56 protein-coding genes (1 of these 56 cut by a window edge) are annotated in these 50,823 nt (G+C 29.8%); 44 read left to right on the top strand and 12 right to left on the bottom strand.

What is annotated here, in order from left to right; all coding sequences use genetic code 11:
* Positions 1-207 precede the first annotated feature (207 nt).
* The 10 genes from CLCHR_RS04220 to CLCHR_RS04175 all read left to right on the top strand — a co-directional run bounded on the left by CLCHR_RS04220 (position 208) and on the right by CLCHR_RS04175 (position 7,370).
* Entirely contained in the window at positions 208-792 is a 585-nt protein-coding gene (locus CLCHR_RS04220) for a hypothetical protein (protein WP_079438441.1), read from the top strand.
* 599 nt (positions 793-1,391) lie between these two features.
* Positions 1,392-2,369, top strand: coding sequence for a CAP domain-containing protein (locus tag CLCHR_RS04215; RefSeq protein ID WP_079438440.1), 978 nt, complete (start codon positions 1,392-1,394; stop codon positions 2,367-2,369).
* Positions 2,370-2,644: 275 nt separating this feature from the next.
* Positions 2,645-3,313, top strand: coding sequence for a hypothetical protein (locus CLCHR_RS04210; protein ID WP_079438439.1), 669 nt, complete (start codon positions 2,645-2,647; stop codon positions 3,311-3,313).
* On the top strand, positions 3,282-3,980 hold the full coding sequence (locus CLCHR_RS04205) for a LytR/AlgR family response regulator transcription factor (RefSeq protein WP_079438438.1): 699 nt from the start codon (positions 3,282-3,284) through the stop codon (positions 3,978-3,980). The genes CLCHR_RS04210 and CLCHR_RS04205 overlap by 32 nt, the downstream gene beginning before the upstream one ends.
* A 238-nt stretch (positions 3,981-4,218) precedes the next feature.
* Positions 4,219-5,211, top strand: a complete 993-nt coding sequence (locus CLCHR_RS04200; protein ID WP_079438437.1) for a Gfo/Idh/MocA family protein — start codon at positions 4,219-4,221, stop codon at positions 5,209-5,211.
* Between the two features lie 14 nt (positions 5,212-5,225).
* Positions 5,226-5,351, top strand: coding sequence for a hypothetical protein (locus CLCHR_RS04195; RefSeq protein WP_079438436.1), 126 nt, complete (start codon positions 5,226-5,228; stop codon positions 5,349-5,351).
* Positions 5,352-5,462: 111 nt separating this feature from the next.
* Positions 5,463-5,894, top strand: coding sequence for a Lin0368 family putative glycerol transporter subunit (locus CLCHR_RS04190; protein ID WP_079438435.1), 432 nt, complete (start codon positions 5,463-5,465; stop codon positions 5,892-5,894).
* A 2-nt stretch (positions 5,895-5,896) separates the two neighbouring features.
* Complete coding sequence (locus tag CLCHR_RS04185; protein ID WP_079438434.1) at positions 5,897-6,238, top strand: Lin0368 family putative glycerol transporter subunit; 342 nt, start codon at positions 5,897-5,899, stop codon at positions 6,236-6,238.
* A 310-nt stretch (positions 6,239-6,548) separates the two neighbouring features.
* On the top strand, positions 6,549-6,785 hold the full coding sequence (locus CLCHR_RS04180) for a DUF2164 domain-containing protein (protein WP_079438433.1): 237 nt from the start codon (positions 6,549-6,551) through the stop codon (positions 6,783-6,785).
* Between the two features lie 27 nt (positions 6,786-6,812).
* Positions 6,813-7,370, top strand: coding sequence for a TVP38/TMEM64 family protein (locus CLCHR_RS04175; RefSeq protein WP_079438432.1), 558 nt, complete (start codon positions 6,813-6,815; stop codon positions 7,368-7,370).
* Positions 7,371-7,769: 399 nt separating this feature from the next.
* On the opposite strand, the gene CLCHR_RS04170 is transcribed toward CLCHR_RS04175, so the two are convergent.
* Complete coding sequence (locus CLCHR_RS04170; RefSeq protein ID WP_079438431.1) at positions 7,770-8,351, bottom strand: sigma-70 family RNA polymerase sigma factor; 582 nt, start codon at positions 8,349-8,351, stop codon at positions 7,770-7,772.
* A gap of 295 nt (positions 8,352-8,646) precedes the next feature.
* Here CLCHR_RS04170 and CLCHR_RS24685 point away from each other — a divergent pair, with 295 nt between their 5' ends.
* From CLCHR_RS24685 to CLCHR_RS04155, 4 genes are all read left to right on the top strand, one after another.
* Positions 8,647-8,799 (top strand): hypothetical protein, encoded by a 153-nt coding sequence (locus CLCHR_RS24685; RefSeq protein WP_169896760.1) that lies wholly within the window; start codon positions 8,647-8,649, stop codon positions 8,797-8,799.
* 45 nt (positions 8,800-8,844) lie between these two features.
* A complete protein-coding gene (locus CLCHR_RS04165) occupies positions 8,845-9,234 on the top strand; it encodes an ACT domain-containing protein (RefSeq protein ID WP_079438430.1) in 390 nt (129 codons plus the stop codon).
* A gap of 155 nt (positions 9,235-9,389) precedes the next feature.
* A complete protein-coding gene (locus CLCHR_RS04160; RefSeq protein WP_079438429.1) occupies positions 9,390-9,917 on the top strand; it encodes a GNAT family N-acetyltransferase in 528 nt (175 codons plus the stop codon).
* A 20-nt stretch (positions 9,918-9,937) separates the two neighbouring features.
* The gene (locus CLCHR_RS04155) at positions 9,938-10,342 is read left to right on the top strand and encodes an FMN-binding protein (protein WP_079438428.1); all 405 of its coding nucleotides are present in this window, start codon (positions 9,938-9,940) and stop codon (positions 10,340-10,342) included.
* 389 nt (positions 10,343-10,731) lie between these two features.
* On the opposite strand, the gene CLCHR_RS04150 is transcribed toward CLCHR_RS04155, so the two are convergent.
* Complete coding sequence (locus CLCHR_RS04150) at positions 10,732-11,292, bottom strand: TetR/AcrR family transcriptional regulator (RefSeq protein ID WP_079438427.1); 561 nt, start codon at positions 11,290-11,292, stop codon at positions 10,732-10,734.
* 274 nt (positions 11,293-11,566) lie between these two features.
* Between CLCHR_RS04150 and CLCHR_RS04145 the strand changes: the two genes are divergently transcribed.
* Complete coding sequence (locus CLCHR_RS04145) at positions 11,567-12,763, top strand: multidrug efflux MFS transporter (RefSeq protein WP_079438426.1); 1,197 nt, start codon at positions 11,567-11,569, stop codon at positions 12,761-12,763.
* 33 nt (positions 12,764-12,796) lie between these two features.
* On the top strand, positions 12,797-13,384 hold the full coding sequence (locus CLCHR_RS04140) for an isochorismatase family protein (protein ID WP_079438425.1): 588 nt from the start codon (positions 12,797-12,799) through the stop codon (positions 13,382-13,384).
* A 115-nt stretch (positions 13,385-13,499) separates the two neighbouring features.
* Here CLCHR_RS04140 and CLCHR_RS04135 read toward each other — a convergent pair whose 3' ends face one another.
* Positions 13,500-14,564 carry an oxidoreductase gene (locus CLCHR_RS04135; RefSeq protein WP_341456878.1) on the bottom strand — a complete coding sequence of 355 codons (1,065 nt, stop codon included), beginning with the start codon at positions 14,562-14,564 and terminating at the stop codon, positions 13,500-13,502.
* 122 nt (positions 14,565-14,686) lie between these two features.
* Here CLCHR_RS04135 and CLCHR_RS04130 point away from each other — a divergent pair, with 122 nt between their 5' ends.
* The 5 genes from CLCHR_RS04130 to CLCHR_RS04110 all read left to right on the top strand — a co-directional run bounded on the left by CLCHR_RS04130 (position 14,687) and on the right by CLCHR_RS04110 (position 20,376).
* Positions 14,687-15,031 (top strand): winged helix-turn-helix transcriptional regulator, encoded by a 345-nt coding sequence (locus CLCHR_RS04130; protein ID WP_079438423.1) that lies wholly within the window; start codon positions 14,687-14,689, stop codon positions 15,029-15,031.
* 87 nt (positions 15,032-15,118) lie between these two features.
* Positions 15,119-15,895: an EFR1 family ferrodoxin gene (locus CLCHR_RS04125; RefSeq protein ID WP_079438422.1), complete on the top strand. Its 777-nt coding sequence runs from the start codon at positions 15,119-15,121 to the stop codon at positions 15,893-15,895.
* Between the two features lie 199 nt (positions 15,896-16,094).
* Positions 16,095-16,769: a FadR/GntR family transcriptional regulator gene (locus CLCHR_RS04120; RefSeq protein ID WP_079438421.1), complete on the top strand. Its 675-nt coding sequence runs from the start codon at positions 16,095-16,097 to the stop codon at positions 16,767-16,769.
* 34 nt (positions 16,770-16,803) lie between these two features.
* Complete coding sequence (locus CLCHR_RS04115; protein WP_079438420.1) at positions 16,804-18,522, top strand: ABC transporter ATP-binding protein; 1,719 nt, start codon at positions 16,804-16,806, stop codon at positions 18,520-18,522.
* 3 nt (positions 18,523-18,525) lie between these two features.
* Positions 18,526-20,376, top strand: coding sequence for an ABC transporter ATP-binding protein (locus CLCHR_RS04110; protein ID WP_079438419.1), 1,851 nt, complete (start codon positions 18,526-18,528; stop codon positions 20,374-20,376).
* Between the two features lie 269 nt (positions 20,377-20,645).
* On the opposite strand, the gene CLCHR_RS24680 is transcribed toward CLCHR_RS04110, so the two are convergent.
* Positions 20,646-20,804, bottom strand: coding sequence for a hypothetical protein (locus CLCHR_RS24680; RefSeq protein WP_169896759.1), 159 nt, complete (start codon positions 20,802-20,804; stop codon positions 20,646-20,648).
* Between the two features lie 144 nt (positions 20,805-20,948).
* The gene (locus CLCHR_RS04105; protein ID WP_079438418.1) at positions 20,949-21,671 is read right to left on the bottom strand and encodes a DUF1761 domain-containing protein; all 723 of its coding nucleotides are present in this window, start codon (positions 21,669-21,671) and stop codon (positions 20,949-20,951) included.
* A gap of 275 nt (positions 21,672-21,946) precedes the next feature.
* On the opposite strand from CLCHR_RS04105, the gene thiS reads away from it, so the two are divergent.
* The 11 genes from thiS (at position 21,947) to CLCHR_RS04050 (ending at position 35,464) form a co-directional block, all read left to right on the top strand.
* Complete coding sequence (gene thiS / locus CLCHR_RS04100; RefSeq protein WP_079438417.1) at positions 21,947-22,144, top strand: sulfur carrier protein ThiS; 198 nt, start codon at positions 21,947-21,949, stop codon at positions 22,142-22,144.
* Between the two features lie 97 nt (positions 22,145-22,241).
* Positions 22,242-23,012, top strand: a complete 771-nt coding sequence (locus tag CLCHR_RS04095; protein ID WP_079438416.1) for a thiazole synthase — start codon at positions 22,242-22,244, stop codon at positions 23,010-23,012.
* Positions 23,013-23,023: 11 nt separating this feature from the next.
* Positions 23,024-24,184 (top strand): 2-iminoacetate synthase ThiH, encoded by a 1,161-nt coding sequence (gene thiH / locus CLCHR_RS04090; RefSeq protein WP_079438415.1) that lies wholly within the window; start codon positions 23,024-23,026, stop codon positions 24,182-24,184.
* A gap of 220 nt (positions 24,185-24,404) precedes the next feature.
* Entirely contained in the window at positions 24,405-25,115 is a 711-nt protein-coding gene (locus CLCHR_RS04085) for a PilZ domain-containing protein (protein WP_079438414.1), read from the top strand.
* Complete coding sequence (locus CLCHR_RS04080) at positions 25,102-25,821, top strand: histidine phosphatase family protein (protein ID WP_079438413.1); 720 nt, start codon at positions 25,102-25,104, stop codon at positions 25,819-25,821. Before CLCHR_RS04085 ends, CLCHR_RS04080 begins: the two co-directional genes overlap by 14 nt.
* 334 nt (positions 25,822-26,155) lie before the next feature.
* A complete protein-coding gene (locus tag CLCHR_RS04075) occupies positions 26,156-28,222 on the top strand; it encodes a sensor histidine kinase (protein WP_079438412.1) in 2,067 nt (688 codons plus the stop codon).
* Between the two features lie 200 nt (positions 28,223-28,422).
* Positions 28,423-29,469: an HD-GYP domain-containing protein gene (locus CLCHR_RS04070; RefSeq protein ID WP_079438411.1), complete on the top strand. Its 1,047-nt coding sequence runs from the start codon at positions 28,423-28,425 to the stop codon at positions 29,467-29,469.
* Between the two features lie 531 nt (positions 29,470-30,000).
* Positions 30,001-30,858 carry a YitT family protein gene (locus CLCHR_RS04065; protein WP_079438410.1) on the top strand — a complete coding sequence of 286 codons (858 nt, stop codon included), beginning with the start codon at positions 30,001-30,003 and terminating at the stop codon, positions 30,856-30,858.
* A 205-nt stretch (positions 30,859-31,063) separates the two neighbouring features.
* Entirely contained in the window at positions 31,064-32,227 is a 1,164-nt protein-coding gene (locus CLCHR_RS04060) for an acyltransferase family protein (RefSeq protein WP_079438409.1), read from the top strand.
* A 106-nt stretch (positions 32,228-32,333) separates the two neighbouring features.
* Positions 32,334-32,840, top strand: a complete 507-nt coding sequence (locus tag CLCHR_RS04055) for a GNAT family N-acetyltransferase (protein WP_079438408.1) — start codon at positions 32,334-32,336, stop codon at positions 32,838-32,840.
* Between the two features lie 272 nt (positions 32,841-33,112).
* Positions 33,113-35,464, top strand: a complete 2,352-nt coding sequence (locus tag CLCHR_RS04050) for a PAS domain-containing sensor histidine kinase (RefSeq protein WP_079438407.1) — start codon at positions 33,113-33,115, stop codon at positions 35,462-35,464.
* A 108-nt stretch (positions 35,465-35,572) separates the two neighbouring features.
* Here CLCHR_RS04050 and CLCHR_RS04045 read toward each other — a convergent pair whose 3' ends face one another.
* Positions 35,573-35,962 (bottom strand): thioesterase family protein, encoded by a 390-nt coding sequence (locus CLCHR_RS04045; RefSeq protein ID WP_079438406.1) that lies wholly within the window; start codon positions 35,960-35,962, stop codon positions 35,573-35,575.
* Positions 35,963-36,173: 211 nt separating this feature from the next.
* On the opposite strand from CLCHR_RS04045, the gene CLCHR_RS25125 reads away from it, so the two are divergent.
* The 9 genes from CLCHR_RS25125 (at position 36,174) to CLCHR_RS04010 (ending at position 42,553) form a co-directional block, all read left to right on the top strand.
* Positions 36,174-36,545 carry a hypothetical protein gene (locus CLCHR_RS25125; protein WP_079438405.1) on the top strand — a complete coding sequence of 124 codons (372 nt, stop codon included), beginning with the start codon at positions 36,174-36,176 and terminating at the stop codon, positions 36,543-36,545.
* A gap of 58 nt (positions 36,546-36,603) precedes the next feature.
* Positions 36,604-37,785: a glycosyltransferase family 4 protein gene (locus CLCHR_RS04035; RefSeq protein WP_079438404.1), complete on the top strand. Its 1,182-nt coding sequence runs from the start codon at positions 36,604-36,606 to the stop codon at positions 37,783-37,785.
* Positions 37,786-37,845: 60 nt separating this feature from the next.
* Positions 37,846-38,445, top strand: coding sequence for a zinc dependent phospholipase C family protein (locus CLCHR_RS04030; RefSeq protein WP_079438403.1), 600 nt, complete (start codon positions 37,846-37,848; stop codon positions 38,443-38,445).
* A 305-nt stretch (positions 38,446-38,750) separates the two neighbouring features.
* On the top strand, positions 38,751-38,876 hold the full coding sequence (locus tag CLCHR_RS25405; RefSeq protein ID WP_278336980.1) for a hypothetical protein: 126 nt from the start codon (positions 38,751-38,753) through the stop codon (positions 38,874-38,876).
* A 378-nt stretch (positions 38,877-39,254) separates the two neighbouring features.
* A complete protein-coding gene (locus tag CLCHR_RS04025; RefSeq protein WP_079438402.1) occupies positions 39,255-40,142 on the top strand; it encodes a DUF1002 domain-containing protein in 888 nt (295 codons plus the stop codon).
* A gap of 106 nt (positions 40,143-40,248) precedes the next feature.
* Positions 40,249-40,470, top strand: a complete 222-nt coding sequence (locus tag CLCHR_RS04020) for a YdbC family protein (protein WP_079438401.1) — start codon at positions 40,249-40,251, stop codon at positions 40,468-40,470.
* Positions 40,471-40,597: 127 nt separating this feature from the next.
* Entirely contained in the window at positions 40,598-40,738 is a 141-nt protein-coding gene (locus CLCHR_RS24675; protein ID WP_160359069.1) for a hypothetical protein, read from the top strand.
* A 262-nt stretch (positions 40,739-41,000) separates the two neighbouring features.
* Positions 41,001-41,996 carry an L-glyceraldehyde 3-phosphate reductase gene (mgrA, locus tag CLCHR_RS04015; RefSeq protein WP_079438400.1) on the top strand — a complete coding sequence of 332 codons (996 nt, stop codon included), beginning with the start codon at positions 41,001-41,003 and terminating at the stop codon, positions 41,994-41,996.
* A 131-nt stretch (positions 41,997-42,127) separates the two neighbouring features.
* Positions 42,128-42,553, top strand: a complete 426-nt coding sequence (locus CLCHR_RS04010; RefSeq protein WP_079438399.1) for a MerR family transcriptional regulator — start codon at positions 42,128-42,130, stop codon at positions 42,551-42,553.
* Positions 42,554-42,706: 153 nt separating this feature from the next.
* Here the strand turns inward: CLCHR_RS04010 and CLCHR_RS24670 are convergent, their stop codons facing one another.
* A complete protein-coding gene (locus CLCHR_RS24670; protein WP_169896758.1) occupies positions 42,707-42,883 on the bottom strand; it encodes a hypothetical protein in 177 nt (58 codons plus the stop codon).
* 544 nt (positions 42,884-43,427) lie between these two features.
* Between CLCHR_RS24670 and CLCHR_RS04005 the strand changes: the two genes are divergently transcribed.
* On the top strand, positions 43,428-44,489 hold the full coding sequence (locus tag CLCHR_RS04005; RefSeq protein WP_079438398.1) for an N-acetylmuramoyl-L-alanine amidase family protein: 1,062 nt from the start codon (positions 43,428-43,430) through the stop codon (positions 44,487-44,489).
* Between the two features lie 94 nt (positions 44,490-44,583).
* Here the strand turns inward: CLCHR_RS04005 and CLCHR_RS04000 are convergent, their stop codons facing one another.
* From CLCHR_RS04000 to CLCHR_RS03990, 3 genes are all read right to left on the bottom strand, one after another.
* On the bottom strand, positions 44,584-45,621 hold the full coding sequence (locus tag CLCHR_RS04000; protein ID WP_079438397.1) for a galactose ABC transporter substrate-binding protein: 1,038 nt from the start codon (positions 45,619-45,621) through the stop codon (positions 44,584-44,586).
* A 350-nt stretch (positions 45,622-45,971) separates the two neighbouring features.
* Entirely contained in the window at positions 45,972-46,805 is an 834-nt protein-coding gene (locus CLCHR_RS03995) for a methyl-accepting chemotaxis protein (RefSeq protein WP_079438444.1), read from the bottom strand.
* Between the two features lie 221 nt (positions 46,806-47,026).
* Positions 47,027-47,482, bottom strand: a complete 456-nt coding sequence (locus CLCHR_RS03990) for a DUF2798 domain-containing protein (protein WP_079438396.1) — start codon at positions 47,480-47,482, stop codon at positions 47,027-47,029.
* Between the two features lie 259 nt (positions 47,483-47,741).
* On the opposite strand from CLCHR_RS03990, the gene CLCHR_RS03985 reads away from it, so the two are divergent.
* Positions 47,742-48,182 (top strand): MarR family winged helix-turn-helix transcriptional regulator, encoded by a 441-nt coding sequence (locus tag CLCHR_RS03985; protein WP_079438395.1) that lies wholly within the window; start codon positions 47,742-47,744, stop codon positions 48,180-48,182.
* Between the two features lie 145 nt (positions 48,183-48,327).
* Here the strand turns inward: CLCHR_RS03985 and aguB are convergent, their stop codons facing one another.
* Both aguB and CLCHR_RS03975 read right to left on the bottom strand, forming a co-directional pair.
* Entirely contained in the window at positions 48,328-49,206 is an 879-nt protein-coding gene (aguB, locus tag CLCHR_RS03980) for an N-carbamoylputrescine amidase (RefSeq protein ID WP_079438394.1), read from the bottom strand.
* A gap of 22 nt (positions 49,207-49,228) precedes the next feature.
* Positions 49,229-50,272, bottom strand: a complete 1,044-nt coding sequence (locus CLCHR_RS03975) for an agmatine deiminase family protein (RefSeq protein ID WP_079438393.1) — start codon at positions 50,270-50,272, stop codon at positions 49,229-49,231.
* A 335-nt stretch (positions 50,273-50,607) separates the two neighbouring features.
* On the opposite strand from CLCHR_RS03975, the gene CLCHR_RS03970 reads away from it, so the two are divergent.
* Positions 50,608-50,823, top strand: the start of a protein-coding gene (locus tag CLCHR_RS03970; RefSeq protein WP_079438392.1) for a pentapeptide repeat-containing protein. It continues 648 nt past the right edge of the window; the window shows 216 of its 864 coding nt (coding positions 1-216); its start codon is at positions 50,608-50,610; the stop codon falls past the right edge of the window.

The raw sequence follows: 50,823 nt of genomic DNA, 5'->3' as shown, positions 1-50,823 counted from the left end.
ATATAAACTTAATATTTAAATTATAAAGGAGAAAATCATAAATAACAGTTAATGAGTTAATAAAATAATATTAATAGATGATAGAAATTAAAAAATTTTTAGTATTAGATGTTGTTACATTCTTTCAGATGATTTAGCATAAGTATAAGTTTTTTATTTAGTAATTAAATATAAATTATCATCAATAATTATGAAAGGGATTTATAAATGAATTATTTTGAATTTAGAGATAGATATTTAAATATACTTATTAAATTGAGAGAGACGACTAATCAAATATATACTCGTATATCAAGAGAGCTAGATGGAACTTGCAATATTAAATGTAAAGCAAATAGTACTGATAAAGGCAAGGAAACAGATAAAAGTAAAGCTGATAGTATGGATATGGATGAAATTTATAATAAATGTTTAATTTTGAATCTGATTGAATTTACTAATTGTAAAATTGAAAATTTGATGAAATTACTTATTGATGCTACAAGCATTCCTTATGAAATTGGAATGCTAAAAATTGTTAAAGGCATTTGTAGAGTAAACAGTTACTTATATTCTATAAAAGTAAGAATTGAAAAGCATTCCATGGAGCATAGTAAGAATTTCAAAATAATTTATTATATATATATTGAAGAAGCTAAACGATTGTTTGACAATTTAGGATATGTGGAAGCTACTTTATTAATAATATCTACTGACAAATTGCTTTGGGAAAGGCAAGAAGGTGATTTCTCTAAGATTAAAGCAAAAACTTTAAAACAAATAGATTGCTTTCTGAGTGAAAAGTTGATCTAATATACTTCATAATTATTAAAATCAACAAAACCTAATAGAAAATATATAAAAATGCACAAAGAAAATGTTCACTAGAGTGATTTGATATATTTATAATTGATGAGAAAATATTTAATGGCCGGTTGAACCTACTTTTACTTATCCTTAATCTCATTAGGACAAGTAAAGGTGGAAAAACCAGCCATTAATTGTTTTATTACAATTACAAGTAGAGTTTGGAGATTCATGTATGTATTTATCGTTGTAATAAATCAACTTAATTGATTATATAATTGCTTTGCATTCTGATTTGACGTGAAATTAAATAAGATTATAAAAAATAAAAAAATACAGGGGGTTAGCCTTTGGGTTATAAGGCGTTAAAGGATATCATTGAGTATAAAGAAAGAAATAAGAGCATATGAAAGGAGTTTGGAGCTAATATCTTTTAAATCAAATAATTCAAAGAATGTTATGTTGAATTATGTCGAAAAGATGTTAGTATAGAGACATGGACTTGCTTGAAAACAATAAATATGCAGAGTGAAGTTAAAGAAAAATTTTTATTGTTTATATATAAGATCAAGAAGCCAAATAAAAAATACAAAGGAGAAAAACTAATGAAAAAGAATTTACTAAGAAAGATGGTAACTGCAGCAATTGCCGCTACAACAATAACTAGCTTCTCATCATTAGGAGTATCTGCAGCAACTATTAATTCAACAGATTATAATAATTATTATAATGCAATGATGAATAATTCCGCAAAAACTGGTTGGGTTATGAATAACGGCAATTGGTATTTCTTTAATAATGCTGGAGAAAAACAAACAGGAGTTATTAAGGTAAATGGTAAAACTTATTGCTTAAATCAATCAGGTATAATGGAGATTGGAAAGGTTTTAGTAAACAATAAAGTATATATAACTAACCAAAGTGGACAGGTTATAGGAACTAAAGTCCCAACAGTAGATAAAGTATTCAATTCAAATAATGATGTACTAAAAGATAGCAATAAAACTTCTACAGTTAGTAATACAAATAATACAACAGGAAATACTACTAGTACAACTACAGGAAGTAACACGACAACTAAACCAGTAACAACAACTAATACTGGTAGCACTACAACTACAGGAACTACAAGTAATACATCTACAACATCAGCAGATGTTCAGGGGTTACCTAAATTACCTACAAACTATTCAATAACAGTACAAGCTACTGCTGAACAAAAAATTCTTGAATTAATGAATGCGAAAAGAACTGAAGCAGGTTTAAAGCCATTAGCTTTAGATAATACTTTAATTCAAGTAGCTAGATATAAGAGTAATAACATGATTCAAAATAACTTCTTTGACCACACAAATCCAGACGGAACAAAGTGGACAAACTGGTTACAAACAATAGGGTATAAATATAATACAACAGGTGAAAATATCGCATATAACACTTATGATGCAGTAGAATTATTTAACCAATGGTGGAATTCACCAGGTCATAGAGCAAATATGATGAATTCTTCTTATACTAAAGTGGGTATAGGAGTTATATTAGGAAACGGTAAATACATGGGAACTCAAACTTTCGCCGGTTAATAGTGAAAGATATATATAGTAAAAATCAAATGTAATTTATCAAAAAATCCAAGGAATTATACCTTGGATTTTTTTGTTGTTTATAGAATTGATGAAATCGTGTTTACAAGATGAAAATATTTGAGGAGAGAGGTAAATTAACTAGCAGTTTCAAGAGAAGGGAATTCAACTAAGTAATTATATATACCTTATGGGATATTAAATTGTTGTTCATGCCAAGCCAATTATCTTTTCTATTTGAATTCATATAATAGAAATTAAGGAGAGTGGTTTATATGGAAGAATCAAAAAAAGTATTTGTTGTAGGAGAAAAACCTACTATATTGTATATTATTATTTCTGCAATGGTGCCGCTATTTTTTAGCTTAATATTAGGTAGTGCTATAATTGAGTACTTTAAATTATATAATTTTATAATTGTTTGTATTACGATTATGTTCACATTTTTATTGTTGTCGCTTTTATATGTTCCAACTATAGTGAGATGTAGGCAATATTGGTGCATAAACGGACTGTACTTAGAAAGCTATGCTATTGATGATTATATTCAACAACTAAAATATTTGATAAGTATTTTTAATGGTAAGAATGATATGTTTGCATTTAAAATTAAATTAGCTGAAATTGAAAGTATAGGAATTTATTGGACAACAATGTGGGTCATCTCGGCAACACCTGTGCATTTTGTTTATTTTGGTATAAAATTGAAGGAGGGCTCTATTGTAACTTTTAGATCAGTAGTTACTGCTAACAATAAAGAATATATTAATGCTGTCAAGTATTTAAAAGAAGAATGTAATATTCAGATAGTAGATAAGTATAATTTATTAGGTGCAATGGAGGAGGGAAGTATAAGTCTTGCTGAATATATTGATAAAATTGAAAAACAACAGGGCAAATGGGGGATAAATAATGATAAAGGCCTATTTGATTTTAAAAGATGATAATCTAAGGGATAGTTTGAAGTCTAAAATTAAATTGTTTTTAGGCAGCGGCTCCGAGAGAGTTACCTTTGTGGAAGAAAATTATATAAAAGATTATGCTAGTAACGATATATTGGTGATTTTTTATCAAATAGAAGATACTCATGAAATCAATAGTGCTAAAGAATTAAAGGAATATACTCATGCGAACTGTATTGTATTTCTAAGTAAAGATGAGTCACTAGTATTCCAATCATTAAATGTTAAGCCATTACAATTTATTCGTATAGATAATTTTGATGAGGATTTTAAAAATATGATTGAGATATTATTAGCTTATATAAAAAATATAGATACTGTAGTTACACTAAAATCTGGAACAGCCACAATAAGACTTAATGTTAAGAATATTATTTTTATAGAATCTTATGGGCATTACTTAGTAATGCATTGTACAACTGGCGAGTATAGGGTAAGAGAAAAATTAACTACTATTATAGAGCAAATTAATAATCCTAGATTTATTCGGGCCCATAAATCATATATAATCAATGTTGATTTTGTTATAAAAGTATTACCGGGTAAATTAAAGTTAAGAAATGAATTGGAAATACCAATGGGGAGAAACTTTAAGGAAAAAGTTATACAGGGAATTACTAGTTTAGAAAATAATTTTAGTTATAAATAGTAAAATTAAAAATGTATGCACTCGCCACAATTTTGTGGTGAGTGTTTTTTGCATAATTAGTATATATAATATATTGAGAATATCGTAATATGTAATCATGATAAATTTAAATATTTTTTTATCTTTAAGGAAAATATATTTTAAGAGTACAGAAGAAATCAATTGAAGTTTAATATGGAAAGAAATTATGTTAAGATAGTATAAAATAATACTGATGTGAGAGCAGGGAGGACTGAATATGAAATTAGGAATTATAGGGGCTGGAATGATTGTAAAGGAGTTATTGAGAGCTACTCCGTACTTAAAGGATATAGAGTTAGAAGCTATTTTTGGAAGAAAAAGCAGCGAAGATGTAATGAATGAATTAAAGGATACTTATAATATTAAAAATATTTTTTATGATTATGAGGAATTATTAAAATGTAATTTAGATGCAGTGTATATTGCATTACCTAATAATCTGCATTTTGAATTTGCTAAAAAGGCATTAGAGGCAAATAAGAACGTTATTATTGAGAAACCAATGACATCAACATACAAGGAAGCATTAATATTGAGTGATTTAGCTAGAGAAAGAAAATTATTTATATTTGAAGCAATTACTAATCAATATCTTCCTAACTATAAAAAGATTAAAGAATTTCTGCCAACCTTAGGAAATATAAAAATTGTTCAATGCAATTATTCTCAATATTCGAGTAGGTATAATAGTTTCAAGGAAGGTAATGTGCTGCCTGCTTTTGATCCCAATTTTTCTGGTGGAGCTTTGATGGATCTAAATATCTATAATATTCATTATGTGGTTGGTTTATTTGGCAAACCTAAAAATGTTGAATATTATCCTAATATTGAAAGAGGAATAGATACATCTGGAGTATTGATACTAGACTATGATAAATTTAAATGTGTTTGTATTGGAGCAAAAGATTGTAAAGCGCCTATAGCAAATAATATTCAAGGGGATAATGGATGTATCTATCAAGATACTCCAGCTAATGTTTGCGAAAGATTCGAATTATTAATGAATGATGGAACTAGTTCTGTAATAAATGAGAACAATTATGAACATCGTATGGTTAATGAATTTATTGAATTTAGGGATATTATTAAAAGTAACAACTTGGAGAAATGCTATAAGATGCTAGATCATAGTTTGATAGTTACTGAAGTTCAAACAACTGCAAGAAATAAAGGTGGAATTGTATTTCCGGCAGATACTGAAATTAAATAGAATTTATATATCAAATGGCAAAAGAAATGATAAACGTAGTTAAAAAAGAATTGAATTTAAATGTTAGTTTAATAGAATTGGCATATATAACTATGAAGTTAGTTTCAAGTAGAGAGATATGGATTAAAAAGATTTTGTGAGTTTATATGAACATCTTGAGCTTTTAGGAATAATAGATAAGAAAAATAGATGCTAACATGATTAAAAAAATTAGAGTTAGTAGTTGACCAAAGAGTAATAGGGGGATAATAATGAGATTTTTGAGAAATACTTTTGGATATTTTTTGGCAGCAACTGTTATAAACGGATTATGGGGAATTTTTCTTGATGAATTTGGACTTTTTGGGACATATGGGGCTGCGTTTTTTCTTACTGGATCGATGTGGTGTGTGAATCATTATATAGGATTAATTAAACATGATAATGATTCAGCATTTGTTGACATGGGATTGGGGGTAGCAATTGGTTTAATAGCAAAAAATTATATGGTGAATGGCTCTGAATCATTAATAAATTCAGTTCCAACATTATTATATGTAGTAATTGGTGCAGCCTTAGGTGGATATATGGCGGTACTAATGGAAAAGCATATAATGGAAAAAGGCACTATAGAAATCAAACCTAAAAAAGAAAGTCTAGAGAGTGTAAATATAGAATTAGTAGATGGAAAGTTGGAGGTGTAATTATGTCCGGACAAGCTATTTTTACAACAATAATGGGAGCTTTTTTACTGCCATTTTTCATTAGACTTTTATGGGGAAGGTTTGTAAATAAACTTGGAGCAATAGGTGGTTTTTTAGCGGCTATAACTGTGGTAGGGACAATTTGGATATTAGACCATGGAATGAAAAATCACTTGATACAGCAGGGGAGTAGTGGATGGATAGATATGGGGCTGGCGGCTGCGGTTGGTGCTTTTACTGCATCAGCTGTAACAGGAGGAAAAGTTAAAAAGTCATTTACAAATTTGGGATCAGCTGTAATTGGTGGAGTTATTAGTGGGATTATACTTTTATATATTATGTAGGTAATGATACTTATGTTTTTACATATATTAAAAAATTTTGTTTGCATATTTAAGCTGATATTGTGCACAATAATATATGAAAGAGGTGGTTCTCATGGACAATGATTTTAATAATAATATTTTAGGATTACTCCGAAAATGATTTTAAAGTCCCCATAGTACAACTTGTCTTTCTGAAAAATAAAGCTAGGGTTTTAAATTAAACCCTAGTTTTATTTTTTTGTTATCGATTTAGATAAGTTTACTAGGGATATGTTATAATTTATTAATAAGAAAATACTTCTATCTTAAATTACATGGAGGGCTTTAAGTGAGTGATAAAAATAAGATACAATTAAGTAAAGAGAAAAGAGAGGATATGATTTCTGCAATAAAAAATTATTTCTGTGATGAAAGAGATGAGGAATTAGGAGATCTAGCATCAGGAAAGATTTTAGATTTCATAATTGATGAGCTAGCCACGGAATTCTATAATCAAGGAATATATGATTCTTATAATTATATGAATAGAAGTATTGATGATTTACTTTCAATACAAAAATATTAGCTGCTTTGAAATACATAGGAGAAAGTTATGTTCAGTATAAGTGAAATTCTAGAGATTTTAAAAAATAACAGCTCTATGGCAATTCCTATAAGTATTTTTATTAGTATAATGATTTCACTTTTAGGAATATTGCCATCCGTATTTGTAACAGGAGCTAACATACTGTTCTTCGGACCTGTGGAAGGTTTTTTATTATCTTTGATTGGTGAATCACTAGGCGCATATATTACTTTTAAAATTTATAGGTTAGGCTTTAAGAGGAGAATAGAAAAATTAACAGATAAATATAAATTGATTTCTCAGATAGTAAATAGTAATGGGAAAAAGGCTGGTTTATTAATATTTCAAGGAAGATTGATTCCATTTATACCATCTGGTGTCATAACATTATCGGCTTCAATAAGTAATGTAAGTGGTGGGATATTTATTATCGCGACTTTTATAGGAAAAATTCCATCAATAGCAATAGAAGCTCTTCTTAGTTATGATGTAATAAATATTTATGATAATTGGTTAAGGTTGATTATGACAATTACTGGATTGCTGTTAATGCTTATTACTCTTAGAGGTAAAAATTATAAATAAAAAATATCATAGATAAACAATATGTAATTTAGATTTATGTATATAACTCACCGAAAGAACGGGTACTCTGTTGTTTCGGTTTCTAGAGAATTTGGCTGTGGATTTCTACCAGCAGAAGTTGTGCCCATTTGAGCATGCTCCTTTGGCAAGCAAATGACAAGCTCGAATGGAACAACTTCGGCTGAAGAAATCCTACAGCCAAATTCTCAATAAAACACTGCACAAAAGAGTACCCATTCTTTCTGGTATAGTATATATTTCAAAGCATAAATCAAACTTATAACTGGTTTATCTACATAGATATCCAATTTAAGACTTAAACTTATTCTTTGAAAAATATCTCAACTAGAAACTGGAACAAAAGTATGTTTCTTATTTCGGTGAGTTATACGCATAAGTCTAAATTATGTGTTGGGTATCTATAAAGTACTTACTTAATTTCATTAAAGTAACGGCTTTCTTTCTATTTACTGTTGAGTAAGGCATATTCTTTAAAGCGGCATAAGCTGAAACTGTATTATTTTTAAAGAAGATAAATATAATCAATTCTTTTTCTTCTTTGTTTAAGGAATTAATTGCAATTTTTAATAATTCATAATCAGATTCACTGCAAAGAACTTCTTCAAGGCTATCGCCTTTAGATGAGAGGTTATGTTCTAAATTATCAGATAAAGTGAGTGCTTCGGAACCTTCAATTGGACTTCTGTTTTTAACTCTTTTAATCAAATCATTAATATTATTTTTTATTGCATTACTTGCATAAGCAACAAATCTATGCCGTTCTAAATCATACATAGATAAACATTTAAAAAGTGTTCTATAGCATTCATTTTGTATATCTTCGTTATCATAGCCATGAAGAAAAGTTCTTTTAACGATATTTAATATCAATGGGCGAAACTCTTTAGCTAATTCTTCTTTAGAAATTGGATCACCGTTTTTAGATCTCAAAACTAAACTTTCAATGTATTTATAATCCATATATACCTCCTAAATATAAAAACTAAATAGTAAGTATCAAAATACCTATATATATAGTCTAAAGGTGTATAAACTTTAATTCTTATAGAAAACCTATAGTTTTGTTTAAAGCTTATATAGTATTTAACAAAGGATTATATTGCTGAATATAAAGTTGTATAATTTAGAAATCTTAATTAATTGTTTTATGAAAAATCAGGAAATAGAGTTATAATAAGTATAAATATTATAAAATAGCGTAGGAATAAATATTAAGAATGGTTATTATGCAAATAAGTGATTAGGAGGAAAGTTTATGATGACAGTATTTAGTTTGATTAATATAATACTAATACTAGGTATGTTTGGAATATCAATTTATGGATTTGTTTTATTTGTGAAGCTTGCAAATAGAGGAATAAAAGCACTTGATATTTATATAGAGGAAAAGACTAAGAAGGATTTATAGGTACAAAACAATTATTAAATGTATTCAAAAGAAAGGATGAAAAATATGGTGGAAAAAATATTAACAATGAGGCTACTTAAAGATATATATGGAGTATGTAGATTGGACAAAAATGAATTAATTCCTGAATGGGCTCAAAAAAGTGATTTCTTTTCAATAACAAAAACTAATGAAGAGTTATCAATCGTATGTAGTCAAGAGGATATTCCAATTGATATACAGTGTGAGAAGAATTGGAGAGTATTAAAAATAGAAGGGCCCTTAGATTTTTCTCTAATTGGAATTCTTTCTTCAATAAGTACAGTGTTAGCAAATAATAAAATAAGTATATTTGCTATTTCAACATATGATACAGATTATATCCTCATTAAGAGTAGTGATTTAGACAATGGGATTGAGTCGCTTCTTAAAGAGGGGTATGAGGTTCTAGTGTAAGAGATAATTTAGACGATGGGGATATCTTGATATAAAGTATTTTTTCAAGAAGTCGTTAGGGCCGCAAATAATATTGTACTTACATAATATGTACGAATTAGATTATTAAAGTAAAGAAGTAGAATATATAATTTGCATAGATTGGGGAGGAATTGATGTACATCACTTTTGATTTGGGAACTGAAGATGAAATTGATGAATTAGAGCAACTATATAATGATTTGAATGATTATTTGAATAAAGGAATAAACTACCCTGGATGGAGGAAAGATGCATATCCAGTTCGTCAAAATGCAATTGATGGAGTGAAAACTGGTAATCTATATGTAGCAAAATATGATGGAAAGATTATTGGAACTATTATTTTGAGTAACAAACCTGAACCAGCCTACTATAAAGCTAAGTGGGAATTTGAATCTGATTATTCAGATGTTATTGTTATACATACATTTGCTGTACATCCTAAGTTTTTAAAGTGTGGTGTAGGTAAGGCGTTAATAGATTTTTCTATTGAACATGGTGTGAAGCTAAAGGCTAGATCAATTAGATTAGATGTTTATGAAGGCAACGTGCCAGCCATAAGGCTTTATGAAGAATGTGGATTTAAGTATGTAGATACAGTTGATTTGGGTCTTGGAAACTACGGATTAGATTGGTTTAAGTTATATGAAAAATTACTATAAATTTGAGGGGATTTTTAACCATGTCAAAAAAGAAAAAAATAATATTAAGTTCAATCTGTATTATATTTATAATTGGTGTTATAGCTGGAGGAAAATATTTAATCTCTGTCAAAAATTATCAAAAAGCAATTAGGGAATTAACAATCAATAATGTAGATTTATCAAAGATTTCAGATGGAAAATATATTGGTACCTATGATGCTGATTTAATTAGTGCAAAAGTTTCAGTTACAGTTAAAGATCATAAGATTGAAGAGGTAGACTTATTAGAACATAAAAACGGCAGAGGAAAACCTGCAGAAATCATTCCAGAGATGGTGGTCAAAGCTCAAAGTTTGAAAGTGGATACTATTTCAGGAGCAACAAATAGTAGTAAAACAATTTTAAAAGCTATTGAAAATGCATTAGCTTCTAGTCAAAAATAAAACTATAGATATCCAATATAAAACTTAGATTCATGATGTAACTTACCGAAATCATAAACATTTTTATTCCGAAAACTACAAAAATATCGCTGAAGGCTCTAAGTTGAAGGTTGCACCATTTCAGCATGCTCCCACCTTTGGTGTGACAAGCTAAAGTGGAACAACCTTCAACTAAGAGCCTTTGACAGCTCATTTTTAAATGTTTTCTTCACAAAAATGTTTATGATTTCTGGTGAAGATATCAACTTAAAGTTCTAGTAAATTTGTAAATATGTTCATCTAATGAGTAAATTTCCTTGGAAACTGGAACAAAAGTATGCTACTCATTTCGATGAGTTTATTGCATAAGTGTAAGTATTAGATAGAAGTGCGTTTAAAGAGAACATATTTTATTTTCCTGAAAGTGAGGAAATATAATCATCAATCATAAAGTGAAAACTATCTTCTAAATCTGCTTCACCGTGAAAATATCCAAATGAATATAAAGATACGAATCCGTGTAAAGCACTTCTTAATGCTCGACTTTTATGTATTAATAAAGTTTTATCTTTAATATAAAAATCTAAAATTTGATGGATAATATTGTTGGTCTCTTTTGCCAAACGTAGAACTTCCTCATTTTTAGTGCTTGGGATATTTACAAAAAGTCCATAAGCTGTCTTATTTTTAAAAGCAAAATCTCTGTAAACATACGCATATTCACGAATGGCATCTTCACCACTTTTACCGATCAATCTCTGCATTAATTTTAAATTTAACTCTTTTAAAAAAAATATTGTCATCTCTATTTTTAGATTATTTATATTACTAAAATGATTATATAAAGATGGGTATTTTATGCCAAGCTTATCAGCAATTTTAGGAAATGTAACTTCATTAAGACCGATGTCATCAGCTAATGAAAAAGTAGCTTGAATAATTTTTTCTTTAGTTAAATTTCTTTTTTGCATATGTATACCACTCCTAGTAATTTCAATATATGAGAATAGTTTAACATTAGAAATCATATTTATCAAACTATAAATCATAATTTACAAACTATAATTTATAGTTTATTATTATATTAGAAAGTATATTGAAATGAACTACAACATACTTTGGTGTATTTTTTTTTCTATACTGGTGTTTAGTTTTAATAGAGTTGTTATAAAAATAAATTCAATAGTATGTTATTTTCTATAGTTTGTAAATTTATATTTCATAACAAAAGAAAGGAGATTGTTCATGAAATTGTGGAAAAGAAATTTAATAGTTTGCTGGTTTGGAATGTTTGTAACGGGTATAGGAATGAGTCAAATTGCTCCAGTTTTACCTTTATATATACAACATCTAGGAATTAAAGATACAGCTTTTATTGCACAACTTTCAGGAATTGCTTTTGGTGTTACATTTATAATTTCTGCAATTTTTTCACCAATTTGGGGACATGCTGCTGATAAATTTGGAAGAAAGCCGATGCTGCTACGGGCAAGTCTTGGTATGGCTGTAATTATAAGTTGTATGGGCTTTGCATCAAATGTGTATGTTCTTATAGGTCTAAGATTATTACAGGGAGTCATTACAGGTTATGGTACAGCCTGCACCACATTGATTGCAACTCAGACAGATAAGGAAAATGCAGGATATGCTTTAGGTACTCTCTCAACAGCTAATATTACAGGGTCTTTACTAGGACCAACAATAGGCGGGTTTGTAGGAGAAACCTTTGGTTTGCAGAATGTGTTTTTCATAACAGGTGGAATGATGTTAATTGCATTTATTACTACTGCATTGTTTGTAAAAGAATCTTTTAATCGTCAAGATAGTAAAGTTTTAAGTGTTAAGGAAGTATGGGGAATTGTTCCTGAAAAAGGTTTAACTGTTACTTTATTTATAACTTTCTTTATATTATCTGTGGCAATGTATTCAGTCGAACCAATAGTTACAATTTATGTTTCTCAATTATCCAGTGAGATGAGTCACGTTGCATTAATGGCAGGAATAACCTTCTCGGCTTCAGGCTTTGCTAATATACTTGCAGCTCCAAGGCTTGGACGGCTATCTGATAAAATTGGGGCACATAAAGTTATGCTAGTATGCCTTATAATAGCCGGAATTATTTTTATACCACAAGCTTTTGTGAAAAATACTTGGCAGTTGATGGGACTCAGATTTTTATTGGGACTTACAGCAGGCGGACTTAATCCTTCTGTTAATATATTAGTTAAGAAAATTACACCTACTTCTATCACTGGTAGAGTATTTGGTTTTAGCATGTCAGCCGCGTATTTAGGTGTTTTTGCTGGTTCAGTTCTTGGTGGACAGGTCGCAGGTCATTTAGGAGTGAAATATGTGTTTTTTGTGACAAGTATATTGCTATTGATTAATGCAGTGTTAGTATATTTAAAAGTATATAAGAAAGTAAATATAAAGCAATATTAACAAAATAGATTAATATGAAAAGGAGATAAAAAAATGAAAGATTTAAAATTAGTAGGGAATGAACTTATTAATTCGAAGAGGACTGCACTAGTAGTTATAGATTTACAAAATGGTATTGTTAACAGTCCTCGTTTACCTCATTCTGGTGCAGAGGTTGTAGAGAAAGCAAGTAATTTAATTAAGGCATTTAGTAATAAAGGAGCTCTTGTAGTACTTGTGAGAGTTTCATCCATAGATGGAAAGGATATGATTAAACCAGAAACAGATTCAGCGAGTAATTCAGTAAAATTCTCAGAAGGATGGGATAGATTTGTACCTGAAATAGAAGATAAAAATGCAATTACTATAACTAAAAGACAGTGGGGGGCGTTTCATGGTACTGAGCTGGATTTACAATTAAGACGTCGTGGTATTGATACTATTGTACTATGCGGAATTTCTACTAGTATAGGTGTAGATACAACAGCAAGGGAAGCTTACCAACATGGATATAATCAAATCTTTGTAGAAGAAGCAATGACAGCTGGAACAAAAGAAGAACATGATTATGTTTGTAAATATATCTTTCCTAAAATAGGAAAAATGAGGACGAGTGAAGAAGTAATTTCATCATTAAAATAATAACTAAATATATGCGACAAGAAAGATACAATTCATATGAATCGTATATCTAAAATATTTTATGAGATTCAAATAAATGCTTAGTAAGACAAATTACTAAGCATTTTTAGAATATCTATTTATTATTTTTATCAAATATAACTTTTCCGGGGCAAACCTTAGATTGGCCAAACCACATGCATTTTGTGCAATTTAGGCATTTTCCTGTGTCTTTACCTTCCTTTGCGTAATTCGCCCAGTCAGGATTTATAAGAATTCCCTTACCAATATCAACAATATCAACATTTGTTTCATTTAGTATTTCTTCTGCAATTTCAGACGAATTGATTCCATTAACTGCAAATACTGGAATAGATACTTCTTTCTTGATTTTTTCTGCAGCATATACAGCATTAGAATATTTGTAACCTTCACTTACATGAATTTCTTGTTCACTAAAAAATCCGTAAGATACATCAAGGAAATCTATTCCGTTTTTATCTAATACTTTAGCATAATGTATTCCGTCTTCTATTGTTGGTTCAAATCCTCCTAAACGAATTCCAACTACGAATTCCGCTGGAGTTACTTTTCTGATTCCATCTAGTATCTCTATAACAAACTTTTCAGGGGTTGCTCCATATTCATCAGTTCTTTTATTTACTCTTTTATTTAGAAACTGGCTTATTAAGTAACCATGGCATCCATGGAGTTCTATGCCATCATATCCAGCTTCATAAGCTCTTCTTGCAGCTTCAATATAATCATTTTGAACAGATTTTATATCCTCATAAGTCATTTCGCGTCCTACAGCACTTCTACCAAAATTATTATATTCATAAGGACTTGGACATATTGGATTTTCTGATATGCCAGTAACACCTGCATGGTGAATTTGAATAAATATTTTGCAATTTTCTGCATGAACTGTATCAACTATATTTTTTAGTCCTTCAATTTGATCATCTTTCCATATTCCAAGCTGCTTTACTGATAAAAGTCCATCAGAATTAACACACGTAGCTTCCTGAATTATAAGACCAGCTCCACCTTGAGCTAATTCTTTATAACGGTCAACATTCTCTGGTGAGACATGTCCATCTTGACCAAATCCAATTACCATTGGAGGTACACAAATACGGTTTTTTATTTTTACATCTTTAATACTAAATTCCGAAAATAATCTTTTCAAAAATTCCACACTCCCACTTAGCTGATTTATTTACATTTTACCATTTCTTTGGTATGGTATTATTATATTTTATCAAGAAACATTATAACAAGTACGCACATTTTTGTGCCTTAGTCTTGGAGGAAATGCTTATGAAAGAACCATTGAAAAAAACACAGCATGTTTGTTCTGAAATGTGCCCGGTTACTCGCGCGTTGGAGGTGATTGGCGGTAAGTGGAAACTGCCTATCATATGGAAAATATCAGCTGCGAAAAGTATTAGATATAACGAACTTAAGAGAAGTATACCTGGAATAACTAATATTATGCTAACTCGTTCTTTGCAGTCGTTAGAAGAACATGGTCTTGTAAAAAGAATAGAGTATAATAAAATTCCACCTCATGTAGAATACTCCTTAACGGATGCTTGCCAGGATTTGTTACCGGCCTTGGTTATTATAAACGAGTGGGGTAAAAAGGTATGGCCGAGCCACTAATTCAAAGAATGAAAGAGGATAAAAGGTAATATTTAAACATAATAATTTAAATGAGAATATTATTAATAATAAAATTTGGAGGTTATTATGAGTACAACAATTTATTTTTTCAGTGGAACAGGAAATTCATTAAAGATTGCAAAAGATTTAAGCAATCAATTGGAAGATTCAAAGATTATACAAATTTCTGAGAAAAATTTATCTATAACTAATGACACATCATCAGATAAGGTAGGTTTTGTATATCCTATATATTTTAATGGTCTACCAGCAATGGTAAAGAAGTTTATAGAAAGTCTACAGGTTAACAAAGATGCATATTTTTTTGCAATAGCAACTTTTGGGGGCACCGCAGGAATATCTTTTAACCAAATTGATGATATATTAAATAAGAAAGGTGCATCTCTTTCTGCAGGCTTTAAAGTTAAAATGCCAGGAAACTATCAAGTAATGTATTCACCATGGTCAGAAGAAAAACAAATGAAACGATTTGAAATATTAAATAGAGAAGTTGTAAAAATAGCAGAAAGTATAAAAGGAAGCCGAGTTGATACAACTAATAGAGCCGGAGGAATAAAAAAAGCTGTCATTGGATTGATATATAATACTTTTAAGCCAAATGAAAAAGATAATAATTTTTGGACAACAGAAGCCTGTAATGGATGTGGTACATGCCTAAAAGTTTGTCCGGCAAATAATATTACGATAGTAGATGGAAAACCAGAGTGGAAGCATAAGTGTGAACTTTGTCTTGCATGCATGCAATGGTGTCCCAAAGAATCAATACAATACAAGAAAAGTACTTTAAAAAGAGGAAGATATCATCATCCTGAAATAAAAGCCAGTGAATTATTTCATAGGTAAAGATAGGAAGATTTTAGAAGCAAGTAAAAAAATAAGATATAGAGCTATGCGATGAGAATCTAACTTATTTGTATACATGTTTATTACATAGGACTTTGAAAATAAGCTTAAAGGGTTCTATTAATAAGACATCATACAACCTATTTAAATTAAACAAGTTATGTGTTATTATAATAAAAAAATGTGGAGGATGATTGGAATGTCAAAAGAGAAACGATTGTCAGATAGCGTGGCAGATGATATTTTGACTATGATAACGATAGAAAAAAGATTTGTGCATGGAGATAAGCTTCCAAATGAGAATGATTTGTCTAAGGAATTAAACGTTAGTAGAACAACGCTAAGAGAAGCTATTCGAGTTCTTGTAACAAACGGTGTATTAGAAATTCAAAGAGGACGCGGCACATTTGTTAAAGAAAAAGATGGTGTTGATAGTAAAGAATTTCAGTTGTTAACATCAGCGAGAACAAATGCAAAAGATTTATATGAAATGAGACTTATTTTTGAACCAGAAGCAGCCTATTTGGCTGCAAAAAGAGCAAGTGATATGGAATTAAAGCGTATAATAAGCTTAGGAAAGCAAGTGGAAGAGAAAATCAAAAATGGTGAGGATAGAACAGAAGTAGAGCAATCATTTCACAAATCAATAGCTAAAGCAACACATAACGAATTTATGAATAAATTGATGCCAGTTATTTATCAAGCAATTGATAAGGGAGTTGTTTTATCAAAAGAAAAAGAATTAGCAGTTAAGGATACAGTAAATGATCACAAAATGATAATGGAGTTTATGGAGTCAAGAAATGCTGAAGGGGCAAGAAATGCAATGAAAATTCACATACTTCATGCTATAAAAGCGCTAGAAATAGAATAAATTATATAATTAACGAGAGAAGTTGATAAGCAATATGAACTTATACAGTAAGTATTTAAAAAAATATAAATTTCCTTTTGGAGTAGCTGTTACTTGTGTTATACTGGAGGCATTTTGTGATTTGCTGGGGCCAACGCTTATGTCAAATATAATTAATACAGGAATTGAACAGGGGTCACTTTCAAAAGTATACTATTGGGGTATTCTTATGCTTATAGTTACTGCCATCGGAGCTTGTTTTGCTATAACGCGAAATATTTTAGCTAGTACGGTATCTCAACATATGGGCGCAGATTTGCGTTATGATTTATTTGGGAAAATTATGTATTTCTCTGAAGTAAGTGCTGATAAAATTGAAAGTGGTTCTCTTATTACGCGTATGACTAATGATACAGCTCAAGTTGTATTGTTTGTTAATGGAATTATGCGTATCTTTATGAAGGCACCAATCACATGTGTTGGGAGCATCATTTTAGCAACTATTCTTAATTTTAGGCTAAGTCTTATTATTTACAGTGTTGTTGCAATAGTTGCTATCCTTATTATGGTTAGTATGAGATTAAGTTATCCTCGTTTCTATGAATTACAAAATGCTATGGATAAGATGAATTCGGTTATACAAGAGTATCTAATAGGGGTTCGCTTAGTTAAGGCGTTTGGAACATATGATAAAGAAACAGATAAGTTTGAAAGTTCCAATATAAATTTAATGGAAAAAGGGGTGGCATCTCAAATTATTGTCACTTTAATATCTCCACTTATGACACTTGCTGTTGGAGTTGGAACAGTAGCTGCAATTTTTGCTGGGAGCAAGCTATTCTCTTCTAACCTTGCAAATCCGGGTGATATTACGGCATTTACAATTTACATGGCACAAATACTAACATCATTAATCATGATAACAAATGTATTTAATGTGTTCGTAAGGACAAAGGCATCCACTGCACGTATTAAAGAAGTGTTTGATTGTGATGAAGATTTTACTGACAGTGGTGAAAAGAAAGAATTAAATGGGGATATTGAGTTTGATAATGTAACATTTGCGTATCCTAGTGGAAGTGGAATACCTGCTATAAAGGATTTATCGTTTTCTGTAAAAAGAGGACAAAGCTTAGCAATAATTGGACCCACAGGCAGTGGCAAATCTACAATAGCTTGGTTGCTTTTGCGATTTTATGATGTAAATAGAGGAAGAATATTGATTGATGGTTATGATGTTAGAGATATAAATGTTGAGTGTGTAAGAGATAATATTGCTATTGTACCACAAAAGCCAATGCTTTTTTCAGGTTCTATTGCAGAGAATATTAGATGGGGAAATAGTAAAGCTACAAACGAGATAGTTCATCAGGCTGCAGATGGAGCGCAAGCAGATTTTATTTATAAGATGCAAGAAGGATATGAAAGTCTTTTGGGAAGTGCCGGGGTGAATATTTCAGGAGGCCAAAAGCAACGTATTTCAATAGCACGTGGAATACTTAAAGACTCATCGGTACTTATATTAGATGATGCGACTAGTGCATTGGATGCAGTTACTGAGGCAAAGGTTAGAGCGAATTTAATTTCTAAATTCGAAAATAAGACTATAATTACTATTACTCAACGCTGTGGGACTGCTATGTTTGCCGATAAAATTTTAGTAATGGATAATGGTACTAAGGCTGGGTATGGAACTCATGATGAACTTATAGAAAGTTGTGAAATATATCAAGATATCTATAGGACTCAGATAGAGAGCAGTAAGGAGGTGTAATAAATGGCACAACAATTTTCTAATACTCAAGTAAAGATTCCTTCAATAGGTGGGAGACATGTAGGTGGAGGAGGAAATCGTTTTGCTCCTACACAGAAGGCTAAAAACGCCAAAGGAACACTGATGCGTATAGTGAAAATATATTTACGTTTTGCCAGAACTATTTTTGCTGCAATGATACTAACAGTTTTTTCATCTCTAATTTCTGTTGCAATTCCATATTTTGTTGGTAAGACAATTAATACATTCAAAATTTCTACTAGAATAGTGAATACAAATACTCTTACAACATTATTAATTATTATTTTAGCTTTGTATGCGGTAAATTGGATTATTTCATGTATTAATGGTGTTATTATGCTTAAGGTATCACAAAAGCTGGTACTTGTGATACGTACTGAATTTTTTGAAAAAATGCAGAAGCTCCCATTAAAATTTTATGATGTGCGCTCTCATGGTGACACAATGAGTAGAATAACAAATGATGTAGATAATATTAGTTCTACTATCGCTCAAACAACTACTCAACTAATATCAAGTATTTTAACATTATCAGGTTCGTTTATTGTTATGGTAACACTAAATATTCCGCTTACTGTAACAGTTTTATTGTGTATACCTTTAGTAATGATATTAACACGTATGATTGCTACTCATAGCCGTGCTTATTTTTCAGCACAGCAGAGAAGCCTAGGATCACTTAATGGGCTAATAGAGGAAAATATACTGGGATTAAAAATGGTAAAAGCTTTTGATAAACAACAAGATATATTAAAGCAGTTTAAAGAAATTAATATGAAGTTATATGAAAATAGCAGTAAAGCACAAATTTGGTCTGGGTATATGATGCCTCTTATGAATGTGATTAACAATTTTATTTTTGCAATTGTCGCTATGGTTGGAGGCATATTGTCGGTATCATATGGATTGTCAATTGGTACTGTAGTTAGTTTTTTGAGCTATTCAAAGCAATTCTCGCAGCCTCTTAATTCAGTTGCAGGTATGTTTAATACAATTCAATCGGCATTGGCAGGAGCAGAACGTGTTTTTGAAATTTTAGATAGTGAAGAGGAAACAGCAGATATAGAAAATGCGATTGTCATAGAGTCTCCCAAGGGTGACGTAACTTTTGAAAGCGTATGTTTTTCTTATGATAAATCTACACCTATATTAAAAAATGTAAGTTTTGATGTTAAGGCGGGGGAAACAGTTGCCTTAGTAGGAGAAACTGGAGCAGGAAAGACCACTATTGTAAATCTTCTTACGCGTTTTTATGATGCAGACAGCGGCAAGATTTTAATAGATAGTAAACCAATCACTAGTTTAAGGAGAGAGAGTCTTAGAAGCTGTTTTTCAGTAGTTCTTCAAGATACCTGCCTTTTCACAGGTACAATTATGGATAATATTCGTTATTCACAGAAAGATGCAACTGATGAACAAGTAATAAGAGCAGCCAAAATAGCTCGAGCTCATAGTTTTATTGATAAATTACCAAAAGGCTATAATACAATGGTTTCAGGAGCCACAGATAATTTAAGTCAAGGACAACGCCAGCTTATATCGATAGCTAGAGCAGTTTTGTGTGACAGTCCTATACTAATTTTAGATGAGGCAACTAGCAGTGTTGATACAAAAACTGAGAAAGATATTCAGCATGCATTAGTTAGATTAATGAAGAATCGCACAAGCTTTTTAATAGCTCATCGTTTATCAACAATTAGAGACGCGGACCGCATTATGGTTATCGGTGATGGAAAAATATTAGAAAGTGGAGATCATAAAATCCTCATGAAGAAAAAGGGACAGTATTATAAAATGGTTATTAGTCAAATGGGAAAACTGCCTGAAAGCTAACAGGCTGAAGATTAATGACTTTAGTATTTAATTAAATAGTTTTGCGTGTGAAGTACTTATAAGATAACAAGTACTTCATATTTCAATTATAAATATTTATTATTTAGGTTAGTTCATGATAAAAATAAAGAGCAGCATGTATAGCAGTAAATACACATGTTGCTCTTTATTTTTTATATTTATAAGGGGTAAATATTTATGAAAAACTTAAATTAATCTTTAAATTTATTATAGTATATTGTTGTGTCAAAATTGTGGCAAAATAAAATTTAATTTTGAGAATCTTCTGGATGTGGAGATTTACCAGTAGCTTCTTGAACCTTTTTAGAATCAAAAGAAGGATCTGCTTCTGATGAATGAATATCTATTATTTTTTCAATGTCATAAACTTCTGGAATTGGGCCTTCAGTTATTTTTTCTTTAGCCATATAATCACTCCTACATTATAATTTTTTTAGAATTGCCATTTTAAAAGTTAAGACAAAAGAAAGTTATAAAATATTTTAGTTACATAATTATTATTAAGATAAACATACATATTAATACGTGAAAAGTTTAGATTAATTGAAAATTTAATCAGCGTTTATAGATTTTAGAACCTTGAATCTATCATCACACAAATCTATTCTAACTTTACTATTTTTAAAAACATTTTGTGAAAGTTCCCGTGATATTGCTTTCATGGGTGCCATGTAGTTTTGATTGTTTTCATAATCACCTTCAACAACAAGAGATAAAATATATAAATCTTTTTGCTTATCTATTTTAACATCAATTTCTGAGTTATCTGTGAAGTATTGCTCATCCCTGAAGTAATCCCCAAGTTGCTTGGCTTGGGATTGCTGCATATTACTTGTATAAAAAAGATGATTTTTTCCATAGTCAAGTGCATTTTTAGGAATATAAATGGTATATAAAACTGAAGCGGCAGTTACTGAAAATATTAAAATTCCTACAGCTATTGGCATAAGGTAAGAAGCGTTTTTTCCTCCGTTTTCAATATGTTCTTTATACAATTTTCGTTGAGCAAGACTGAGATATATTCCTAATCCAGCATTAATAGCTATAAAGATAACAGAAGAGTCAATTGAGAAGAAGGATGTTAAGGTGATAATACCTATAAATCCTAAAATAGTTGAAAACAGAACTATCCATTTCATTTTATTATTACCGTATCGCCCATAGTTTAAGGAACTCATAATTCCAGCAGGTACAAATGAGAATAATATTGAGAATATAATAAATGATTTAGGGTTCCATAACTTTTTAGTTGGTGTTTTATTTATTGATGCCATAAAGAACCTCCTTATATAATGATTTATAAAAATTATATCACATGAATTTATGGAAAGTTATGTAAATTTGTTAATTTAATCTAATAATTTAATATGAATTATTAGATAAGGCAAGTTAAGCAAATTAATACGTTTATGTATTAATTTGACACAGATTTAGGATAGTGATATAATTATTGACAGAGTGTGAAGGTCACACGAAGGGGTACACCACCTTGGGTGTATTATTTCGTGTGGCCTTTTTTGCATACAAATATAAGAAAGAGGTGAGTAATATGATAAAGGTAAATGGACAAGAATTAGAAACCGTGAATGAAATATCTTTAGAGGAATTTCTTATTAATAAAGGGTATCTAGTTGAAAGAGTTGTGGTTGAATTAAATGGTGACATAATACCAAAAGCCCAGTTTAATCAAACCAATATTAAAGATGGGGATTCGCTAGAGGTTATTAGCTTTGTTGGAGGCGGCTGATATCATTAAATAAAAGCTTGACCTTAGAAAATTGATTTAATATCAGAAAAATGTATTAAATAGGACTTATAAATTACATCAAAAGGAGAAGATTATAATGAAAAAGGATACACTAGTAATTGGGGGGCACGAATTTTCGTCAAGATTTATTTTGGGTTCAGGAAAATATAATTTAGAGTTAATTAAGGCAGCAGTTGAAAATGCAGGTGCACAAATGATTACATTAGCTTTAAGACGTGCAAATACAAGTGGAGGAGAGAATATTCTAGACTTTATTCCAGAAGGAGTAACTTTACTTCCAAATACATCGGGAGCAAGAAATGCAGAGGAAGCAGTAAGAATTGCAAGACTTGCTAGAGCTATGAGCTGTGGAGATTTCGTAAAAGTAGAAATCATTCGCGACTCAAAATATCTACTTCCAGATAATTATGAGACTATTAAAGCAACAGAAATCCTTGCAAAAGAAGGCTTTATAGTAATGCCATATATGCATGCAGATTTAAATGTAGCTCGTGACCTAGTTAACGCAGGTGCAGCTTGTATTATGCCTCTTGCATCACCAATTGGATCTAATAAGGGACTAGCTACAAAAGAGTTCATTAAAATATTAGTAGATGAAATAGATCTTCCAATTATTGTTGATGCAGGAATAGGAAGACCATCTCAAGCCTGCGAGGCTATGGAAATGGGAGTAGCGGCAGTTATGGCTAATACTGCTATAGCTACTGCAGGTGATATTCCGGCTATGGCAGGAGCTTTTAGACAAGCTATTGAAGCAGGGCGTGCGGCATATCTATCTGGCTTAGGTCGTGTTCTAGATAAGGGTGCCTCTGCATCTTCACCATTAATAGGATTTTTAGAAGATTAGGAGGTGCAGATATGAAAGAACAACGTACAAATCACATGGAATATATGCCAGGGATGGAAGTTATCGAGTCAGATATAATGAATCAAGTAGTCAGCAGAATGGAAGCATACGATTATGAGAAGTATACAGCAGCAGATGTGCAAAGAGCTTTGAATAATGACTATCGGACTATCGAAGACTTTGCAGCTTTATTATCTCCAGCAGCTATGCCTTTTTTAGAAGAAATGGCTCAATTAGCAAAAGAAGAGACAAGAAAGCATTTTGGTAATTCAGTTTATATGTTTACACCTTTATATCTAGCAAATTATTGTGAGAACTACTGTATCTACTGTGGATTTAACTGTCATAATAAGATACGCCGTGCAAAGCTAAATTATGAAGAAATAGAAAAGGAAATGCAGGCAATAGCTAAAACAGGATTAGAAGAAGTTCTTCTTCTGACCGGTGAGAGCAGAAAAATGTCTGACGTAAAATATATAGGAGAGGCCTGTAAAATAGCACGCAAATATTTTAAGCTAGTAGGCTTGGAAGTATATCCAATGAATTCGGATGAATATGAATATCTTCGTGAATGTGGTGCGGACTTTGTTACAGTATTTCAAGAAACATATAACTCAGATAAGTATGAGACTTTACATTTAGAAGGCCATAAACGTATATTCCCATACAGAGTTAATGCTCAAGAAAGGGCACTAAAGGGTGGAATGCGTGGGGTTGGATTTGCAGCTTTGCTTGGTCTAGATGATTTTCGTAAAGATGCTTTTGCTACAGGTGTACATGCTTACCTGCTTCAAAGGAATTATCCTCATGCAGAAATAGCATTTTCATGCCCAAGATTAAGACCGATAATTAATAATGACAAAATTAATCCAAGGGACGTTCGAGAACCGCAACTATTACAAGTAATCACAGCGTATCGTTTGTTTATGCCGTTTGCAAATATTACTATTTCAACAAGAGAATGTGAAAGATTCCGTAATAATGTTATTGGTTTAGCAGCTACTAAGATTTCAGCAGGTGTAAGTACTGGAATTGGTAGTCATGCAGAAGAAGCTGAGGATAGAGGCGATAACCAATTTGAAATTGCTGATTGCAGAACGGTAGAGGAAGTGTATGAAGCAATTAAAGATAAAGGTCTGCAACCAGTAATGAACGATTACGTTTATGTATAAATATAATTTCTTTATAAAAAACATCTTAGTATATAAGGTGTTTTTTATCATTTAAATATTGTTTCCTATCTATTTAAATGATGCTTAAAAGGTGTTATGATATTTAAAAGTATGACAACAAATTTAATAGGTAAAAAGCGGAATTAAGAAATTATATAATATATTCTTTACTTAATTTGGAATATGAATATGTTTTGCCTGGTAGGAAGAAGTGATATTTATGGAACTTATAAATTTAAATAGTATACAAGAAAATGGTATAGTTAAATTCATTACACCTAATAAAACTTTGTTTGATGGTGTAATTAGAAAGATATCTAGTGAATATTTAGGAATTTCAATTAACATAAAACAAAAAGAGTTTATAAGGTTAAATAAAAATGAATCTGCTGAATTTATTATAGTTTATGAGCATAAGGCTGTAAGATGTTCTTCAGTTGTACTTGGCTGTAGTCAAAATGATTTTGAGCAATCTGTAATAATAAGTGTGCCTAAACCTATAGTATTCATTGAAAGAAGAGAGTTTGAAAGGTTGTCTGTTGTTTTGGATATAGAATATTCACCATTTCCACTTGGTGTAAAATATAAGGATTTACATAATGTAGAGGATCATTATTTTACAACTTTAAAAAAGACTTATACAGTAAATATAAGTGGAGGAGGAATATGTATTTTAGTTCCAAAAGATGAAATAGATTTTAAATATGGACTTATATCAATGCCTTTGAAAGATGAAAAAATCGTAGCGCTATGTGAAAAATTAAGAAGTGAGCCGTTTAATAATCCACAATATGATAGACTCGTTTACAAGTTTAATGATATAAAACCAAAACATAGGCAGCTAATTATAGATTTCATTTCAGAGAAGTTTAAAGAGGAACGTCAGAGTGGATTCGGTTTAATTATGGAGGGTAAAGATGAGCAAGAATAAAGGAGAAGTTACTTTATATTTAATGAGACATGGACAAACTATTTTGAATAAGGCTGGAAGGACACAAGGGTGGTGCGATGGAGTTCTAACAAAAGAAGGGCTTGAAGTAGCCGTAAATGTGGGACTTGGGCTTAGTGATGTTAAGTTTAAAGCCGTATATAGTAGTGATTTAGGTAGGGCTGTTAAGACTGCAAGAATAGTAATAAAAGAAAATACAGCAAGTACTAATTTGAAATTAGTGGAACTTGAAGGTTTAAGAGAAGTATGTTTTGGGAAATATGAAGGAGAGAAGGAAGTGATAATGTTTAATGACATTATGAATTTTCTTAATGTAAGTTCTATTAAAGAGGCGGTAGAGAAATATGATTTTCAAAAAGAATATTGCAATTCATGTGCTGAGTTAGATGAAACAAATGAGGCAGAAAATTATGAAACTGCATTAAATAGAGTTATGAGAAGTATAAAGGATATATGCGAAGAAAACTCAAATGAGGATGGGGGAAACATACTTGTCGTAGTCCATGGAGGAATGATCAGACTAATTATTGATCATTTAGACAAGAGTTTTAACGTAAGAGATATGGCTAATTCTAGTATATCTAAGATTATTTATAAAGATGGAAAGTTCACTGTTGAATCTGTAAATGATACTAGCTATAGTGAGAAAGGAAAGGCTATAAAATTCAGTAGCTATAAAAGAAGCTAGAAAAATGGTCATCTCATCTAGTTTATTTGTGTACAGGCCATTCGAAAGCGGATTAATTTAGTTATGCTCGCCACAAAATTGTGGTGATTGAGGTTTGGCGCCTAATTATAATAATATTAAATCTGATTAGGAGGTTACATTTCTATTTACTGGCTCTATAAATTAGAGCATATTGAAAATAGAGGTAACCTCCTTTTTAGTATTATAAATCAATCTATTTATCTTTCAATTGGATACATTTACATGTTTATGTATAAGTAGTAAAATAGGAATTGTGGGGAAAGGGATAAAATCAAAAGATAATTTGTTGAAAAACATTATGAGGAGGTATTGTATGAAAAGTATAAGGAAATTCAGAGAGCTTCTAAATTCAATTAAGTTTGAGGTATTAATAGAATGGAGCTTTTTTTCAATTTTTATGATATTTCTATTTTGGATTAATTATTATAATAAGTTGTTCTTTCATACGGCAATTGAGATATTTATTAACTTTATTTTTGTAGTCGTATTTGTATTTGCTTTTAATACTTATAGAATTCATAAAAATAGTTTCTTATTAGTTCTGGGAACGGGTTACTTTTTTGTAGGAGTATTAGGGATTTTTCATCTATTATCATTTCCAGGAATGCCGTTCCTAAGTTATATAGACGGTATGAAGACGGCATCTCAATTTTGGATTTCTTCAAGATATATGGGCGTTTGTACATTTCTATTAGCTAGTATATTTATGTGGAAACCTGATAAAAAAGTTAATCCTTACACTATATTTATTGTTTATTTTTTTATTACTATGTTTTTGGTAATATCAATATTAGCGGCCAAAGTTTTCCCAGAATGTTTCATTGAAAATGTAGGACTTACACCTTTTAAAGTGATTAGCGAGTATATTTTGTGTATAGCTTTTTTATCTATAGCGGCCATATTTTCCACATTAAGAAAATATGTTAGTAGATATCTGTTTATCTGTATTGAAGGCTTTCTTATATTATCAGGAATATGTGAAATGTTTTTTATAAGTTATATAACTCCATTTGAGTGGACAAATATCATAGGACATATAATGACAGTTATAGCTTCATATCTTATGTACAAAGGGGTTGTTGAGGCAGGATTGAGAAGGCCTTATAATATTATAAATGAAAATTTAAATTTTGCTGATAATAGGGCAAAATTATTTGAAGAAATAATATTCACAAATCAACAATGCTTTAATATGGTAATTAACAACTCCGATAATGCTATTTTTGTTATTAGTGATAATAAATTGATTTTCGCAAACCAAAGAATGAGTGAACTCCTAGGCACAAGAAATTTGGAAGACATTATTGGGTTAGATGTTGGAAATATATTAGTTGATGAAATGAGAGATGCGGCGTTTGAACGAATTAACAATGCAGTTTTTAATAAGGGAAGTACTCCGTTTACAGAGAGTAAACTATTGAGACTAGATGGTAAAGTGGTCGATATTGAGGTTACAAATTGCTTTTGTATGTATGAAGGAAAAACTTCAGCGATGGTTATGTTTAGGGATATTACTCCAAGGAAGCAAATACAACTTCTTGAAAATCATATATTAGAAAATAAAAGGCAAATAAATAAGACAAATGAACTAAATAAAATGATGACAGAATTTTTTTCTAATATATCCCACGAGTTGAAGACACCTTTAAATGTAATACTAGGAGCTGTTCAGATATTATCATTACCTTCAAAAGAAAATGGTAATGAGATAGAGAATTTAGCAACAAGTAAATATCTAAAGACAATAAAGCAAAATTGTTATAGACTTGTAAGGCTTGTAAATAACCTTATAGATATATCAAAATTTGATTCTGGTTACTTTAAAGTTGATTTACATAATCACAATGTTGTAAGTGTTGTTGAAGATATAACCTTATCAGTGGTGGATTATGCGAGGAATAAAGGAATTGAATTATTATTTGATACTGATGTAGAAGAAAAAGAAATGGCAATTGATTTAGATAAAATTGAAAGGATAATATTAAATTTATTGTCTAATGCCATTAAATTTACTAATAGGGGTGGACAAATACTTGTAAGTCTGTTTAATAAAGGGGATAAAGTACTTATTTCAATCAAGGATAGTGGAATAGGAATGCCAAAAGATAAACTAGATATGATTTTTGAAAGATTTGGGCAAGTAGAAAAAAACCTTGCACGCAATAAAGAAGGTAGCGGAATAGGGCTATCTCTTGTAAAATCAATTGTAGATATGCATGATGGAAATATTAAAGCTTTAAGTGAGGATGGAAAAGGAAGCGAGTTTATTATTGAATTACCTGTTAGATTAGTTGAAGTTAGACAAAATTCTGATGGGCATTTATATGAAAGTAAAGTAGAAAAAATAAGTATTGAATTTGCGGATATATATTCATTATAAGTTAATAAAAGATATGATTAGAAGATAATATTGTCTATATATTCTGTTAACAAAGAAATTACTTGGTGATAAAGTAAGGAAAATTACGTCCTTAAATTAATTTGCGGTAAATGACATGTAAAATTATATTATTATGTTACTGCTATTAATAACTTAATTGACACCAAGGTGCAACATAAAAAATAGAGGGAATGAGATAAATGAAACATATGATGTTAGTATTCAATTGTAAGTCAGGAATGATTTTAGCCGAGGATATAATACATAATGGGGCAAAGCTTGCTTCAAGAAATACAGTACTTAATTCATATATTATTGACAAATTAATTGGTTTGGGGGAGCTTAAGGTTAGCGTTTATGTCGCAGAAGACATAGATAATTTAGATAAAAACAATCATAGTATATTGAAAAAATTTAAACACGAATATGGGATAAATATTCATTTAATGAAAAGAGTATTAAATGAATTAATAACTGAAACTAAAGTTAATGTCGATGATGTTTTGCAAATATCCAACTTTATAGTTAACTATTTAGATGAGCCTAATACATTAATTGAGTGTTTAAACTCATTAAAGGAGGCAGATGAATATACTTACACGCACTGTTTAAATGTAGCTATATACTCGATGCTTATAGCAAAGTGGATGAATTTATCCTTTGAATCAATTATAGATGTTATTCAGGCTGCACTTCTTCATGATATTGGAAAAATAAAAATAAGTAACGAAATTTTGAACAAACCTAGTAGGTTGACTAAAGAAGAATTTGATGAAATAAAAAAACATTCGATTTTGGGTTATGCTATAGCCAATAAACATCATGGTTTTAATGAGAATATAAAAGAAGGAATTCTTATGCATCATGAAAGAATTGATGGAAGCGGATACCCATTTGGTAAAAAGGGAATGGACATAGCGTTAAGTGCAAAGATTGTCGCAGTAGCTGATACTTTTGATGCTATGACTTCAAGTAGAGTATATAAAAAAGGTGTAACTCCATTTAAAGCTTTTCTAATGTTCATAACTGAGGGAATAAATCAATATGATATCTCTGTTATTTTTGCATTACTAGAGAATATAAGTGCATATTATATAGGCATGAAAGTAGAATTTGAAGATGGAAGGATTGGCGAAATTGTGTATATACCGCCTAATGATGTACTATGTCCAATAGTGAAAATTGATGATGAGCTTATAGATCTTTCAAGAGAATCAGGGTTTAATATAATTAATATTTTTAATTAATGATTTCTTAACAAACTAAAAGTGATTTTAGAGGGTATAAAGGCACAAAAGAATGAAGAAAAATGATTTGCATTATAATTAAGTATAAAATAACCTCATGAGTAAGTAAAATCTTCTATGGGGTTATTTTATATAGTATTTTATAGACTAGTTTATTATTAGAATTGAGTATTCATAGGTATTAAACAGTATAGGATTTGTGCAATTGTTGGTGTCAAAGTAAAAAAAGTTGAGAAGGAAAACTCTCAAGTATCATCTAGAATTAGGGAAAAGTGTTTTTGGGTTAGTGTACAGTATAGTGTGTAAAAATATGTTATAATAAATTAGAAAGAGTATAAAATAACGCTCTATAATTCCAAAACATTCAAGTGTAAATTTGAGAAAAAATTTAATTTTATATGAAAATTGAAATATTTTCATATGTATAGTAGATTAATGATTAGGTGAGATCATAATTGAATATTAAATGAAATAATAAAATATAGTAAATTATATATTATCAAATAAAAAATAAAATTGGGGGGATGATTAATGTTAAAAAAGTACAAACATGCTTTAGAAAATATTAATAAAGTATTTTTTATGATGATTGGAGCAGCTCTAGCATCAATAGGGCTAGAAATATTTTTAATACCTAATAACATAATTGATGGAGGAATGACGGGAATATCTATAATGGCAAGCTACTTAACTAAGGTACAGCTTGGAATTTTTATATTGATATTTAACTTACCTTTTGTCATTATAGGGTATAAACAAATAGGAAAGACTTTTGCCCTTTCAACTATATTCTCAGTAATATGCTTTTCAATAGGGGTAACTCTTCTTCATCCTATTTCAGGCATAACACAGGATATCCTTTTGGCAACAATATTTGGTGGTATTATACTAGGCGTAGGAGTAGGTTTAATTATTAGAAATGGTGGTTCATTGGATGGAACTGAAATTGTTGCTATAATACTTGATAAGAGAAGTGCATTTTCAATAGGTGAAATAGTAATGTTCTTTAACCTATTTATATTGGGAAGTTCGGGTTTTATTTTTGGATGGGACAGAGCAATGTATTCTCTATTAGCTTACTTTATTGCTTTTAAGGCGATAGATATTACAGTTCAAGGACTTGATGAATCGAAAGCTGTAATAATTGTTTCAGATAAAAATAAGGATATTTCCGAGGCAATAATAGATAGACTCGGAAGGGGGCTTACTTTTTTAGAAGGAAAGGGAGCATACAGTGGAAATGAAACAAATGTAATATATGTAGTATTATCAAGACTTGAAATAGCAAAGTTAAAAAATATTGTAAATGGTTTTGATGAGGATGCCCTAATTACAATTACAAGTGTCGAGGGCACTGGAAAGAAGTATAGAAAGAAAGCTATACATTAAGCAGTTAATAAAATTGTTTTTCTAATCAAACGAAGACACCGTAATACACTAAGAAACTACCGTATTACGGTGTTTTTTTATCTAAAAAAAGATATGGAGGTTTTTGAAAATTTTGTGTAATTTACAAATTATGTTATAATATGAATATATTTTAGTAATGAGGGCAAAACAATAATAGTTTAAAAAATTATAAGTGAGGATTAAAATGAAGCAGATAACTCGAAGATATGATCTTGATTGGCTCAGAACAATAGGCGTTTTAGTAGTAATTCCTTTTCATTCATTACTAATGTTTAATATGGATCCTGGTGCCATCGTATATGTAAAGGATACTATTGATGTAAAACTTTTTAATATATTGGATAGAATTCTTCATTCATTTCATATGCCTCTTCTTTTTGTAATTGCAGGTATGTCTGTTTATTTCTCATTGCAGTGTCGTACAAAAACTAAGTATATAAATGAAAGAGTAAGAAAGTTACTAATTCCTTCTTTGTTTGGTTGTATAATATTAAATCCAGTAATGACATATATATATTTAATATCAAAGAATGAAAATGTATCATTTTTAAATCATTTGTTGAGGTTTTTCACTAAGAATCCAGGGGATTTTGTAGGATTGACTGGTGCTTTCACGCCAGCTCACTTATGGTTTGTAATTTATCTTTTAATATTTTCTTTAGTGGGGTTGCCTTTTTTTATGAAAATAAGTAAAGGTGACTTTAATAATTTGTTATTTAGACTTGGAGATTTTTTAGAAAAACCATTAATGCTTATATTAGCAGCTATACCTGTTACAATTTTTTCAGCAATTAATATTTTGGGTGATAAGAATCCTTTAGTTTATTTTGCTATATTTTTCATTGGTTTTTTGCTAGCAGCTGATGATAGGTATCAAAAATCTATTATTAGAGATAAATGGATATATTTAATTCTAAGTATTATTTTCGTATATTTAAAGTTTAATATACCACATACATTTGAGACGTGGTCTCCAATTTGGTGTATTTATGGGATTTTTAATTCTTCAACAACAATTGTATCTGTATTTGCACTTCTTGGATTGGCAAATAGATTTATCAACAAAAATACAAGGGTATTGGATTACTTATCGAAAGCTTCATTTCCTGTGTATATAATTCATATGCTTATAAATACAATGGTTGGTTTTTGTATCATAAAGCTTAATATAATCCCAGAAATTAAATTCATATTGATCGTTGTAATTACATTTACAGCCTGCTTTCTTGTTTATGAATTTATAAAGCGTGTGGAATTTTGGTGTTATATATTTGCTATTAAATCAGAGCAGAAGTTATCAGAGGAAATTAAGCCTAAAGAAATATATGATGAAACTAAATTATTTTAGATGTCTACTATAAATCAATCTCTGAGGGAGATTATGTTTATAGAATATTTATAAAATGTGATATGATAAACTTATATAATTTGAAAATTACAAAGGAGAAGTAAAAGTGAAATTTAGACAATCTGTTAAGAAAGATGTTGATAGAATAATGGAAATTATTGAACAAGCTCAGAATTATTTCAAAGAACAGGGGATAGACCAATGGCAAAATGGATATCCTAATCCAGAAGTTATTTTAAATGATATAGATAATGGACATAGTTATGTCTTGGTTAAGGATAATAAGATTATCGCAACAGCAGCAGTTTCTTTCGATGGAGAAATAACTTATAATACTATTTACAATGGAAAATGGTTGAGCAATAATGAATTTGCTGTAGTTCATAGAGTAGCAGTTGATAATGCGTACAAGGGACAAGGCTTATCGTCTGTCATTTTAAATAATGTAAAGGAAATTTGCTTAGAGAAAGATATGTATAGCATTAAGATAGATACTCATAAAGAAAATATATCTATGCAGAATTTATTGAAGAAAAATGGTTTTGAGTATTGTGGAGTAATCTTATTAGAGAATAAAAGTGAAAGAGTAGCTTTTGAAAAAATACTTGTATAGTATTTCTTTTAAAGTGAATTTTTTTGCGGTAGATGAAATTGTCAAAAGGAGAAACAAATTTCAGAAGTCACTAACTGTAATTTTATAGGTAGTGACTTTTTCTTTTAATCTAGGAGTGAAGAATTTTTATGGAATGAGAAATTAGTTGCATATAAAAAGTATAAATATACAACATGTTTAACTTTTAACTAGAAAGACATATAATGATGTGGTAAAATATTACTTATCGGTGTAAAATTACAAAAAAGGTTGTTGGATTTGGGGGTATTATTATGGGTGGAAAGGGTTCGGGTATTTCTATGGATAAAATTCCTTGTGTATTAGTAAAAGAGGATAAAGTTATTGAGGTGAATGAAGAATTTATAGAAATGACTGAATATAATATGGATGAAATAATTGGTAAGAATATAGAAAAGGTATTTAGCCTCTTGAGGGGCGGTCCGTGCATTGATGCTAAAAACATTGATGAAAAAGCCGACTATTTTTTATTTACAAAATCTCTTGAAGTAAGGTATATTAACATTGAGATAGTTATAGAAAAGGAAGAGATAAGGTATATTATAATAGAAAAGCAAGGTTCAAAGTTTGAAATTAAACACTCATATTTATCTCAGTTATGTAAATCAAACGACATCGGGGTTGCAGTTTATAGCGTACCTGATATGGTGCTTATTAAAGCAAATCAGAAATATTTAGATTTCCTAGAACCACCATTTAACAAATCTTATTATAGCATAGGAAGGAAAATAGAAAAGATTATAACAAATTGGAAAGAAAGTCATGTAGCAGAATTTTGGCAACAAGCTATATGTACAGGAGAATTAGTTCAAATAAATGAGTATGAACATATTGGTTATGAAAGAGGCATTACTTATTGGAACTCTATAATCACACCAGTACTTGAAGACGGAGCGATAAAATATGTGGTTAGTAATACTTCTGAAGTTACAGAGCAAGTTCTTAATAGGAAAAGAATTCAGGAGCAGATGGAGGTAATTAATCTTCAAAATAGACAAATGGAAGCAATATTTGAGAGTATGCCAAAGGGCATTTTTGTTAATTACAAAGATGCAAACATACTTCTTCAAAATGATGTGGTTAGAAAAATAATACATAGTCCAAGTAAGTTAAGAGTATTTAATGATAGTCATAAATATATAAAATATTTCACTATGGATGGAAAATCAATAGATTTTGAAGAAACACCATCATTTCGTGCATTGAGTGGAAAGAAAATTAAGGATGAACGAATTATTGTGAGATGTAGTAATAAAGATATGGTTTTAGATGTAAGTGCTTCACCTATTTATGATGAAGAAAATAATGTATTGATGTCTGTTGCGTCTGCTAATGATGTTACAGAGTTAGTAAACAGCCAGATAGAAATTAAAAATCAGAAGGAACAATTGAAGGCAATTATTGAAAATATGTCGGATGGATTAGTTTTGATTGATAAAAGTGGTAAATTAACAATGCTAAATAAATCAGCTGAAAAATATTTTTATACTATGGAAATTATGGGAGAAGATCGAGATAATAGTGATATAACGTATTTTGATATTAGTGGAAATGAACTAAGAAAAGAGGAGCTTCCATCAAAAAGAATTATAAAAGGTCAGATAGTTACAGAGTTCAGAATTCTTGTGAAAAAACATAATAGTGATATATATATATGTATTAATGGTAATCCGGTATATGATGATAACGGAAATTTTTTATTTGGAATAATGTGCATGAAGGACATTACTGAAAAGGTAATACAAGAAAAGATTATACGATTACAACAAGATTCAGTTCTACGAGCCGAACGAGAAAAAAATGAAGCGCTTGAAAAAACTATAGCAATGAAAGATGAATTTCTATCAATAATTTCACATGAATTTAGAACTCCTCTTAATGTTATTAATTCTGCAGTTCAAGCTATGAAATTCATATGTAGTGATGATTTATCAGATAAAGCAAAAAAATATTTGAGCATGATAAAGTTGAATACATATAGACAGCTAAGATTAGTAAACAATCTTTTGGATGTAACTCTCGCAAGTGCAGGAAATATTAAAATTAATAAGAGAAATCTAGATATTGTATTTTTGACAGAAGCAATCGTAGATTCTGTCAAAACATATGCCGCCCATAAAGATATTACATTAACATTCATAACTTTATGTAAAGAAAAGGTAATAGGTATTGATGATGAAAAATATGAGAGGATACTTTTAAATATTCTTTCCAATGCTATTAAGTTTACACCAGCTAATAAAAGCATAACAGTAAGACTTGGTGTAAAAATTAATAATGTATATATAGAAATTGAGGATAAAGGAATAGGTATACCTAGTGAAAAAATCGATACCATTTTTGAAAGGTTTGGACAAGTTGATAGTTCATTATCCCGCCAAGCAGAAGGGACAGGCATAGGTTTATCAATTGTAAAGAAATTTGTTGAAGCTTTAGGCGGAAGTATATCAGTTAAAAGCGAGATTGATAGGGGCAGCACCTTTACTATATTTTTTCCTAATGAGGAGATTGCAGAAGATATAAGTTGTAAGACAATAGATGATTTACTCAGTGATAATAAACTTGTACAAATTACTAAAGTAGAATTTTCAGATATCTATTTATGAAAAGACAACAAATAGCTTAATAGAATATTTTTATTTTCAATGAAAAAAGGGTTATATTTAAAGAAGTCAATTCTTTAAATATAGCTCTTTATTTTAGTAATGAGAGATTTAATTATTTTCTGCTTTTTTCATAAACTCTTCTGCATTCACTATAAATCTTATATGTGAACCTTTTCCTATAGTACCTCTTTCATCTTCAGCAATTACTTCAAAAAATAGTTTTTTTCCATCTACTTTTATAAGAGTTGAATTACATTTTATATTCGCGCCAAGTGGAGAAGATTTAATATGTTTAACATTAATTTCAATTCCTACTGTGGTATAGCCTTTTGGAAGTCTCCCAGAAACTAAATCCTTAGCGGTGTTTTCCATAAATGCAATCATAGAGGGAGTTGCGTAAACTTCTAAATCTCCTGATCCCATTTTTATTGCTGTATCATTTTCAGTAACCGTTGATTCTTTTACAATCGAAGACCCTTCTATTAAATCAAATTCCATTTAACATCATTTCCTCTCTAAATTAAAATCATTAATATGGTTGAATATTTGGTTTTTATTAACACCATATTACTAAAGAAGCTTGTATCTTTCAAGTATAAAAAATAAGCTAATATATTAATGCATGTATTAGAGCAAAAAATTCACAAATATACAAAAAGTTAATAAAATAGAATTGAGTTAATTATTTCTAGGAGAATTAAGAAGATTTATGGAATTAAATAATAAAGATAATGAAGGTTTACAGGAAGCGATTAAAGGGGTAAGACTAGCGGTTCAAGGGGAAAGAGAAGATGAATTATTTTATGATTACCTAATTGAGGAAGCACCATCTATGGAAAGCTCGACCAATAATAATATGGAAGACACACAAAATAACACTATGGGTGACTTTGTAAATACTAATATGGTAAATGTGATTAATAATGGTATGGGAGCTCCACAGAATAATACAGAAGGAAACAATACAAGTATTAAGAATACATATATATATATTCCTCATCCTAAAAATTTAGAACCACTTTATTATTTTAACAAAACTTTTATTTTAATTTATATATTATTTAACTTTTGTGTATTTTGATTTTACTTTTATATTTTATACTTTAATTATAAATAGGATAAATTAAGGAGAAAAGTAAATGAATATAGGACTTTTTACCGACACATATTACCCTCAAATTAATGGGGTAGCAACTTCTGTGCTAATCTTAAAAGAAAACCTTGAGAGCCGTGGGCATAAAGTGTATGTATTCACAACAACAGATCCGAAAGCTGATAATGAAGAGAAAAATGTATTCAGAGTACCAAGTATTCCTTTTGTTAGTGCAAGGCGTGTTGGAATGTTCTATAATCCTAGACTAGCAAAAATTATAAAGAAGCTAGGACTTAATTTGATTCACACTCATACAGAATTTTCACTTGGAATTTTTGGGAGGGCTATGGCTAAGGAATTAAAAATACCGTTTATTCATACCTATCACACAATATATGAAGATTACACTCACTATATTGGGAAGTTTAAAGTGCTAGATCAAATTGCAAAAATAGGAGCTAAGAAAATAAGTATAAAATTCTGTAATTCTGCAGATAAAGTAATAGTACCAACAGAGAAGGTGAGAGAGCTGCTTCTATCATATGATATAAGACAAAGTATTTCTATTATTCCAACTGGTATTGAACTTAATAAGTTCTCAAAGCATAATTACAATGCTGATATAATACAAAAATTACGTATAAGTCTAGGTATTAGAGAAAAGGATAAGATTTTACTCTATATTGGTAGAATATCAAAAGAAAAGAATATCGAGGAAATAATGGTTGTTATGAAAGATTACCTAAGAGATAAAAAGGATGTCAAATTTGTTTTAATTGGTGATGGACCAGAAAAGTGTAATTTAGAAGATATGGCACAGAAGTTTGAAATTAGTGATCAGACGATTTTTGCAGGAGAAAGGCCATGGCATGATATTGGTATGTATTATCAAATAGGAGATGTTTTTGTAAGCAGCTCCCAAAGTGAAACTCAAGGTCTTACCTATATTGAGGCACTAGCATCAGGGTTGCCTGTTGTGGCTAAGGTAGACAAATGCTTGAAAGGTGTAATAGAAAATAATATAAATGGATATCTTTTTAATGGAAAAGAAGAATTTATAAACTCTTTAGATTCTATTCTTATTAATAACTTTAGAAAAGAAAAATTGTCACTTGGAGCTATAAAATCCATAAAAAGTTTTTCTGCTGAACATTTTGCTTATACAGTAGAGAGACTATATAAAAATATGATTTTAAATCAAGATGGATATGAAAAAATATCAGTATAGGAATATATAAACTTTATATTTTAAAATAAATTATCTATTAGTTGATAGGAGAGTTTAATTATGAAAGTAAAAACTCATGTTAAATTAGCAGAATTGGCATTCAATAGCAATACACATATTATTCCACAGGGATTTTCAAAATTCGCGTTTAATTTTGGACTTGTTATGGTAGATAATAGCTGGCTTGTAAAAACTCATCCACACTACATGCAAAAGTCTTTAGAATACATTATTGAAAAAATAGGAAAGCTTCTCTTGATTAAAAAATTTAATGCTTATCATTCTATGCAGCTTGGTATAGTTGTTCATTATCTTTGTGATTTTTGTTGCAATGCACACATATTAGGTACAGTTGGTAATATTCCCAATCATATAAAATATGAGCGAGATTTACAGAAATATTTGTTAGAGAACTATGATAATTTGATAGAGCACTTTAAAAAAGCATTAGGCAATAGAAAGTTTATTTCACATGGGTTAAGTTCAATAAAAAGTTCAATTGAAAATACATTAGATAACTATATTAAAGGTGAGGCATCTTATTTATTAGACATTAAGCAATGTGTTGAACTCACTTCAATTGTATGTTCTAATATATTCAATTTAAGTTTCGACCTAGCACATAATCTTAAATTTCGTGCAAAACAAATTCAAACGTAATCTCGGTTATATGCAAAGTTTAGTAACAAAATATATAATAAGATTAAATCAATATTTATACCCGAGAAAAAAATATAGTGAAAGTTCATTGGACTTGAAAAAATTGACCAATACTTATCCAATACGTTATATATTGCGAATATATAATGTATTGGATAAAATTTTTTGTCTTTATTTATAGGCAGCATAGTATTATAAAATAATTTTTGGAAAAACAAGAAAAAAATATAACGTTTACATGGGAAGTGTGATATAATTTATATATAAACAATTATGATCAATTAGATATTTTAGGGGGAATAAGTATGTTAGGTGCAGTTATTCTTATTAGTTTTATTTTAATTGCTTGTAATGCCATTTACGAAACAGATTCAACTCAGGAAAAGACAAAGGAATTTGAATCTCAAATAAATAAACAACATAAAATTTAAATAAATTTCTAAATTAATAATATAAATTTTGACTATCTATATAACTTTAGATAGTCTCTTTTTTATTTTAATTAAGTTAAGAATTGCTTATATATAAAAAGTAGAGAGTACTTTTTATATATAGATAAACCAATGAAGGCTTAAATTTATACTTTGAAAAATATCTCAGCAAGAAACTGGAACAAAAGTATGTTACTTATTTCGGTTAGTTATATGCATAAGTTTAAGTTATAGTTTGATTATCTACAAGTGAATATTAATATAAAAGTAAGATTATTATAAATAAAATTTAATAACTTTTGTGCTATAATGAACGAGAAAAAATCAATTTATTTTTTGACATTAGACTCTTAGCATAATTAAAGGAGAATAGAAATTATGAAATTTAAATCATTTATATCAAAAGTAATTATATCATCTTTAACTGTTGGTATATTTTTAACATCAATTCCAAAGGTGCCAGCATTTGCGGATTCATTTAAGTCAGTTACCCTAGGGGCAGATTTAAGTGCTTCTCAAAAGGAACAGATGTTAAAAGAATTTGGAGTAACCAAAAATGATGCTAATATACTTGAAGTTACATCAAAGGAAGAACACACTTACTTAGGAAAAGTTGCAACAGAAGCACAGCTTGGAAACAAATCAATATCATGTTCTTATGTTGAACCAACAGACAAGGGTGGATTGAATGTAAGCACTAATAATCTTACTTGGGTTAATGATGGAATGATAAAAAATGCGCTAATTACGGCAGGGATTGAAAATGCGAATGTTAAAGCATCTGCGCCATTTAAAGTATCTGGAACTGCTGCACTTACTGGAATACTAAAAGGTTTTGAAAATAGCAGTACAGGGAAGAAAATCGACGAAAATAAAAAACAAGCGGCAAACGAGGAACTAGTTACTACAGGAGATATTGCAGAAAAAATTGGTCAAAATGATGCTAGTAACTTAATGAATGATATCAAAAAAGATGTAATAAAGGAAAAACCTAAGTCAAATGCAGAACTAAATAATATAGTAGATAAAGCCACAGAAGAATATAAAAATAAATTAACAGATGAAGATATAGCGAATATTAAATCGGTAATGAGCAAGATAAATGACTTAGATCTTAACTACAATAATCTAAAAGCACAATTAGACGATGTAACTAATCAATTAAAAGATAAGTTGAGTAGTGAAGAAGCTAAAGGTTTTTTTGCAAAATTAGAAGAGTTATTTAACAGATTCTTGAATTCAATAAAAGATATATTCTCAAAATAATTTTATAGGAGGCCTTAATTATTATAGAATTTTGTGTTTACTAATTTTTATTTTGGAGATTATATAAGTTAATTATTATAATCAGAGTTAGAGGAGAAAAGATACTATGGCAGATATAAAATTTGAGATAGAAAAGGAATTAGGAAAAATATCAGAATCATCAAAAGGATGGAATAAAGAATTAAATCTAATAAGCTGGAATGGTAAAGAAGCTAAATATGATTTACGAGATTGGGCGCCTGAACATGAGAAGATGGGGAAGGGGATTACTTTAAGTAGTGATGAACTAAAACAACTGAGAGATATTTTAAATACATTGGAGTTGTAAGTAGTTGTTTTAAGAAATGATATTTATATAAAATATCATTTCTTTTTTTCGATCATATTCAAGAGTAAAGACAGAAATTATGGTACAATATATAAATTAAGAGTTTTAGATAGAGAAAGGACAATATATGGATAAGGAAGAAGTAATAATTAAAAACAAATTTAATGCATTAACAGCATCAGAAATTTTGAGGGAATTATATAGTAAGGAACTTGATTCTAAGAAGAATATCTTAGAATATATCGACATAACAAGAGTTCTTTCATAATGCGTTGAGTTGTTGTTAGATGTTTATGATCATAATTCTTATTCATTATAATTACCTCCGGTAAACTTAGAGGAGCCCACTCTCAAATAAATTATATCCATAGTATCAAAAAAATAGTGCAAAACTAACTTCGTGTAAGATGAATTTACTCTCGCAATCACGAATTTAGTTTTTCATTTTAGAGGAAACGTTTAAAATACTATTGACTTAAAGTTAGCTTTAAGTGTTAAAGTTAATTTATAAAAGCAAAGGAGTTGAAATAATGAAGTATCAAGCATCAAAGACTAGATATGAAGAAATGAAGTACAGTAAGTGTGGAGAAAGTGGCCTGAAACTTCCAAGGGTATCATTTGGACTTTGGCATAATTTCGGGAGCAATGCTGGTTACGATAATATGAAAGAATTATGTTTTACTGCATTTGATAATGGAATAACACATTTTGATTTAGCAAATAACTATGGACCAGTTCCAGGAAGTGCAGAAGAAAATTTTGGACGTATTTTAAAGGATGATTTAGGAGTATATCGTGATGAACTACTCATAAGTACAAAAGCTGGATACACAATGTGGGATGGACCTTATGGAGACTGGGGAAGCCGCAAATATTTATTAGCAAGCTTAGATCAAAGTCTAAAGCGCATGGGACTAGAATATGTTGATATATTCTATCATCATAGAATGGATCCTGATACTCCATTAGAAGAAACTATGATGGCTTTAGACACTGCTGTAAAGAGTGGAAAAGCACTTTATGCTGGTATTTCTAATTATGATGGAGAAACTATGGAAAAGGCATCAGCAATTCTAAAAGAATTAAAATGCCCATTTATAATAAATCAAAACAGATATTCAATTTTTGATAGAACTATTGAAAATAATGGATTAAAAAAATCAGCAAGAGAAAACGGCAAAGGAATCATAGCCTTTAGTCCATTGGCACAAGGTACATTAACCAATAAATATTTAAATGGTATTCCAGAAGATAGTCGTATAAAAGTAGATGGAAGATTTTTGAAAGAAGATGTTTTAACAGAGAAGAAGTTAGGGCAAATTCGAAGATTAAATGACATTGCGCTAAATAGAGGCCAAACTCTTGCACAAATGGCACTTAGCTGGGTGCTAAAAGATGGAGATGTAACAAGTGTATTAATTGGAGCATCAAAACCGTCACAAATTATTGAAAACGTAGGAATAGTCCATAAAGTAGAATTTTCAGAAGAGGAATTAAAAATGATTGATTCCATAAGTCTTGAATAGTTATGTAAATAATAAATTATTTACATAATATTTTCTGCAATATGTATTGAGTTAATCCACTTCCTATTTAAAAATTAGTTATTTATACGTATAATGAATGTTAGGAATTTTTAATAAAGGGGATAGGGATTATGAAATATTCTATACGACAGGCAGCAAATATATCGGGATTATCGGCATCTACTTTAAGATACTATGAATCTGAAGGTTTGTTACCACATATTCAAAGAGATGAAAATAGTCGCAGGTATTATGATGAATCTAATTTGGAATGGATTGCAGTGATTAACTGCTTAAAAAGTACAAATATGCCAATTGAACAGATTAAAAAGTTTGTCGCTCTGCATGGTGAAGGTGATAAAACACTATATCAAAGGTTAGAGATGGTTTTAAAACATAGAGAAAATGTTCGGAAACAAATAGATGAGCTTAATGAATATATGGATCATATTAATTATAAGGTTGATTACTTTAAGTTAGCATGTGAGCTAGGAACTGAAAAAGAACTTAAAAAGAAAAAGTATCCAGAACATTTGTATATTAGAGATGATGAATAGGATACAAATTACACGGAAGTTTTTAAGTTTCTGCTTGTAGACTTTTGATCCTATTTTTTGTGGAATTTGGAATATAGAAAATGAATAGAGCACTTTATTCTGAAATCAGAATAAAGTGCTCTATTACTTACAGAACAATACACTTAGTCACAATTAGTCTTGATACCCATTTAATTGTTGACATGCAGAATTAAGCGAGTTTATTGCTTGTTGGATTTTGTCTTTATTGTCTTGTTTTTCTGCAGAGCTAAGTGCTTGTTGTAATGAGCTAATAGTATCTTTGCATGAAGATACGCTTTGATCAACAAATTGTTTTGCTCTTCCTGGCATATTTAACACCTCCCAATATAAAATGAAACTTAGCTTCAGAGTGAGTTTTCTAGGTACCCCTTGAGGGTAAGTCTCCCACTGAAGGTTAGTTGAACTTATCTAGGTCGTGCCACTGTTATCTCACACTTTAATAGAAGATGGGAGTGTTACAGTGGCTAGACATCAGATAAATGATACAAGATTAGTATGCTTCTAGCGTTAAGAAATATACAAGCATTATTTTCCAATAAGAATAACAACTATATTAACTTTATCTAAAGAATTTTTTGTTTTTGCATGTAAGTTAGTTTATATGGAGAACATGAAGTTATCTATCTACAGTGTTTTCATTTTTTGAGAATAATAAGAAATTCATAGAAATTGAGGATATAAAGTGATAAAATCAAGAATATACAGAAAAAATGCAATTAAAGTAACATATTTAATTAATTCTACGATTATTCATGTTCAATTTATTTGAACGCTTATGAAATAGTTGTATATATAATTCACATAATATTAAATTTTACTATATGTTTTTGAATTATAGAAGTGGAGGAAAACGATGAAAAGACTATTAACATTTTTTATGACTCTGATTGTTTTGAATATTTTTACGATAGGTATTTCCAATAATCAGATAGCATTAGCATCTGGGAAAAAGGTAGTTGTTATTGATCCAGGTCATGGTACTGGGGGGAACCGCGAGTATGAACTTCAGTCACCAGATTCAAGTATTACTAAAATTAAAGATGGCGGAGGAACTCAGGGGGTCGTAACTGGTGTTCCAGAGTATGTTGTTACTTTAAAAGTTGCAGAGAAGTTAAAGACTTTATTAGAACAGAAGAATTATACGGTAATAATGACAAAAACTCAGGAATCTGAAGCACCTGGAAATATTGAAAGAGCAGAAGTTGGAAATAATAACAATGCAGATTTAGTAATTAGAATACATTGTGATGGGATGGACAATCAGAGCATGACCGGTGCTTCTATGTTAGTGCCAGCACCTATAGGTTATGCTAAGGACATAAGTAGTATAAGTGCTCAGTATGGACAAACAATATTGAATGATTTAATTTCAAGTGCTGGAATGAATAATAGAGGTGTAGTGCAAAGAAGTGATCTAACAGGGTTTAACTGGTCGAAGGTTCCTGTAGTATTAGTAGAAATGGGTTTTATGTCTAATCCAGGAGAAGATAGACTATTAAGTGATGATAGTTATCAAAATAAATTAGTTCAAGGACTATGTAATGGAATAGTTCATTCATTAAACAAGTATGAACTAGGTTGGAATCAGAATAGTGAAGGCTGGTGGTATTGTACTGATCCGGATAAAGGATATTATTATACAGCTAATAACGGATGGAAATATATTGATGGACAATGGTATATATTTAATTCAGCTGGATATGCACTTCAGAGTACATGGTATACTGATCCTTCTAATAGCCATAAATATTACTTAGATTCAAATTGCATGAGAGTAAATGGAGAAAAAGATAAACCCAAATGGGTTAATATAAATGATTCATATTATGGATTCAATGAGGAAGGGCAATTGTACGTGAATTGCAAAACGCCTGATGGGTATAACGTAAATGAAAATGGAGTAGCTAGTAATTAAGAAAAGAAAAATATAAGTATAGCTGACCACAAAATTGTGGTCAGCTATACTTTTATATTTTGAATATCGCTTGTTGTTAATGCTTTTGACGAAGCTATTTAAAATATTCTGTGTAAGGTAATCTAACAGTTGTACCTGTATTATCAAATTTGTAATTTGTACCATTTAGGGGACTATCACCAGATATTAAATTCATCCCAATAGTATAAATCGCATTTGCATGAGTAACAGGATCTTGCACAACGGTTCCTGTCATAAGACCTCGTTTGATTAATTCTTGAGCCTCAGGAAGAGCATCAACGCCAACAACTGGGATATATTTAGAGTTATCACCTTTGTTGTAACCATATTTTTGAAGTGCTTCAATAGCCCCTATTGCCATAGCATCATTATTTGCAATTATTGCTTCAATTTTATTTCCGTTCTTTAAAAAATATGATTCAATAGCAGACTTAGCACAATTTTTATCCCAATTACAAGCGATTGATGTAAGCTCCTCAGTTCTTATTCTTTCATCATTGAGTGTCTGAATAGAGTACTTAGATCTAGCAATTGTCTCAGGACTATTAGCTGGACCTTTTAACATAACATACTGCATTACACCATCTTTATTTCTATCTAAAGCATCATTATTAGAAGCCCATATGTCAGAGAGAATTTTACCTTGTAGAATTCCAGATTGTTCAATATCTGTATCAATGATGATACCTTTACGATAAGGCCTGATAAAATTAATTATTGATTTAGTTTGAGCATAGTATATAATTAGTGGAATATTTTTTTGTGTTATTTTTGTAAGAACGGAATTAAGCTCATCTATGTTAGTACTTACGGGATTTACCACAAAAAGATCAAAGTTATCATTAAGGGCATTGTCAATGTTTTGATTTTGGATAACTTGGTTTCCTCTTGCGTCAAAAAAAGTAAAATTAACTTTAGTTTTATTTTCTTTTTGGATGTTTTCTAGATTTTTCATAACATCAGAAATAAATAGATCATTAAAATCATTTATAAATACAGCTATATTATAAGGAATTTCGGAATTGATACTTGCATAAGCATTAAGATTGCTACTCTGTAATAAAAAGATAAAAAACATGATTATATATAACAATTTTTTTATTATCTTCATTTTCTCCTCCATGTAAATTATATTAAATAAGAGTTAGTAGTAGCTTATCTTTTTCTATAAAAATTTATTCATATTCATAGAATTAAGGAAAAAGTTCTTTGGGAATAAGGACGAGTATCATCGTAATTTAAAATAATTAAAGACGAACATTCTGTGGCGCGTTGGCTTCTGGCCTATTATTGGATTTGCTTCATAGTTATGATGCGATATTCTATTTTATAATAATTTTATGTGTTATAGGTATATTATTTTCTCAAAAAATGTCTAAAATTAATTAAGTTAAAAATGAAACTATGATTAAAATTATAGGGAGAACTGCAGTAAATGTAGTTCTCCCTTTTATCATAATGTTAATTTATGTTCATATTATCAACTAATACTTGAGAATTTAAAGTTATTTGTTCAACTGTTGCAGATACTTCTTCTAAAGAAGCAGCTTGATTAGTGGCTATTTGTCCTAGTTCATTTATTGTTTCAATTATTGTCTTAATACTATTGCTCATCTCAGCAAGTGCAGCGGAAATTTTCTTAGAAGATTCACCGCTATTTAAAGCTAGCTTTCTCATTTCTCCAGCAACTACTGAAAAACCTTTTCCATATTCTCCAGCTCTCGAAGATTCAATTGCGGCATTAAGGCCTAAAAGGTTAGATTGTTTTGAGATGCTTTCAATTAGTGTTACAGCCTCGCTGCTTTCAGCTATTAATTTTTCAGTGTCTTTAGTATTTTCAACCATGTGGTTTAGCTTCTCTGATAATTGTACAGCACTGTTTGTAATTTCAGATACCGTCAAGTTTGTTTCTTGAAGTGAACTCTTTAATTCTTCTGTAGAAGTCTTTATCTTAGTAAAATCCTCTATGTTTGTAGATAAACTTACAAAACCTACGACTTCACCGTTATCAGCAATTGCAGGAATTAAAGTTGCTTTTGAGTCTACACCATGATCTTTTTTATTATACAATGTAGTTAGAGTTTTCTTTTGTCTATAAACCATATCTATAATACCTGTTTTTTTTGCTAATTCTATATCAGCTTCTTGTCCAACATGTATAGGTGCTTTAACATTTTTTCCATCCAAAGAAAATATACAACCAGTTTTGTCACAAATGGCAACAGCTGCATTTCCTCCAAACATTTCACTTATAATTGGTGCAACGTTAATTAGTGATTCTAAAATTTTTTCCATCATGTAATTCCTCCTAATACCCTATAATAATCCTTTATTAATAATATAACATGATGCAACAATATTTTCTATAGATAACATTATTCAAACAAGGGAGTACTAAAGCTTAAATTCTAACTATAAAAATTTCTTTTGTTGGTTAAAATATTAAGTAAGTTATTTAAAGAAAAAATAAAACTAACAATGATAATGGAAAATGGTTAAGTAAGTTCAAATAAATATCAAACTACAGGATAAATCTTAAAGAAGATAGTTCTTGCAATAGGTCCAACAATGATTAATTGAAGTGGTAGAGCGAATATAAAATTTCTAAGTAATGTAGTAGCAAAGTTCATTGGAAGATCTGAAGATATTCCTTGATGAATTATTAAGGTAATTAGCGATAATGAGAAGCACATACCGCATACCATAAAAAATGAAGTAAATAAAATCTTCTTAATAAGTAGAGAATCATGATTTATTAGTTTAGCTACAAATGATTTTGCGATTTTCGCAACAAGAAACCAGTCTAAAATTAAAGCAATACAGAAAATTGGTAAGAACCCAAATACAACATCTTTTAATAAAGAACTACTTAATCCATTTCTAAGAATAACATTGTATATAGTCATTCCTAAAACCATTAAAGCACAACAAATAAGTGTAAATATAAAGTTTTCTTTTTTATTTTTTCCCATTTTAAATCTCCTTTTATAATTTAATTGTCAACCAAGATTACAATAAGTATAACACTTAGAAATGTAAAAAGTCAACTTGGGTTACAATTTTAATATACATTTTACATGGTATTTACAATTGATACTACTTATAATATGTTATTTTATAGAAATATAATGGATATATAGATTTTATGGTAATATAAAAAACAGTGTAGTATATTAATTATAGTAGTTAATATTCAGCATAAATTATGAGAAACTAAAAGGAGATTCAATAATGGATGAATATCTAAAAGGATTAAATATAATAGATTTATTGAGCTTAAAACATAGAAAACTAAGAAAAGAAGTTATGAAAGCTTGGTTAAAGAAGAATGGAAATGAGGTATCTGACACAGAATCTCATATGCTTGGAATGTTAGAAATAAAAGGTATGACAGTTGCTGAGGTGGCGAGGAAAATGAATATAACAAGACAGTCAGCTCATAAAAGCGCTAAGAAATTAATCGAACAAAATTATATTAAGATGATTCCTATTGAGGGAAATAAGCGTGATAAGTTGATAGTCTTAACTAAAAAAGGCGAGGAATATTCCACAGAAATGCTAAAGATAAAAAGGCGGATAGAGGAAGAGATTTCTGAAAACATAGGTAATGAAACTGTAGAAATGTTTAAGAATTACTTGATGAAAGATTGGATATCTAGTCATTCAAAATAATTTTGTTTGATTGTGGAATCTAATGAACTTAACTGGAGATAGATGGTTTTTTGTCAAAATATAGAATATATTAATTATTTATAAATTAATAAGAGCAAAATATAAAATTAATTATTTTGCTCTTAAATAATTCTTATTTATTTATCTATTTAATAATTAAATCTCCATCATAAGATGTTATTATTTTATAGAGATCTGGACGACGATCTCTAAAGATTCCCCATTCAATACGTTGTGTTTCTAATTGATCTAAGTCAAATTCTGCAACCAATACAGTTTCTTCTGTACGGTTAGCTTCAACAATTTTATTTCCTTGTGGTCCAGCTATAAAAGAAGAACCGTAGAATGTGATTTTAGAGTCTTCATCTTCTTCAATACCAACACGGTTTGATGCTATTACAGGAATTAAATTAGAAGCAGCATGACCTAACATACAAGCCTGCCAGTGATCTTTTGAATCAATTGATCCGTCTTGTGGTTCAGAACCAATAGCAGTAGGGTAGAAGATCATTTCAGCTCCCATTAAAGTCATACATCTAGCAGCTTCTGGGTACCACTGATCCCAACAGATACCTACGCCAATTTTGCCATAACGTGTATTCCATACCTTAAAGCCTGTATCTCCAGGATTAAAGTAGAACTTTTCTTCATAACCAGGTCCATCAGGAATGTGGCTTTTTCTATATGTTCCAAGAATTTCACCATTAGCATCGATTATTGCTATAGCATTATATCTTGCATAGTTTTTCTTTTCGTAGAAACTAATTGGAAGAACTACTTTAAGTTCCTTAGCGATTTCTTTAAAGTGATTAATTGCTTTATTTTGCGCAACTTCGGTAGCATATACATAGTAATCAGACTTCTCTTTTTGACAAAAATATGGAGTTTCAAATAATTCTTGAAGTAGAATAATTTGAGCACCTTTTTCAGCTGCTTCTCTTACGAATTTTTCTGCTTTAGAAATATTTTCGTCAATATTACATGAACAGCTCATTTGTGTAGCTGCAACTTTAACTTTTCTCATGATTATCACCTCATCTTATTTCTTATAGTGCTTTTAGATTTCTTGGATATGGCATTTGCTGAGTTGTGCAATGTACGTTACCACCCTCTTTAATAACAGCCATTCCATTTACAGTTCTAACTTTTCTATCAGGGAAAGTCAGACTTAATACTTTTTCGGCCATTTTATCTGCTTCTGCCGCATTACCGCCAAAAGTAGGTAAAATAATACCATCATTTACAAAATAAAAATTTAAGTAGCTTAATGTTAATCTTTCGCCTTTATATTCAGCTCTAGGAGGTTGATTAATTGGGATGATTTCTAATTTTCTTCCTTTGGCATCTGTTGAATTTTTTAGGATTTCAAGATTTTCCAATGTGATTTTGTAGTTAGCATCATTCGGATCATCGCATGTCTGAATAATTATTTTGCCAGGCGCAGCAAAACACGCTATATTATCAACATGACCGTCTGTTTCATCACCATCTAGACCATTTTTTAGCCAAATTACTTTTTCTATATTTAAGTATTGTTTTAAGTAAGTTTCAATCTGTTCTCTAGTAAGATCTGGATTTCTATTAGGATTTAAAAGACATTCCTCTGTAGTAAGTAATGTTCCTTCTCCATCTGTATGAAGGGAACCTCCTTCCATAACTAGAGGTGCATCAAATTTCTTAATATTATAATGTTCTAAAATTTGTGGTGCTACCTTATCATCTAAATCCCATGGAGCATATTTTCCGCCCCAAGCATTAAATCTCCAATTTACTCCGGCTCTATTACCTTCATCATCAATAATAAATGTTGGTCCATTATCTCTAAGCCATGCATCGTTATGTTCAATTGGAAGCAATTCTATATTAGATTCATTAAAAAGCTCTTTAACATTTTCTAGCTCATTTGGATTAACAATTACTGAAACTGGTTCAAATTCAGCAATTGCTTTGATAAATTCTTGATATCCAGCACAAACACTTTGGTGATTATCTGGATGACACATAGAATCTTTTACTGGCCATGATATGAATGTACGCTCATGAGCAGTCCATTCAGCAGGCATTTTATAATTAAAATCTGTTGGATGCATACAAATACCTCTTCTTTATGATAATATTTTACATTATTTTTTATATTTTAATATAGTATCTATGATACAATAAACTTTACCTCAAATCAATGTCAAGATTCAATTAGCGTAAATGCGCAAATTGAAGGGATTCACGAAAGATGTATTTAAAATGTAAACTAAGTTAAGTGTGCCCAAAAGGATACAAGATAAACAAAGATTTTTAATGCTATACAAATTTCTAGATAAATCGTGCACTAAGTCTGTTTTGATAAGGAATTAACTTATAATATGGAATATATGGTATAATTTAAAAGTTGAAGTGGTTTAGGCTTTAAAACATGAGGTGAATGAAGATGAAATGTGAAAATAGAATTGAACGAGATGATGAATTATATAAAAATTTGAAAATAGATTGTGAAAAATGTTTTGGGTTATGCTGTATTGCTTTGTATTTCTCTGCTGCTGAGGGATTTCCAACAGATAAAGTGGCAGGGAGGCCATGCATAAATTTGCAAAAAAATTTTCGTTGCTTTATACATAAGAAACTTAGTCAAAAGGGACTTAAAGGA

Origin of the sequence: Clostridium chromiireducens (assembly GCF_002029255.1) — a bacterium.
In the GTDB taxonomy this organism is placed as follows: Bacteria; Bacillota; Clostridia; order Clostridiales; family Clostridiaceae; genus Clostridium; species Clostridium chromiireducens.
The sequence above is the reverse complement of the archived record's forward strand: the minus strand, read 5'-3'. Positions and strand labels throughout refer to the sequence as shown.

Excerpts from the sequence above, each read along its gene's own strand:
- CLCHR_RS04020 (WP_079438401.1), top strand. The coding sequence starts at position 40,249 with ATGGCAGATATAAAATTTGAGATAGAAAAGGAATTAGGAAAAATATCA.
- CLCHR_RS04210 (WP_079438439.1), top strand. The coding sequence starts at position 2,645 with ATGGAAGAATCAAAAAAAGTATTTGTTGTAGGAGAAAAACCTACTATA.
- CLCHR_RS04085 (WP_079438414.1), top strand. The coding sequence starts at position 24,405 with ATGGAACTTATAAATTTAAATAGTATACAAGAAAATGGTATAGTTAAA.
- CLCHR_RS04050 (WP_079438407.1), top strand. The coding sequence starts at position 33,113 with ATGGGTGGAAAGGGTTCGGGTATTTCTATGGATAAAATTCCTTGTGTA.
- CLCHR_RS04010 (WP_079438399.1), top strand. The coding sequence starts at position 42,128 with ATGAAATATTCTATACGACAGGCAGCAAATATATCGGGATTATCGGCA.
- CLCHR_RS04140 (WP_079438425.1), top strand. The coding sequence starts at position 12,797 with ATGAAAGATTTAAAATTAGTAGGGAATGAACTTATTAATTCGAAGAGG.
- CLCHR_RS25405 (WP_278336980.1), top strand. The coding sequence starts at position 38,751 with ATGTTAGGTGCAGTTATTCTTATTAGTTTTATTTTAATTGCTTGTAAT.
- mgrA (WP_079438400.1), top strand. The coding sequence starts at position 41,001 with ATGAAGTATCAAGCATCAAAGACTAGATATGAAGAAATGAAGTACAGT.
- CLCHR_RS03995 (WP_079438444.1), bottom strand. The coding sequence starts at position 46,805 with ATGGAAAAAATTTTAGAATCACTAATTAACGTTGCACCAATTATAAGT.
- CLCHR_RS04200 (WP_079438437.1), top strand. The coding sequence starts at position 4,219 with ATGAAATTAGGAATTATAGGGGCTGGAATGATTGTAAAGGAGTTATTG.
- CLCHR_RS04045 (WP_079438406.1), bottom strand. The coding sequence starts at position 35,962 with ATGGAATTTGATTTAATAGAAGGGTCTTCGATTGTAAAAGAATCAACG.
- CLCHR_RS24680 (WP_169896759.1), bottom strand. The coding sequence starts at position 20,804 with ATGGCTAAAGAAAAAATAACTGAAGGCCCAATTCCAGAAGTTTATGAC.
- thiS (WP_079438417.1), top strand. The coding sequence starts at position 21,947 with ATGATAAAGGTAAATGGACAAGAATTAGAAACCGTGAATGAAATATCT.
- CLCHR_RS04115 (WP_079438420.1), top strand. The coding sequence starts at position 16,804 with ATGAACTTATACAGTAAGTATTTAAAAAAATATAAATTTCCTTTTGGA.
- CLCHR_RS04205 (WP_079438438.1), top strand. The coding sequence starts at position 3,282 with ATGATAAAGGCCTATTTGATTTTAAAAGATGATAATCTAAGGGATAGT.
- CLCHR_RS04105 (WP_079438418.1), bottom strand. The coding sequence starts at position 21,671 with ATGGCATCAATAAATAAAACACCAACTAAAAAGTTATGGAACCCTAAA.
- CLCHR_RS03990 (WP_079438396.1), bottom strand. The coding sequence starts at position 47,482 with ATGGGAAAAAATAAAAAAGAAAACTTTATATTTACACTTATTTGTTGT.
- CLCHR_RS04125 (WP_079438422.1), top strand. The coding sequence starts at position 15,119 with ATGAGTACAACAATTTATTTTTTCAGTGGAACAGGAAATTCATTAAAG.
- thiH (WP_079438415.1), top strand. The coding sequence starts at position 23,024 with ATGAAAGAACAACGTACAAATCACATGGAATATATGCCAGGGATGGAA.
- CLCHR_RS04220 (WP_079438441.1), top strand. The coding sequence starts at position 208 with ATGAATTATTTTGAATTTAGAGATAGATATTTAAATATACTTATTAAA.
- CLCHR_RS24670 (WP_169896758.1), bottom strand. The coding sequence starts at position 42,883 with ATGCCAGGAAGAGCAAAACAATTTGTTGATCAAAGCGTATCTTCATGC.
- CLCHR_RS24685 (WP_169896760.1), top strand. The coding sequence starts at position 8,647 with ATGATGACAGTATTTAGTTTGATTAATATAATACTAATACTAGGTATG.
- CLCHR_RS04170 (WP_079438431.1), bottom strand. The coding sequence starts at position 8,351 with ATGGATTATAAATACATTGAAAGTTTAGTTTTGAGATCTAAAAACGGT.
- CLCHR_RS03975 (WP_079438393.1), bottom strand. The coding sequence starts at position 50,272 with ATGCATCCAACAGATTTTAATTATAAAATGCCTGCTGAATGGACTGCT.
- CLCHR_RS04145 (WP_079438426.1), top strand. The coding sequence starts at position 11,567 with ATGAAATTGTGGAAAAGAAATTTAATAGTTTGCTGGTTTGGAATGTTT.
- CLCHR_RS04195 (WP_079438436.1), top strand. The coding sequence starts at position 5,226 with ATGGCAAAAGAAATGATAAACGTAGTTAAAAAAGAATTGAATTTAAAT.
- CLCHR_RS04190 (WP_079438435.1), top strand. The coding sequence starts at position 5,463 with ATGAGATTTTTGAGAAATACTTTTGGATATTTTTTGGCAGCAACTGTT.
- CLCHR_RS04165 (WP_079438430.1), top strand. The coding sequence starts at position 8,845 with ATGGTGGAAAAAATATTAACAATGAGGCTACTTAAAGATATATATGGA.
- CLCHR_RS24675 (WP_160359069.1), top strand. The coding sequence starts at position 40,598 with ATGGATAAGGAAGAAGTAATAATTAAAAACAAATTTAATGCATTAACA.
- aguB (WP_079438394.1), bottom strand. The coding sequence starts at position 49,206 with ATGAGAAAAGTTAAAGTTGCAGCTACACAAATGAGCTGTTCATGTAAT.
- CLCHR_RS04005 (WP_079438398.1), top strand. The coding sequence starts at position 43,428 with ATGAAAAGACTATTAACATTTTTTATGACTCTGATTGTTTTGAATATT.
- CLCHR_RS04025 (WP_079438402.1), top strand. The coding sequence starts at position 39,255 with ATGAAATTTAAATCATTTATATCAAAAGTAATTATATCATCTTTAACT.
- CLCHR_RS04080 (WP_079438413.1), top strand. The coding sequence starts at position 25,102 with ATGAGCAAGAATAAAGGAGAAGTTACTTTATATTTAATGAGACATGGA.
- CLCHR_RS04175 (WP_079438432.1), top strand. The coding sequence starts at position 6,813 with ATGTTCAGTATAAGTGAAATTCTAGAGATTTTAAAAAATAACAGCTCT.
- CLCHR_RS04035 (WP_079438404.1), top strand. The coding sequence starts at position 36,604 with ATGAATATAGGACTTTTTACCGACACATATTACCCTCAAATTAATGGG.
- CLCHR_RS04155 (WP_079438428.1), top strand. The coding sequence starts at position 9,938 with ATGTCAAAAAAGAAAAAAATAATATTAAGTTCAATCTGTATTATATTT.
- CLCHR_RS04185 (WP_079438434.1), top strand. The coding sequence starts at position 5,897 with ATGTCCGGACAAGCTATTTTTACAACAATAATGGGAGCTTTTTTACTG.
- CLCHR_RS04095 (WP_079438416.1), top strand. The coding sequence starts at position 22,242 with ATGAAAAAGGATACACTAGTAATTGGGGGGCACGAATTTTCGTCAAGA.
- CLCHR_RS04030 (WP_079438403.1), top strand. The coding sequence starts at position 37,846 with ATGAAAGTAAAAACTCATGTTAAATTAGCAGAATTGGCATTCAATAGC.
- CLCHR_RS04070 (WP_079438411.1), top strand. The coding sequence starts at position 28,423 with ATGAAACATATGATGTTAGTATTCAATTGTAAGTCAGGAATGATTTTA.
- CLCHR_RS04060 (WP_079438409.1), top strand. The coding sequence starts at position 31,064 with ATGAAGCAGATAACTCGAAGATATGATCTTGATTGGCTCAGAACAATA.
- CLCHR_RS03985 (WP_079438395.1), top strand. The coding sequence starts at position 47,742 with ATGGATGAATATCTAAAAGGATTAAATATAATAGATTTATTGAGCTTA.
- CLCHR_RS04120 (WP_079438421.1), top strand. The coding sequence starts at position 16,095 with ATGTCAAAAGAGAAACGATTGTCAGATAGCGTGGCAGATGATATTTTG.
- CLCHR_RS04160 (WP_079438429.1), top strand. The coding sequence starts at position 9,390 with ATGTACATCACTTTTGATTTGGGAACTGAAGATGAAATTGATGAATTA.
- CLCHR_RS04075 (WP_079438412.1), top strand. The coding sequence starts at position 26,156 with ATGAAAAGTATAAGGAAATTCAGAGAGCTTCTAAATTCAATTAAGTTT.
- CLCHR_RS04215 (WP_079438440.1), top strand. The coding sequence starts at position 1,392 with ATGAAAAAGAATTTACTAAGAAAGATGGTAACTGCAGCAATTGCCGCT.
- CLCHR_RS04000 (WP_079438397.1), bottom strand. The coding sequence starts at position 45,621 with ATGAAGATAATAAAAAAATTGTTATATATAATCATGTTTTTTATCTTT.
- CLCHR_RS04150 (WP_079438427.1), bottom strand. The coding sequence starts at position 11,292 with ATGCAAAAAAGAAATTTAACTAAAGAAAAAATTATTCAAGCTACTTTT.
- CLCHR_RS25125 (WP_079438405.1), top strand. The coding sequence starts at position 36,174 with ATGGAATTAAATAATAAAGATAATGAAGGTTTACAGGAAGCGATTAAA.
- CLCHR_RS04065 (WP_079438410.1), top strand. The coding sequence starts at position 30,001 with ATGTTAAAAAAGTACAAACATGCTTTAGAAAATATTAATAAAGTATTT.
- CLCHR_RS04130 (WP_079438423.1), top strand. The coding sequence starts at position 14,687 with ATGAAAGAACCATTGAAAAAAACACAGCATGTTTGTTCTGAAATGTGC.
- CLCHR_RS04110 (WP_079438419.1), top strand. The coding sequence starts at position 18,526 with ATGGCACAACAATTTTCTAATACTCAAGTAAAGATTCCTTCAATAGGT.